Annotated in this window: 53 protein-coding genes (2 of these 53 running past the window's edge); 20 read left to right on the top strand and 33 right to left on the bottom strand. The window is 68.2% G+C overall.

The annotated features are described in order from the left end of the window. Positions 1–306 carry the 3' end of an AfsR/SARP family transcriptional regulator gene (locus HDA44_RS18705; protein ID WP_184836175.1) on the top strand. The gene continues 2,466 nt to the left of window position 1, outside the view, so 306 of the gene's 2,772 nt are visible here — the last part of the coding sequence; the start codon falls outside the window, past its left edge; the stop codon is at positions 304–306. Positions 307–346: 40 nt separating this feature from the next. On the opposite strand, the gene pruA is transcribed toward HDA44_RS18705, so the two are convergent. The 4 genes from pruA to HDA44_RS18725 all read right to left on the bottom strand — a co-directional run bounded on the left by pruA (position 347) and on the right by HDA44_RS18725 (position 5,100). After that, positions 347–1,975, bottom strand: a complete 1,629-nt coding sequence (gene pruA / locus HDA44_RS18710) for an L-glutamate gamma-semialdehyde dehydrogenase (protein WP_184836177.1) — start codon at positions 1,973–1,975, stop codon at positions 347–349. Positions 1,976–2,137: 162 nt separating this feature from the next. After that, the gene (gene ku / locus HDA44_RS18715) at positions 2,138–3,061 is read right to left on the bottom strand and encodes a non-homologous end joining protein Ku (RefSeq protein ID WP_184836179.1); all 924 of its coding nucleotides are present in this window, start codon (positions 3,059–3,061) and stop codon (positions 2,138–2,140) included. Positions 3,062–3,076: 15 nt separating this feature from the next. Continuing rightward, a complete protein-coding gene (locus HDA44_RS18720) occupies positions 3,077–3,622 on the bottom strand; it encodes a DUF6912 family protein (RefSeq protein WP_184836181.1) in 546 nt (181 codons plus the stop codon). Further along, on the bottom strand, positions 3,619–5,100 hold the full coding sequence (locus HDA44_RS18725; RefSeq protein ID WP_184836183.1) for a WS/DGAT/MGAT family O-acyltransferase: 1,482 nt from the start codon (positions 5,098–5,100) through the stop codon (positions 3,619–3,621). The genes HDA44_RS18720 and HDA44_RS18725 overlap by 4 nt, the downstream gene beginning before the upstream one ends. Before the next feature lie 174 nt (positions 5,101–5,274). On the opposite strand from HDA44_RS18725, the gene HDA44_RS18730 reads away from it, so the two are divergent. Both HDA44_RS18730 and HDA44_RS18735 read left to right on the top strand, forming a co-directional pair. Next, complete coding sequence (locus tag HDA44_RS18730) at positions 5,275–5,748, top strand: cupredoxin domain-containing protein (protein WP_184836185.1); 474 nt, start codon at positions 5,275–5,277, stop codon at positions 5,746–5,748. Next, on the top strand, positions 5,745–7,073 hold the full coding sequence (locus tag HDA44_RS18735) for a hypothetical protein (RefSeq protein ID WP_184836187.1): 1,329 nt from the start codon (positions 5,745–5,747) through the stop codon (positions 7,071–7,073). The genes HDA44_RS18730 and HDA44_RS18735 overlap by 4 nt, the downstream gene beginning before the upstream one ends. Here HDA44_RS18735 and HDA44_RS18740 read toward each other — a convergent pair. The 5 genes from HDA44_RS18740 to HDA44_RS18760 form a co-directional block, all read right to left on the bottom strand. Then, positions 7,053–8,276 (bottom strand): glycosyltransferase 87 family protein, encoded by a 1,224-nt coding sequence (locus tag HDA44_RS18740; protein WP_337906118.1) that lies wholly within the window; start codon positions 8,274–8,276, stop codon positions 7,053–7,055. The two genes, HDA44_RS18735 and HDA44_RS18740, sit on opposite strands and share 21 nt — an antisense overlap. Beyond that, positions 8,273–8,944 carry an HAD family hydrolase gene (locus tag HDA44_RS18745; protein WP_184836189.1) on the bottom strand — a complete coding sequence of 224 codons (672 nt, stop codon included), beginning with the start codon at positions 8,942–8,944 and terminating at the stop codon, positions 8,273–8,275. Before HDA44_RS18745 ends, HDA44_RS18740 begins: the two co-directional genes overlap by 4 nt. 89 nt (positions 8,945–9,033) lie before the next feature. Further along, complete coding sequence (locus HDA44_RS18750; protein ID WP_184836191.1) at positions 9,034–9,828, bottom strand: DUF4097 family beta strand repeat-containing protein; 795 nt, start codon at positions 9,826–9,828, stop codon at positions 9,034–9,036. A 128-nt stretch (positions 9,829–9,956) separates the two neighbouring features. Beyond that, positions 9,957–11,255: a CpaE/TadZ family protein gene (locus tag HDA44_RS18755; protein ID WP_184836193.1), complete on the bottom strand. Its 1,299-nt coding sequence runs from the start codon at positions 11,253–11,255 to the stop codon at positions 9,957–9,959. After that, on the bottom strand, positions 11,255–11,950 hold the full coding sequence (locus HDA44_RS18760) for a CpaB family protein (RefSeq protein ID WP_202887424.1): 696 nt from the start codon (positions 11,948–11,950) through the stop codon (positions 11,255–11,257). Before HDA44_RS18760 ends, HDA44_RS18755 begins: the two co-directional genes overlap by 1 nt. A 131-nt stretch (positions 11,951–12,081) precedes the next feature. Between HDA44_RS18760 and HDA44_RS18765 the strand changes: the two genes are divergently transcribed. Beyond that, positions 12,082–12,330 (top strand): helix-turn-helix domain-containing protein, encoded by a 249-nt coding sequence (locus HDA44_RS18765; protein ID WP_184836195.1) that lies wholly within the window; start codon positions 12,082–12,084, stop codon positions 12,328–12,330. Between the two features lie 116 nt (positions 12,331–12,446). On the opposite strand, the gene HDA44_RS18770 is transcribed toward HDA44_RS18765, so the two are convergent. Then, positions 12,447–12,995, bottom strand: coding sequence for a hypothetical protein (locus tag HDA44_RS18770; RefSeq protein WP_184836197.1), 549 nt, complete (start codon positions 12,993–12,995; stop codon positions 12,447–12,449). A gap of 170 nt (positions 12,996–13,165) precedes the next feature. Here HDA44_RS18770 and HDA44_RS36730 point away from each other — a divergent pair, with 170 nt between their 5' ends. The 3 genes from HDA44_RS36730 (at position 13,166) to HDA44_RS18785 (ending at position 16,556) form a co-directional block, all read left to right on the top strand. Then, on the top strand, positions 13,166–14,503 hold the full coding sequence (locus HDA44_RS36730) for a LysM peptidoglycan-binding domain-containing protein (protein ID WP_202887426.1): 1,338 nt from the start codon (positions 13,166–13,168) through the stop codon (positions 14,501–14,503). Position 14,504: 1 nt separating this feature from the next. Continuing rightward, a complete protein-coding gene (locus HDA44_RS18780) occupies positions 14,505–15,416 on the top strand; it encodes an Rv3235 family protein (RefSeq protein WP_184836199.1) in 912 nt (303 codons plus the stop codon). A 195-nt stretch (positions 15,417–15,611) separates the two neighbouring features. After that, on the top strand, positions 15,612–16,556 hold the full coding sequence (locus HDA44_RS18785; RefSeq protein ID WP_337906124.1) for a VanW family protein: 945 nt from the start codon (positions 15,612–15,614) through the stop codon (positions 16,554–16,556). A 1-nt stretch (position 16,557) separates the two neighbouring features. Here the strand turns inward: HDA44_RS18785 and HDA44_RS37335 are convergent, their stop codons facing one another. Then, entirely contained in the window at positions 16,558–16,965 is a 408-nt protein-coding gene (locus HDA44_RS37335) for a cupin domain-containing protein (RefSeq protein WP_184836201.1), read from the bottom strand. An 88-nt stretch (positions 16,966–17,053) separates the two neighbouring features. Here HDA44_RS37335 and HDA44_RS18795 point away from each other — a divergent pair, with 88 nt between their 5' ends. Together HDA44_RS18795 and HDA44_RS18800 are read left to right on the top strand one after the other, a co-directional pair. Then, positions 17,054–17,761 carry a helix-turn-helix domain-containing protein gene (locus HDA44_RS18795; RefSeq protein WP_337906126.1) on the top strand — a complete coding sequence of 236 codons (708 nt, stop codon included), beginning with the start codon at positions 17,054–17,056 and terminating at the stop codon, positions 17,759–17,761. Positions 17,762–17,804: 43 nt separating this feature from the next. Further along, complete coding sequence (locus tag HDA44_RS18800) at positions 17,805–18,833, top strand: aminoglycoside phosphotransferase/kinase family protein (RefSeq protein ID WP_184836203.1); 1,029 nt, start codon at positions 17,805–17,807, stop codon at positions 18,831–18,833. Here HDA44_RS18800 and HDA44_RS18805 read toward each other — a convergent pair. From HDA44_RS18805 to HDA44_RS18830, 6 genes are read right to left on the bottom strand one after another with little or no spacing between them, the layout of a single operon-like run. Beyond that, positions 18,814–20,709 (bottom strand): hypothetical protein, encoded by a 1,896-nt coding sequence (locus HDA44_RS18805; RefSeq protein WP_184836205.1) that lies wholly within the window; start codon positions 20,707–20,709, stop codon positions 18,814–18,816. The two genes, HDA44_RS18800 and HDA44_RS18805, sit on opposite strands and share 20 nt — an antisense overlap. A 3-nt stretch (positions 20,710–20,712) precedes the next feature. Then, positions 20,713–21,771, bottom strand: coding sequence for a glycoside hydrolase family 130 protein (locus HDA44_RS18810; protein WP_337906128.1), 1,059 nt, complete (start codon positions 21,769–21,771; stop codon positions 20,713–20,715). A gap of 17 nt (positions 21,772–21,788) precedes the next feature. Further along, positions 21,789–22,607 (bottom strand): ABC transporter permease subunit, encoded by an 819-nt coding sequence (locus HDA44_RS18815; protein WP_184836207.1) that lies wholly within the window; start codon positions 22,605–22,607, stop codon positions 21,789–21,791. Next, positions 22,604–23,500 (bottom strand): carbohydrate ABC transporter permease, encoded by an 897-nt coding sequence (locus HDA44_RS18820; protein WP_184836209.1) that lies wholly within the window; start codon positions 23,498–23,500, stop codon positions 22,604–22,606. Before HDA44_RS18820 ends, HDA44_RS18815 begins: the two co-directional genes overlap by 4 nt. Beyond that, entirely contained in the window at positions 23,497–24,762 is a 1,266-nt protein-coding gene (locus HDA44_RS18825) for an extracellular solute-binding protein (protein ID WP_184836211.1), read from the bottom strand. Before HDA44_RS18825 ends, HDA44_RS18820 begins: the two co-directional genes overlap by 4 nt. Before the next feature lie 40 nt (positions 24,763–24,802). Next, positions 24,803–25,834 carry a substrate-binding domain-containing protein gene (locus tag HDA44_RS18830; RefSeq protein ID WP_184836213.1) on the bottom strand — a complete coding sequence of 344 codons (1,032 nt, stop codon included), beginning with the start codon at positions 25,832–25,834 and terminating at the stop codon, positions 24,803–24,805. A 131-nt stretch (positions 25,835–25,965) separates the two neighbouring features. Between HDA44_RS18830 and HDA44_RS18835 the strand changes: the two genes are divergently transcribed. Together HDA44_RS18835 and HDA44_RS18840 are read left to right on the top strand one after the other, a co-directional pair. After that, entirely contained in the window at positions 25,966–26,814 is an 849-nt protein-coding gene (locus tag HDA44_RS18835) for an endo alpha-1,4 polygalactosaminidase (protein ID WP_184836215.1), read from the top strand. A 116-nt stretch (positions 26,815–26,930) separates the two neighbouring features. Continuing rightward, a complete protein-coding gene (locus HDA44_RS18840; protein ID WP_202887428.1) occupies positions 26,931–27,662 on the top strand; it encodes an SIP domain-containing protein in 732 nt (243 codons plus the stop codon). A gap of 4 nt (positions 27,663–27,666) precedes the next feature. On the opposite strand, the gene HDA44_RS18845 is transcribed toward HDA44_RS18840, so the two are convergent. The 3 genes from HDA44_RS18845 to HDA44_RS18855 all read right to left on the bottom strand — a co-directional run bounded on the left by HDA44_RS18845 (position 27,667) and on the right by HDA44_RS18855 (position 33,196). Continuing rightward, the gene (locus tag HDA44_RS18845) at positions 27,667–28,572 is read right to left on the bottom strand and encodes a LysR family transcriptional regulator (protein WP_184836217.1); all 906 of its coding nucleotides are present in this window, start codon (positions 28,570–28,572) and stop codon (positions 27,667–27,669) included. 64 nt (positions 28,573–28,636) lie between these two features. Continuing rightward, a complete protein-coding gene (secA, locus tag HDA44_RS18850) occupies positions 28,637–31,636 on the bottom strand; it encodes a preprotein translocase subunit SecA (protein ID WP_184836219.1) in 3,000 nt (999 codons plus the stop codon). Between the two features lie 348 nt (positions 31,637–31,984). Further along, on the bottom strand, positions 31,985–33,196 hold the full coding sequence (locus HDA44_RS18855) for a winged helix-turn-helix domain-containing protein (RefSeq protein WP_184836221.1): 1,212 nt from the start codon (positions 33,194–33,196) through the stop codon (positions 31,985–31,987). Positions 33,197–33,625: 429 nt separating this feature from the next. Between HDA44_RS18855 and HDA44_RS18860 the strand changes: the two genes are divergently transcribed. Continuing rightward, positions 33,626–34,453, top strand: a complete 828-nt coding sequence (locus tag HDA44_RS18860; RefSeq protein ID WP_184836223.1) for a S1 family peptidase — start codon at positions 33,626–33,628, stop codon at positions 34,451–34,453. 69 nt (positions 34,454–34,522) lie between these two features. Here HDA44_RS18860 and hpf read toward each other — a convergent pair whose 3' ends face one another. From hpf to mtrA, 5 genes are all read right to left on the bottom strand, one after another. Further along, complete coding sequence (gene hpf / locus HDA44_RS18865) at positions 34,523–35,146, bottom strand: ribosome hibernation-promoting factor, HPF/YfiA family (RefSeq protein WP_184836225.1); 624 nt, start codon at positions 35,144–35,146, stop codon at positions 34,523–34,525. A 216-nt stretch (positions 35,147–35,362) separates the two neighbouring features. After that, complete coding sequence (locus tag HDA44_RS18870; RefSeq protein ID WP_337906131.1) at positions 35,363–36,031, bottom strand: ComF family protein; 669 nt, start codon at positions 36,029–36,031, stop codon at positions 35,363–35,365. 135 nt (positions 36,032–36,166) lie between these two features. After that, positions 36,167–37,930 carry an LpqB family beta-propeller domain-containing protein gene (locus HDA44_RS18875; protein ID WP_184836229.1) on the bottom strand — a complete coding sequence of 588 codons (1,764 nt, stop codon included), beginning with the start codon at positions 37,928–37,930 and terminating at the stop codon, positions 36,167–36,169. Beyond that, positions 37,927–39,675: an MtrAB system histidine kinase MtrB gene (gene mtrB, locus HDA44_RS18880; RefSeq protein ID WP_319039046.1), complete on the bottom strand. Its 1,749-nt coding sequence runs from the start codon at positions 39,673–39,675 to the stop codon at positions 37,927–37,929. The genes HDA44_RS18875 and mtrB overlap by 4 nt, the downstream gene beginning before the upstream one ends. A 59-nt stretch (positions 39,676–39,734) precedes the next feature. Beyond that, positions 39,735–40,412, bottom strand: a complete 678-nt coding sequence (mtrA, locus tag HDA44_RS18885; RefSeq protein WP_141859693.1) for an MtrAB system response regulator MtrA — start codon at positions 40,410–40,412, stop codon at positions 39,735–39,737. A gap of 228 nt (positions 40,413–40,640) precedes the next feature. Between mtrA and HDA44_RS18890 the strand changes: the two genes are divergently transcribed. The 5 genes from HDA44_RS18890 to HDA44_RS18910 are packed head-to-tail and all read left to right on the top strand — an operon-like array spanning position 40,641 to position 45,688. Beyond that, positions 40,641–41,660, top strand: coding sequence for a hypothetical protein (locus HDA44_RS18890; protein WP_337906133.1), 1,020 nt, complete (start codon positions 40,641–40,643; stop codon positions 41,658–41,660). After that, positions 41,657–42,289, top strand: coding sequence for a DUF4129 domain-containing protein (locus HDA44_RS18895; protein WP_319039044.1), 633 nt, complete (start codon positions 41,657–41,659; stop codon positions 42,287–42,289). The genes HDA44_RS18890 and HDA44_RS18895 overlap by 4 nt, the downstream gene beginning before the upstream one ends. Next, a complete protein-coding gene (locus HDA44_RS18900) occupies positions 42,286–43,428 on the top strand; it encodes a DUF4350 domain-containing protein (protein ID WP_184836231.1) in 1,143 nt (380 codons plus the stop codon). The genes HDA44_RS18895 and HDA44_RS18900 overlap by 4 nt, the downstream gene beginning before the upstream one ends. Next, on the top strand, positions 43,425–44,396 hold the full coding sequence (locus HDA44_RS18905; protein WP_184836233.1) for an AAA family ATPase: 972 nt from the start codon (positions 43,425–43,427) through the stop codon (positions 44,394–44,396). The genes HDA44_RS18900 and HDA44_RS18905 overlap by 4 nt, the downstream gene beginning before the upstream one ends. Continuing rightward, complete coding sequence (locus HDA44_RS18910) at positions 44,396–45,688, top strand: DUF58 domain-containing protein (RefSeq protein WP_184836235.1); 1,293 nt, start codon at positions 44,396–44,398, stop codon at positions 45,686–45,688. Before HDA44_RS18905 ends, HDA44_RS18910 begins: the two co-directional genes overlap by 1 nt. Positions 45,689–45,707: 19 nt before the next feature. Here the strand turns inward: HDA44_RS18910 and HDA44_RS18915 are convergent, their stop codons facing one another. The 7 genes from HDA44_RS18915 to HDA44_RS18945 are packed head-to-tail and all read right to left on the bottom strand — an operon-like array spanning position 45,708 to position 52,521. Continuing rightward, a complete protein-coding gene (locus HDA44_RS18915; RefSeq protein WP_184836237.1) occupies positions 45,708–46,508 on the bottom strand; it encodes a VOC family protein in 801 nt (266 codons plus the stop codon). Next, positions 46,501–46,878 carry an ArsR/SmtB family transcription factor gene (locus HDA44_RS18920; RefSeq protein WP_184836239.1) on the bottom strand — a complete coding sequence of 126 codons (378 nt, stop codon included), beginning with the start codon at positions 46,876–46,878 and terminating at the stop codon, positions 46,501–46,503. Before HDA44_RS18920 ends, HDA44_RS18915 begins: the two co-directional genes overlap by 8 nt. 22 nt (positions 46,879–46,900) lie before the next feature. Then, complete coding sequence (locus HDA44_RS18925; RefSeq protein WP_184836241.1) at positions 46,901–47,860, bottom strand: ABC transporter ATP-binding protein; 960 nt, start codon at positions 47,858–47,860, stop codon at positions 46,901–46,903. 2 nt (positions 47,861–47,862) lie between these two features. After that, positions 47,863–48,807 (bottom strand): ABC transporter ATP-binding protein, encoded by a 945-nt coding sequence (locus HDA44_RS18930; protein WP_184836242.1) that lies wholly within the window; start codon positions 48,805–48,807, stop codon positions 47,863–47,865. Then, a complete protein-coding gene (locus HDA44_RS18935) occupies positions 48,807–49,691 on the bottom strand; it encodes an ABC transporter permease (RefSeq protein ID WP_184836244.1) in 885 nt (294 codons plus the stop codon). The genes HDA44_RS18930 and HDA44_RS18935 overlap by 1 nt, the downstream gene beginning before the upstream one ends. Further along, on the bottom strand, positions 49,688–50,722 hold the full coding sequence (locus HDA44_RS18940) for an ABC transporter permease (protein ID WP_184836246.1): 1,035 nt from the start codon (positions 50,720–50,722) through the stop codon (positions 49,688–49,690). Before HDA44_RS18940 ends, HDA44_RS18935 begins: the two co-directional genes overlap by 4 nt. Further along, positions 50,719–52,521 carry an ABC transporter substrate-binding protein gene (locus HDA44_RS18945; RefSeq protein WP_184836248.1) on the bottom strand — a complete coding sequence of 601 codons (1,803 nt, stop codon included), beginning with the start codon at positions 52,519–52,521 and terminating at the stop codon, positions 50,719–50,721. Before HDA44_RS18945 ends, HDA44_RS18940 begins: the two co-directional genes overlap by 4 nt. A 1,004-nt stretch (positions 52,522–53,525) precedes the next feature. On the opposite strand from HDA44_RS18945, the gene HDA44_RS18950 reads away from it, so the two are divergent. From HDA44_RS18950 to HDA44_RS18960, 3 genes are read left to right on the top strand one after another with little or no spacing between them, the layout of a single operon-like run. After that, positions 53,526–54,128: a TetR/AcrR family transcriptional regulator gene (locus HDA44_RS18950; RefSeq protein WP_184836250.1), complete on the top strand. Its 603-nt coding sequence runs from the start codon at positions 53,526–53,528 to the stop codon at positions 54,126–54,128. A 2-nt stretch (positions 54,129–54,130) separates the two neighbouring features. Next, complete coding sequence (locus HDA44_RS18955; RefSeq protein ID WP_184836252.1) at positions 54,131–55,027, top strand: ABC transporter ATP-binding protein; 897 nt, start codon at positions 54,131–54,133, stop codon at positions 55,025–55,027. Further along, positions 55,024–56,610 carry an ABC transporter permease gene (locus HDA44_RS18960; protein ID WP_184836254.1) on the top strand — a complete coding sequence of 529 codons (1,587 nt, stop codon included), beginning with the start codon at positions 55,024–55,026 and terminating at the stop codon, positions 56,608–56,610. Before HDA44_RS18955 ends, HDA44_RS18960 begins: the two co-directional genes overlap by 4 nt. Before the next feature lie 177 nt (positions 56,611–56,787). Here the strand turns inward: HDA44_RS18960 and HDA44_RS18965 are convergent, their stop codons facing one another. Continuing rightward, positions 56,788–56,950, bottom strand: partial view of a stage II sporulation protein M gene (locus tag HDA44_RS18965; protein WP_184836256.1) — the end only. It continues 833 nt past the right edge of the window; 163 of the gene's 996 nt are visible here — the last part of the coding sequence; its start codon lies off the right edge, out of view — the gene reads right to left on this strand; the stop codon is at positions 56,788–56,790.

Genomic DNA, 56,950 nt, shown 5'->3' on the forward strand with positions numbered 1-56,950 from the left:
GTCCTGCAGGCGGTCCTGCTGGGCAACCTCGCCAAGGTGTACGCGAGGACGGACCGCCCGCGCGAGACCATCACCTGTCTTGAGCAGGCCGCCGACCTCGTGACGGGCACCGGGCATGACCGGCTGGTGCCGAAGTTCATCTGGGGCATCGGCGACGCTCTCGCCCAACTCGGCGAGCACGCCGAAGCACGTGCCCGCTGGGAACAGGCCCTGGAACTCGGCCGATCCGCCGGGATCATCAGCCAGGCCGAGGCCGCCGACATCCTCGGCTCCCCCACGCCCACCCGGCCGGCTGCTCTGCGCTGACCGACCGGGCCGTGAGTGTTCGGGCCGTGGAGTGTTCGGGTCAGCCCTGGTGCGGGTAGCGGTAGTCGGTCGGCGGGGCGAAGGTTTCCTTCATCGAGCGGGGCGAGGCCCAGCGGATCAGGTTCCACATCGAGCCGGCCTTGTCGTTCGTCCCGGAGGCGCGGGCGCCGCCGAAGGGCTGCTGCCCGACGACCGCGCCGGTCGGCTTGTCGTTGACGTAGAAGTTGCCGGCCGCGAACCGCAGGAACTCCGCCGCTTCCGCCACCGCGTGCCGGTCCTGCGCGATCACCGCACCGGTCAGACCGTACGGCGCCGAGTGCTCCATGCCCTTCATCACCGCCGCGTAGTCCGCGTCGTCGTACACGTGCACGCCGAGGATCGGGCCGAAGTACTCGGTCGTGAAGATCTCGTCGGTCGGGTCGTCCGAGACCAGCAGCGTCGGGCGGACGAAGTACCCCTCGCTGTCGTCATAGGTGCCACCGGCAACAACCTCGACGGAGCCGGTCGCGTGGGCCCGGTCCAGCGCCGCCTTGTGCTTGGCGAACGCGCGGTCGTCGATGACCGCACCGATGAAGTTCGACAGGTCGGTGACGTCGCCCATCGTCAGCGAGTCGGTCTCGGCGATCAGGTCGTCACGAATGAGGTTCCACACCGAGCGCGGCACGTACGAACGCGAGGCCGCCGAGCACTTCTGCCCCTGGTACTCGAACGCGCCCCGCACCATCGCGGTCTTCAGCACCGCCGGGTCGGCCGACGGGTGCGCCAGGATGAAGTCCTTGCCGCCGGTCTCGCCGACCAGCCGCGGGTACGTCCGGTAGGACGCGATGTTCGTACCGACCGTGCCCCACAGCGACTGGAACGTCTTCGTCGAACCGGTGAAGTGGATGCCGGCCAGATCAGGGTGCGTCAGCGCGGCCTTGCTGACCTCGATGCCGTCGCCGGTGACCAGGTTGATCACGCCGGCCGGAAGCCCGGCGGCTTCGAACAGCCGCATCGTCCAGTGCGCCGCGAACTGCTGCGTCGGCGACGGCTTCCACACCACCGTGTTGCCCATCAGCGCCGGCGCGGACGGCAGGTTCCCGGCGATCGCGGTGAAGTTGAAGGGCGTGATCGCGTACACGAAACCCTCGAGCGGGCGGTAGTCGACCCGGTTCCAGACGCCCGGCGACGAGATCGGCTGGTCGCTGACGATCTGCCGCGCGAACGCCACGTTGAACCGGAGGAAGTCGATCAGCTCACAGGCCGCGTCGATCTCGGCCTGCTGGACCGTCTTCGACTGACCGAGCATGGTGGCCGCGTTCAGCGTGTCCCGCCACGGCCCGGCCAGCAGATCGGCCGCCTTCAGGAAGATCGCGGCCCGGTCGTCGAAGGACAGCGCGCGCCAGGCCGGAGCAGCCGCCAGCGCGGCGTCGACGGCGGCCTTGCCGTCCGCCTCGGTCGCGTTACCGAGCGTACCCAGCACGTGGGCGTGCTTGTGCGGCTGCACCACCTGGATCGGGGCACCGCCGCCCAGCTTCTGCTCGCCACCGATCGTGCAGGTCAGCTCGATCGCGCCCGCCGACGAGAACTCCTTGAGCTTCGCCTCCAGGCTGACCCGCTCGCTCGAACCGGGCGCGTACCCCTTCACTGGCTCGTTGGCGGGCGTCGGAACGACGGTGACGGCATCCATGCTGCGGACTCCTCGATCGTGTGGTGGGACCGTGCCAAGGTGCGCCGGTACGGATGGGCGCCGCACCCCGCAAGTACACCTGCATCGTGCCACGCGAAAGCCCAGACCACGAACCCAACTGGTACGCCCTGTGGACAACCGGCCGGGCCCGTGCGACGCGGCTCACGCCGACTTCTTGGTGGCCTTCTTCGCGGTCTTCTTCGCCGGGGTCTTCTTGGCAGCGGCCGCCTTCTTGGCCGGGGCCTTCTTCGCGGCGGCCTTCTTCGCCGCCGCCTTCTTCGCCGGCTCCTCCGCCGAGCCACCCGCGCGGCGCGCCTTGGCGGCCTCCACCGACGCCCGCAGCGCGGCGACCAGGTCGACCACCTCGGCGCCCTCGGTCTCCTCCTCCTCGGACTCCGGCAGCGGTACGCCCTCCGCCTTCGCCTCGACCACCTTCTCCAGCGCCACCCGGTACTCGTCGTGGTACTGGTCCGGGTCGAACTCACCGCGCAGCGTGTCGATGTACGACGACGCCATCGCCTTCTCCTGGGACCGGATCTCGACGTCCTCCGGCGGCGCCGCGAACGCCTTGTCCCGGATCTCGTCCGGCCAGAGCATCACCTGCAGCACCAGGACGTCGTCGACCGTCCGGAGCAGCCCAAGGCTCTCCCGGGACCGGAGCGCGACCTTCACCAGCGCGTACAGCTCGGAGCCCTCCAGGGCGTCCCGGAGCAGCACGTACGGCTTGGCGCCTGGCCCGCCGTCCGCGGCCAGGTAGTACGACTTGCCCAAATAAAGCGGGTCGACTTGGTCGGCCGGCACGAACTCCAGCACGTCGATGACCTTCTTGCTGGACAGCGGCAGGTCCGCGAAGTCGTCCGAGTCCAGCACCACCATCCGCCCGTCCGGCATCTCGTACCCCTTGCCGATGTCGGAGTAGGGCACTTCCTCGCCGTCGATGGAGCAGATCCGTTTGTACTTGATCCGGCCCCCGTCGGCCACGTGCACCTGGCGGAACGAGATGTCCTTCTCCTCGGTCGCGGAGAACACCTTGATCGGGATCGTCACCATCCCGAACGAGATGGCACCCTTCCAGATCGCCTGCATCGCCATCAGCTCCCGTCAGTCCGACCCATGGGCCGACCCGTTGGCCGACCGGCCGCGCGGCCCCTCCGCCGCGAGCAGGTCGGGGATCTCCTGTGTCGCATACCACATCAGGTCTTCACCCTCGCACGAATCCAGGGCGAACACCGCGTCGTCGTCACCGTTCTGGGCGGCTTCCCAGCTGTCGGCGGCCTTCCGCACCACCGGCACCGCGGCCGCCGTGTCCAGGTGCACCGAGGCCACCATCCGCCACGGAATCACCACATGCAGCTCCAGCCGGGCGTCGCCGAGCCGCACCGACCCGTCGGCCGGCGGCACCGCGCTCACCTCGGCCGCGATCACCACCCGTCTCCGGGCAGTACCCGAATCGGCCGCGAGCAGTCCGACCGAGGCGCGGGCGGCCTGCGCCATCGCGGCGTACTCCAGCTCCTCCTCGTCGCCCTCGGTGTACCACTCCCGGAGCGCCGGCGTGACGGCGTACGCCGCCAGCGGGGCCGGCCCGAGCTCCCCCGCGTTGCACGCGGCGCTCAGCAACCGCAGCGTGGATGGGATGTAGACCCTCATGAACCCGCCTTCTTGGGCTGTGTGTTCTTCGGTGCGGAGCGGGGTTTCTTCCGGCCCCGGGAGGCCCGGTTCCGGCTGCCCTTGGTGGTGTCCAGCAACTCGTCCAGCGCATCGCTCAGGCACTGGGCGAAAACCGCCAGGTCCGGCATCGCGGTCCGGTCCGCGTTCAGCCCGTAGTACACCTTCCCGTCGTACGACGTGACGCCGACGGACAGGCCCTGCCCGGGCATCAGCGGCACCACCGGGTACGACGCCAGCATCGGCGCGCCCTGGGCGTACAGCGGGAACTGTGGACCCGGCACGTTGGTGATCACCACGTCGTCGATCGGCCGGACCGTGGTGGTCGCGACCCGCGCCGCGAGCGAGTGCAGCGTCGTCGGCGCGAACCCGGCGATCCCGACCAGCGAGCGGGCGCTGACCGCGCGGCCGGTGTCCTTGTGCACCTTGGTCTGGTACGAGATCTGGTGCATCCGCATCACCGGGGAGTTCTCCCCGACCGGCAGGTTCACGGTCGAGGCGATCACCCGGGAGCCGAGCGAGGTCGGTTCGTCGTCCTCGTCGTCGCGGATGCTGACCGGAACCACGGCCCGTACGCTCCGGGTCGGGCCGACGCCCTCGCCCCGGGTCATCATCCAGGCCCGGAACCCACCCGCGACGACCGCGAGGATGACGTCGTTGACCGTGCCGCCGTGGGCGGCGCGGATGGTCCGGTAGTCCTCCAGGTCGGTCTGCACGGTGGTGAACCGGCGCTGACCCGACGTCTTGACGTGCAGTGAGCTCTCCTGGGCGTGCCGCTGCGCGGCCAGCGAGCCGACCACGTCGCCGAGCACCTCGCGGACCGAGGTGGAGCCGGTCAGGCTGGCCATCTCGGCGCGGGCCAGCTCCAGCACCGCGGCCGGATGCCGGGTGGCGTCGGCGAACACGCCGGCGAGCAGCTCCAGCGCGGACGGCGGGTGCTCCGGCTGCCAGGTGTCGGTCGGGGTCTCGCGTGGGTGGGCGGTCGAGTCCAGCACCACCTGCCCGATGTCGACCGTGCTGTTGCCGTCGACAAGCGCTTGATGGGACTTGGCGATGATCGCGAACCGGTCGCCTTGCAGGCCCTCGACCAGGTACATCTCCCAGAGCGGGCGGGCCCGGTCCAGGCGCCGGGACATGATCCGGGCGACCAGCTCCAGCAGCTGCGCGTGCGTCCCCGGCCGGGGCAGCGCGGAGCGCCGGACGTGGAAGGTGATGTCGAACTCCTCGTCGTCCACCCAGACCGGCCCGGCGAACCGCCCGGGGATCTGCTGGACCCGCTGCCGGTACCGCGGCACGAACGCGATCCGGTCCCGGATCAGCGCGACCAGGCTCTCGTAGTCGAACCCCTCGTCGCCGTGCACCGGCGGCTCGAAGATGTCGACCGTACCGACATGCATCGGCGTGGCCGGCGACTCAGCCTTGAGAAAGGTGAGGTCGAGCGAGGTCAGCCGATCAGGCATTCCGGAGTCACCTTCCTCTCTGTTTCCACTCTCCCGTCACCCTAGCGGCAGCCACCGACAGCGGGCTGCGACACTGGCCGTACGGGAACACTGAGCTAATCGTGTTCGTCTGGCAAGGGGGCGTGTGTTTGCGCCCCTTGAATTCACTTCACCCCTTGAAAGGCTTCTGGACCGATGCGTTCGACGCTGACCCGCGGTGCTGCCACCGCTCTCCTGCCCACCCTCGGCATGCTGGTCCTGGCCGGCTGTGGTGGAGGCGACTCCAGCAGCGGCTCGGACAGCCCGTCGCCGGTTCCGGGGTCGCCGTTCGTCACCCCGCCGCCGAGCAGCCCGGCGCCGAGCTCCGGTGCCCCGTCGAGCAGCGGCACGCCGGGGGCCGAGCAGGCCGACGTGAAGATCGACATCACGGTTGCCAACGGCAAGGTCAACCCGAGCGGCGCGACCATCAAGGTCAAGGCCGGCCAGACCGTCCTCGTCACCGCCATCAGCGACGCCGACGAGGAGCTGCACATCCACGGCTACGACAAGGAGCTGGAGCTCACCCCGGGCAAGTCCGCGTCGGTGAAGTTCACCGCGAACATGAAGGGCACCTTCGAGGTCGAGACCCACAAGAGCGCGAAGCTGGTCGCCAAGCTCGTCGTCTCATGATGCCCTTGCTCTTGCCGCTGCACGGCATCGGCGGGCGCCAGGACCTGCCGGTTCCGTTCGGGCTGGCAGTCGGGGGCGCGGCGGTCGCGGTCACGCTGTCGTTCGTCATTCTCGGGCTGGCCTGGCGGAGCCCCAAGTACCGGGGCAACGCGTCCGGGAAGCCGTTGCCTGCCGCAATCACCCGCACCGTCGAAGCGTCCTGGTTCCGCTGGCTGGTCCGGCTGATCGGGCTGGCGATCTTCCTGTACGCGATGGTGTCGCTGCTGTTCGGCGTCGACCGCCTGACGAACCCGATCTTCGGCTTCATCTACATCCTGGTCTGGGTCGGCCTGGTACCGATCTCGATCCTGCTCGGCCCGGTCTGGCGGACGCTCAACCCGCTGCGGACCATCCACTTGTTGCTGTCCAAGCTGCTCCGCCAGTCACCCTCGAAGGGCCTGCTGGAGCTACCGGCCTGGGCAGGCATGTGGCCGGCCGCACTGGGCATCTTCGCGTTCACCTGGCTGGAGCTGGTCGCGCCTGACCGAGCCACCATTCCAGTACTACAGGCGTGGATCGCGCTGTACGTCGTGATCACGCTCTTCGGCGCGATCCTGTTCGGCGACCGCTGGTTCTCCCAGGGCGATCCGTTCGAGGTGTACGCCACGCTGATGTCGCGCCTGTCCCCATGGGGTCGTCGTACGGACGGTGCGCTGGTCGTACGCCGCCCCCTGGAGAACCTGGACGGGCTGAAACCGCAGCCTGGCCTCGTCGGTATGGTCGCCGCACTACTCGGCTCCACGGCGTACGACGGGTTCTCCAACTCGTCGGCCTGGATCGGCTGGGCGCAGAACCAGGACATCTCGATGACCTGGCTCGGTACGGGTGCACTGATCCTGTTCATCCTGGTTGTCCTACTGACGTACTCCGGTGCCACTGTGCTTGCAGGGCGCCTGTCGGACAGCTCCAGGACGTCACTACCGGGCCTGTTCGCGCACTCCGTCGTACCCATCGCCTTCGGGTACGTGGTGGCGCATTACCTGACGCTGTTCATTCTGGAAGGCCAGCGGACGCTGATCTACCTGAGTGACCCACTGAGCAACGGCGCCAACGTCTTCGGCACCGGACTGCTCGCGGTGAACACCGGTATCACCAACCACAGCACGGCGATCTCGGTCATGCAGGTGCTTGCTGTGGTCTGCGGTCACCTACTAGGGGTCATTTCCGCCCACGACCGCGCCGTAGCGCTCTTCCCACGCGCCAGAGCGCTGGCCGGCCAGCTCCCACTGCTAGTGGTAATGGTCGGCTACACCTGTGGCGGACTGCTATTGCTGTTCTCCAGCTGATGCTTTGGGCAGGCTGCGGCTGGTGATCGCAAGCAGGATGAAGGCGATCATGCCGACGATCAGATGCGAGTTGCCGGGGATGGCCTGCCAGAACGACCAGTCCAGCTCGCGGTCATCCCGGAACGGCACCCACCAGATCGAACGCAGTACGAACAGGCCGTAGAACAGCACACCCACGGCCACTGCCGGGTTCAGTCCCCAGACCCGGTTGATGCCGCGGATCAGGCTGACACCGAGCGGGATGATCCACACCCAGTGGTGACTCCAGGAGATCGGTGACGCGTACAGCACGGCCAGCGCCATTACGGAGATCGCCGTGACGCGCTCGTCCGCGAGCCAGTACCGCCGGGCCAGCCAGAGCACCAGCAGACCGAACACCGCCGACAGCAGGAACCAGGTCGGCTGCACCCAGCCGGCATCGTTCCCGATCCGGTGCAGGAACCCGTTGAACGACTGGTTCCCGGTGTACGCGATGCCGCCGACCCGGTTCGCGTCGAGGATCACGTCCGTCCAGTACCGCCACGACTGATGTGGAACGATCGCGAACCCGACCGCCATCGTCGCCAGCAGCCCGAACATGGCGTTGCGCAGCGCCCGCCACTGCTTCGTCACCACCAGCAGCGCCAGGAACGGCAGCGGAGTGAGCTTGACGCCGATCGTCACACCGAGCCAGAAGCCGCGCAGCCGGGCGTTGTTCGGCCGGACCAGGTCCAGCAGGATCATCGCGGTCAGCAACAGGTTGATCTGACCGAACTGGATCGTCTGCCAGACCGGCTCGAGCAGCAGCGAAAGTACGGTCAGCGCGACCAGTACCGCCGTACGCTTCCGCTGGCTGATGAACGACCAGAACGTCTTCGGCAGGCTGGTCCGCCAGAGCGCGGTGATGCACAGCACCGAAATCGTCGTCCAGGTCACCAACGCGACCCCCCACGGCACAGCGGCCAGTGGGACCATCGCGATCGCCGCGAACGGCGGGTAGGTGAACGGGAGACCCGAGCCGGGCAGCTTCGCGTCGTACAGCGCCTGGCCGTGCAGCAGCACCGAGCCGCCCATCCGGTACACGCGCAGGTCGATCATGCCGCCGTACAGATGGCCGGCCCAGGCACCAAGGGCCACCAGAACCGCGCAGGCGGCGACCGTGATGGCGACGCGGCGGCGGCCGTCCGAACGAGCTGGGGAAGAGGCGGGGGTGGTCACGGTCACGACAGGTCGGCTCCGAACAGGGTTTCCAGGGCTCGCTGAGTCTCGTCGTGCGACGTGTGCAGCAGCGCGGTCATGCCGACGGCACGGGCACCGTCGACGTTGAGTTGCAGGTCGTCGATGAAGACGCACTCGGCGGGCTCGAGGTTCAGCCGGCCGGCCGCGAGCCGGAAAATCTCCGGCTCGGGTTTCCGCAGGCCGACCTCGCCGGAGATGACGATGTCGTCGAACATCCCCGCCCAGGTGTCGCGCGGGTAGGTGTTTCCCCAGGAGTTCGACAGCAGGGCGGTACGGATGCCCCGCTGGTTGATCCGGCGGACCAGCGCGGCCATCGCCGGCTGGTGCTCGAAGTGCGCGAACATCCGCTCGATCAGGCCCTCCGCCGGCACCGGCGTACCGTCCGGCCGGACCAGCATCGCGGCCAGTTTCCGCTCGAAGTCCGGGACCGCGAGCTGACCACGCTCGAGCGCGTGCACCGGGTTCAGCTCGGCCTCGGCGGCGGTGGCCCCGGGCGTGTTCGAGGGCAGCCAGTTGAGCACCGCCCGCAGGTACGAATCGAAGTCGAAACCGTCCAGTTCCGCCCAGCGGCGCAGCGCCGGTTCCAGGCCTGAGGTGAGTACGCCGCCCCAGTCCACCAGCAGACCACGCGGCTGCGTCCGTACCTCGACCATGCCCGCAAGCCTACTCAGGCCACCGGCACGCTCACCCTGCCGGTCCTGCCGGTCACTCGGTGTGGGGCTCGCCGGGATCGCGCCGTGGTTCAGTGGTTGTATTCGATCCTGACGTCGCCGGACGATGTCTTCGCCTGGATCGTCCGGGTCGCGTTCGGGTCGGTCTTCACCGTCGCGGACTCGTCGCCGGAGGAGGTCTTGGTGTCCACCTTGTACGCCTCGTCACCGGACGGAATCCGGATCGCCACGTCACCGGAGCTCGACTTCGCCTCCACCGACTGCGGAGCGACGGTGAAATCGAGGCTCGAGCTGCCGGAACTGCTGCGCGCCGTCACGGAGGTCGAGGTCAGCGCGTCACCGGTGATGCCGCCGGAGCTGGACTCCATCACCAGCGGGCCGCCGACATCGTGCGCGTCGATGTCACCGGAGCTGGTCTTCAGGTTCGCCCCGCTCGGGAACCCGGTGACGGTCAGGTCGCCGCTGCTGTTCTCCACGGTCAGCTTCACGTTCCGCGGCACGGTCAGCACGTAGCTGGTCTTGCAGCCGAAGGACAGGAACCCACAGCCGCCCGCGTCCAGATTGAGCTGGCCGTCGTCCGGGTCGAACTTCTCCTTCGGGTCCGAACCGAACACGTTCCGCTGGAACTGGCGCTCGACCCGCACCTCCGATCCGTCCCCGGGGCGTAGCTCGACTGCCGCCGAACCGCCCTTCACCAGCAGTACGTCGCCTTGCAACTGGTACGAGTCCTGACTGGTCTTCGTACCGTCGGTGAGTCCGGTCAGCGCCCAGTACGCCGCGCCGAGAATCAGGGCGACCGAAATGGCAATCCCGTACCGCCGCTGAGAGGTCATCGAACTCACCGGACGGTCCTGAACATCGGACATGACGCTCCTCAGCTACGGGACGAAGGTGATTCCACCCTGACACAACCAACCCGCCCTGTCGGCCGGGATAACCCCGGCCGCAACCCTGATTCCGCCATCGCACACCCCCGTCCGCCGCTTGCCTCGTCCTAGGTAGCTACTGCTGCGACGTCTACTGCTGTGACGTCCTTGGCGACTGAAGCGGCCAGTTGCTGGAAGGACTTGCGGAGCTTGCTCGACTTGGCTGCCTCGGACAGGCTGCGACCGTGCGTCATCGCCGCATCCACCGCACTCTGGTCAAACGGCAGCAACGCTGCCAGCTCAACCCCCGCGTACTGCGCCAGCGCCGCGCCGGCAGCCTCCCGGGGCGACCCACCGAGCGCACCAGAACGCACCCGGTTCATCACCACCCGGATCGCCGCCGACGGAACCACCGCGCGCAACTCGTGAATCGCCCGGATCACCCGCGTCAACCCGACCGGATCAGCCGTGCCGACCACGATCACCTCATCGGCCTCCTCGAGCGTCACCACGGTCGCGCCGTTCCGCCGCGGCGCGAGCGAGTCGAACGAGATCTCCTCGTCCGTCTCGATACAGAACGAGACATCCACCACCGTGCATGGTGCCAGCTGCCGCGCCGTCGACCAGATCGTCTCGACCGCGGCCGGACGCAACTCCGTCCACCGATCCGCCCGGCTCAGCCCAGTCAGTACGAGCAGCCCCGGCTCCACCTGCCGGGCGTGCTTGGCGAGCATGATCAGATCCAGCGAACCGTTCGACGCCGAGCGCGCCGCGGCCGCCAGACCGGAGGTTTCGTCGAGCATCCCCAGCATTTGCGCGACAGTCCCGCCGTACACATCCGCGTCCGCGAGCAAGGTCGGTACGCCCTTCGCGGCCAGCTCGTACGCCAGGTTCACCGCGACCGTCGACCGCCCCGGCGCCCCGGTCGGCCCCCACACCGCGATCAGCCGGCCGGTCCCCGGCTGGAACCCGGCCGGCTCGAGCGGGGGCGCGATCGGCGAGTCGGGGGACAGCGGCACGAAGCCGCCGCCGAAATGCGACGCGGACATCGGCGGCCCGGCCTCCACCGCCTCGGTCACCGCCCGGGCCAGGTCACTCGGACTAACATCCGCCGGCAGGATCCGCTCGATCCCCATCCGGCTGAGCCGATCCTCCGGCCCGAACGGCGCGCCGGTCTCGGTCGGATCGACCAGTGCCAGCACCGTGATCCCGCGAGCATGCAGCGCGGCAACCGCGTCCCCCGACAACCGCGGCAGCGCATCGGCCAGCAGCACCGCACGCGCCTGACCACTGACCGCCGCCGCCATCACGTCAGCGATGTCGACGCAGCGGCGAACGACTCTGATCCCCGGAGCGCGCTCGGTCCGCTGTACGACATCCGCTTCCCAGGGCGCACCGGTCACGGCCAGGAGCACCGGCGTGGACATCAGCCGGCCTTCCGTACCAGGGTCGGCTCACCCGTACTCAGAGCAGTCAGCGCGGTTGGGATCCGCGTCAAGTCGGTCGAGGCGAGCCCGATCAGCACCTGCCGCCGCGCCGAACTGCCCGAGACTCCCTTCACCGAGTCGACCTGCAACACCCGGACGCCGTTCCACAGCGGCTTCGCGGACTCGCCTTCACTCTTCGGCACCACCCACACGTCCACCACATCGCCGATCGCGACATCCGACGGCAGCCGGCCGGTCGCGACTGACAGCGGCAGCTCGGTCCGGCCCTGATCGGCCTTCGGCACGGCAGCGTCCCTCGGCACGAACTCCCCCGCGCCGATCGCCCGGCCCACCACCAGACCCTTCAAGTCGGCCTCCGCCGCCACGTACCGCTCCGCGTCGCCGCCGCTGGTGAAGCGCACCCGCACCGTGGTCAGGTCGTCGGTCGTCAACGGCATCCCGACCTTCAGCTCGTGTTTCGCCGCCCAGATCGCGGTCGTGTCATCGGCCGCGGAGAGCAGTTTGGCCCCGGCCAGCGCGGTGACCGCGACGAGCAGCACGCCGAGTACCAGCCGGCCGTCCTTCCAGCGGGCCTTCCGGTTCCGCTGCGCCGGGGCTGACGGCGCCCCGAACCCGCTCCGCACGGCTGTCTCGACCACTTCGTCTCCCCAGTCAGTCGTTCGCTCGTCGGCCATTCTGCCTGGATCGCGAACATTGTGTGAGCGTTCGTCCACAGACAGTCACCCCGGCTGGGGACAACCGCGCTCATCCGGCGGCGAACCATGGCAAACTGAAGCAACCAGCCATCACCGGAAGGAGCAGGACGATGCCAGGTCCCCGATTCCTGCAGCTCGCGGACGTCGCCGAGGTACTGAACATCTCCGCGAACCAGGTGTACGCGCTGGTCCGCCGGGGCGACATCCCCGCGGTGAAGATCGGCGGCCGGGGCCAATGGCGAGTCGAATCCACCGAGCTCGAGAAGTACATCGAACGGCTGTACACCGAAACCAAAGAGTTCATCGACACCCACCCCTTCGGCGAAGACGCGGACTCCACGGAATCCGCCCACCTCTAGACCGGCCCTCCTCAGCTGGAGGGTTGCCCCTTCATCTGGTGCGTTGCCCCGTGGATATTCGAGGGGGCAACCCTCCGCTTCGACGGGCAACCTCTGGCGGGGCGGGGCGGATCGGGTCAGCGGCGGCGGAGGGCTCGTAGGGCCTGGGTGGGGACGAGCCGCACGTTGTAGACCTCGGTCCGGCGGCGCGGCGTGTCCAGCGGGTGCTCGGCGAGCTCCAGAAAGTCCGCGCCGACCCGATCGACCGTCCCGGTAACCGGCCCGCCACCACTGCAGAACAGCGTGACCGGCGACCGGTCCCGCGCGATCCCGCGCAGCAGATGCGCGAGCCCGAGCTTGCCCTCGACGGCTCCCACGGCCGGCTCCGCCCACGGCCCCAACCGATGCACGGCCACCAGCGCATCAACCGGCACCAACCACTCCTCGGACCACTCCGTCTCGAGCAGCAGACAGTCCTTCCCCACCCGGGTCAGCACGCCGCGTACGGGCTCCGCGTCCTGCACCTCGATCCGGACCACCGTGCCCACCGCCCCACGCAACCGGTCGAGCACGGTGATCTTGCCGACCTCGGCGCGAATCCGGTCGGCCACCTCGCCGTACAGCTCGGCGTCCTGAAGCGCCTCGAACTGTGACTCCAGGTCCGCGAACAACGCATCCCACCGCATGCCCGCGAACCTACCCGCCGGCAGCCCCCGGCGCGCCGCCGACTCGTCACTCTCCGCAGGCGGAACCCACGCTGCGTACACCAAGGACTTGCAGACGCGGCCCAGAACCGGTCTATAGTGGTCAAGCCAACGCAAACTAAAGCAAACTCATAGATCAGGGGTCAAGTGGGATGAAAACGATGATCCGGCTACTGAAGGGCACCATCGCGGTACTGGCCCTGGCCGCCGTCGCCGTCCTGCTGCGCTGGATCACCGCCGGGTCAATCACCGGCGTCCGCACGTACGACCTGGACTCGCTGACCGTGCTGGCGGTCAGCGCGGTCGCCTGGATCGCGTACGCGTGGCTCGTCCTCGCGGTCCTCGCGACGGCCCTGGAACAACTCCCCGGCATCGCGGGCGCGCTGGCTGGCGCACTGGCCGGCCGCATCACCACAGGCACCGCCCGCACCCTGCTCCGCTCCGGCCTCGGCGTCGCCGCCGTAACTCCCCTCACCATCACCGGCGCCCACGCCAGTCCCACCCCCATCCACTCCCAGTCAGTGGAACCGCCTTCCACTCTGAAACTCGCCTGGGCCCCAACCAGCCGTACGAGCGACCACCCCGGCAGCACAAACGACACCGCAGCCTTCCGCGCCACCGAACCGCCGTCCACCGTCAAGCTCGGCGCCGCCCACGTCCCCGAGCCGAACAACCCCACCTGGGGCCCTACCGAGCCCCCCTCGACCATCCGCCTCACCGAATCACGCCCCACCCCTCACGCCCAGCGCACCCAGCCAGCACACCCAAACATCACCGACCCAAGGCAGCCGGATGCCGCCGGCTCAGGGCAGCCGGATGCCGCCGGCTCGGGGCAGGCGGATGCAGCCGGTCCGGGGCAGGCGGATGCGGCTGGCTCGGGGCAGTTGGTCGAGCGGCGGGTGGGTGGTGCGGGGCGGCTGGACGCTCCCACTCGCCGCACCGGCCCGGGCGCACCCGGCACCCCTGGCCGTGGCTCGACGCCTGGTCACGGTGCGGTGGGTGGGAGGCCAACATCCGCGAACCATCCAGCCGGCAAGCGGCCGACCGAAGACCACCCCGGTGGTACGCGGCAAACGGCGGATCAGCCGACTCGTACGCGGCCAACGGCGGATGAGCCGGCCAGTGAGCGGCCAGTGGATCGGCGGCTGCGGATTGGGGTGCCGGATCGGCCTACTGCTGGAGCGCCAACCAGGTACACGGATGTGCGGGCTGCGACTGCCATTCGAGTAGTAGTACGCGCCGGGGACTCGTTGTGGAGTCTGGCAGCGCGCGAGCTCGGTACGGGTGCCACAGACGCCACCATCGCGACCCGCTGGCTGGACTGGTACGCGGCGAACCGCCAGGCAATCGGGCACAACCCGAACCTCCTCGTCCCCGGGCAGGTGCTGCAAGTACCGCAGAAGCACGGCGGCGGACTGCCGTCCACCGGTGGCAATCACCTGCCACCGACTCAAGGCGACCATCTCCCGCCGACTCACCAGGAGAACTGACATGAGCCGGAACCTCCGCGCGGACGATCTCCAACACGACGGCACAACAAACCAGACCAACCGGACTGACCAGGCCAGCCCGACCAGCCCGACCAGCCCGACGAAGGAGAATCTGATGCGTTCCAACGCGGCACCAGACGACCACGCCGACTCTCCCGTCGACGACCTCACCCCGGACGAGACAGTCCCGCGTACTGCCGCCGGTGCGATTCGTGCGGTTGATCCGCCCGGTAGCTCAGCGGGAGACGGAGCGGCAGGGACGGCTGCCGGGCGGTACGGCGGTGAGCTGACCGAAGAGGCACTGACGTCACGGCTCGAGGTCGTCAGGCGGTTGGGAATTGGCCCAGCAGATGCGGCGCAGGCAAGGGCGAGCAGACCGCCCAGGTCGCGGGTCGGCAAGGGTGCGCAGCCCCAGGGCACTGGAGAGGTAGTTGCTGACGGGAGTACCACTGGCACCGAGCAGGTCGCCGGTACCAGGCCGGCAGCACGTACCGGGCAGTTCGCGGGCGCCGGGCAGCTCGCGGGCGTCGGGCAGGCTGTTCGTACGGGTGGGGGTGCTGGTGGGCTGCAGGTTCGGGTGCCGGCGGCTCGGGTTTGGGGGGCTCGGTTGGCTCAGGCTGTTTCGGAGGTGCTCGCCGGGGATCGGCCGATTTCACAGCTGGTTCGGTTCGTGGACGAGTCGGTGTTCGCGGACGTCAATCGGCGCGTGCGGCTGCTTGGGATGACCTCGACGGCTGGGAGCCGGAGCGCCAAGGAGAAGAGCACGGTGCGGTCGGTGCGTGTCTTCATGCCCGAACCGACGATCGCCGAAGTGGCGGCGCACGTACGCCACGGCGAGCGGTCACGGGCCATCGCCCTCCGGATGGAGGTCCGCCGAAACCGCTGGGTGTGTACGGCTCTCGAGCTCGGCTGAGAGCTGCACGACGACCGGTGACGTACGACGACCGGTGAGGTACGGCGGCGGGTGGGGATGTATTGGGGGTGGATCGAACTCTTTGGGGCAGGTGGGCGTCTTAGGGAGCGCAATGTGATCGTGCTGTTGCTGTCATGTGGTTGGGGCGGCTGCGGCGTACCGTGACCGGAGTTGCTCTTCTTTTTCGGGGGAATCGTGGCTGAGGTGAGTGTGCGGGACGAGCTGGTGGGGGCGCCGGCGGGTGGTTGGCAGGTGGGGGTCGAGGAGCTGAGCGCGGCGGAGCGGGCTCGGGTGTTGCCGGCGGCTCGGCGGCGGCGCTGGAGTGAGCGGGTCCCGTTGGCGTACCCGTTGGCGGTGCGCTACCACCGAGGGCTGAAGCGGATCGAGTGGATGCGGTCCAGCACGGCGTACGCGGGTACGCGGCAGGCCGATGCGCTTCCGGTGCGGATCAAGCGACACAAGTCGTTGCTGTTGCGGCAGCTCGGGGAGACCGAGATGTGGATGCAGCACAACAAGGTGACCAACCTGAAGCTCGCCTGCGGTCAGGTGGACGGGCTGCTGATCCGGCCGGGTGAGACGTTCTCGTTCAACAAGGTGGTCGGGAACGCGACGCGCCGCAAGGGGTACCTGAAGGGGATGCGCCTGTCGAACGGACAGGCCAAGCCGGGGATCGGCGGCGGCATCTGTCAGCTCGCCAATCTCCTGCACTGGATGGTGTTGCACTCGCCGTTGACTGTCACGCAGCGGTCGACGCACAGCTTCGACCCGTTCCCCGACAACGGGCGGGTGCTGCCGTGGGGTGTCGGGTGCAGCATCGTCTACAACTACGTGGATCTACAGTTCCGCAACGACACCGACCAGATGTTCCAGTTGCGGGTGGACGTCGGCGAGCGGTACTTGGAGGGCGAGATCCTCGCGGATGTACCGGCCGAGTCGTCGTACCGCGTGTTCGCGAAGGACGAGCGGTTCTTGCGGGCCGGGTCCGACTACTTCCGCCGGAACGAGATCTGGCGGACCGTGATCGACCGGCGTACGGGCAGCGCACTCCGCGACGAACTGGTCCGAGAGAACGTTGCCTTGGTCAAGTACGTGCCGCTCGACGTACCCGTACACAACGTGATCCTGCCGAAAACCTTCTGACCTAACCGAGCAACGTCGCCCCGTACTTCTCGAACAGAGCCGCCACGTCCCCGGAGAAGCCACCGTGCAGCTCCGCCAGCATTGCCTGGGTGGTCGCGGACATGACCAGGACGTACCGGGCCGGCTCTTCGGACGGGTTGCCGAACGTGTGCGGCACACCCTGCGGTCCCACGATCCCCGAGCCGGCCGGTACGTCGTAGAACTCCCCGTCTATGTTCAGCCGAAGCGTTCCGGACAGGACGTACCACGCCTCGTCCTCCGTGTGGTGAACGTGCAGCGGCGCCTGCCAGGCGACTTCGTCGGTGGTTCGGCCGGCAGCCTCCCACTCAGCTAGTACCAGGCCGGAGCCCTCGGGCGCGATTGTCCGGCCTAGCAGTGGTACGGCGGACAGGTCGGTGCGACGCGGCACTGGGATCTCCTCCTCGTGGCGGTTCCACCATCGTCACTGGGATGAGCTGTGCGCGCAAACTGTCGGTGGGGGGTTGCACACTGGGTGGGTGGATGAGGTTGTTGAGCCGTATCGGGAGTGGGGCGCGCTGGTGCCCGGGGCTGAGGTGTGGACTCGGACTGCTGAAGGTGGCGAGTTTCGGATCTTGCCGGACGGGTGCATGGACCTGCTGCTGATGGACGACACCCTGTACGTTGCCGGGCCGGACAGTCGTGCTTGGACGGGGGAAGCGCCACGTGGGACGAGGTATGCGGGTATCCGCTTCGCGCCCGGTGCGGCGGCTGCGTTCCTCGGGGTGCCGGCGCGTGAGCTGCTGAACCAGCGGGTGTTGCTCGCCGACCTGTGGTCACCGAACCGGAGCAGACGGTTAGCGGACCGCATCCGCTTGGCAGCACACCCGGCAACTGCGCTGGACCAGGAGGTGGCGAACTTGGTTGAAGCGCCGCCGGACAGGTTGATCAGCCAGGTGCTGCGCAGCGTACGCGGCGGACTGCTCCGTGGTAGCGCCGGCGTGTCCCGCCTGGCCGGTGCGGTCGATCTGAGTGAGCGCCAATTGCACCGCCGCTGCCTGGATGCCTTTGGGTACGGACCCAAGATGCTTGACCGGGTGCTGTGGATGAACGTCGCACTCAACCACGCCCGTACCGGCCTGGCCCTAGCCGACGTAGCCACCCGCACCGGCTACGCCGATCAGGCCCACTTCACCCGCGACGTAAAAGCCCTGACCGGCCTACCCCCCACCCTCCTCCTGAACTGAACCGCGCTGACCTGAGCTGATCCACATGCCAGCATGACTCGTTATGACCGGTGAGATCAGTACAGCGGTGCTGCGGCACAACCCGCTCAACGCAGTCACCGCCAGCGTCGAACGTGTCACGTACGCGGACGGTCGCACTGCCGTACGCAAGGAACTCCGCGCACCCACAGATACCACCGGTCCGTGGGCGGCGTCGCGCGATCCACGGCACTGGAACTACTGGCGGCGCGAGGTTGAGGTCTATCGGGACGAGGTGCTGCGCGCGGATCTACGGGATGCTGGCTTGCTGCTCCCCCAGGCCGACGTGGAAAAGCAAGCGAACGGTGCTGTCTTGTTGATGGAGGACATCGACGGCACGCCAGGTACCCAGTTCGGGTTGGTAGAGCATGCGGCGGTGGCGCGGGCATGTGGGCGGTGGCAGGCGCGTACGGGTGCCGACCGGTCCTGGACGTCGCGCGGGTTCATCCGCGACTACTCAACGACCCGCGACGCGCCGTGGCACCTGCTGACCGACGACGCTGCCTGGGAGCAGCCGATCATCCAGGAGACCTGGCCTGGGGAGCTGCGTGACGCATGGACACACCTGGTCGCACATCGGGACGACCTACTCGACCTGGTCGCCGGGCTGCCGCGTGCGCGGTGCCATCTCGACTTTTGGGTGTCCAACGTGATCCGGCGACCAACTGGTGAGCTGGCGGTGTTCGACTGGTCGTTCATGGGCGACGGAGCGCTCGGTGAGGACATCGGGAACTACATCCCGGACGCGGTGTTCGACCTGTTCTGGCCGGCCGAACAGATGCCGGAGCTGGCCGACACATGCGTCTCCAACTACCTCGACGGCCTGTACGAGGCGGGCTGGCGTGGTGACGCCGATCAGGTACGGCTCGCGGTGATGGCGTCTGGCGTGAAGTACGCCTGGCTGCTCCCCGGTTTGCTGAGTCGAGCGTCCGATGCGACGCACAGCGCCTACCACCGCGCGGTGGACACCCAGCAACTGTTCCACCAGCGCGGTCAGGCGTTTCTGTTCATCGCCAACTGGTGCGCGGAGGCACTCACTCAAGTACGACGGTGAAGCCACCTGGCTGTACTACCGCCCGCGCCCCATTGCCTTGAGCAACCAGTTTGCCAGAGCTGTCGTACGAGTACGCGTACCTGCCGGGCACGCTGACAGTACGGGCAGACGTGTCAACGCTGACCAGCACTGCGCTGTTGCCGATGCGGAGGCTGCTGATCAGCGGGAGCAGCAGTAGCGCATCCAACTGCGCGGTACCGATCGCCTTGGCCGTGAGGGTGGTCGCGGCGGCCGGCAGCGGAGTGCGAAGGGTGAGTGGTTGCAGCGCCCCTGGGGCCGCGGAGATGCCTTGTGCACCAACGCGGTGATCGAGCGTACCGATTGTTTGATTGTTGATTGTCCACAACGTCCGCGCCGGGGTTTCGGTCAGGTTGACGACCGGCAGTACGAGGCGTGGCTGCGCGGCGGCGGGTACGGTCCAGCTGGCCGAATCGTTCGTGAGCGACAGGTAGGAACCGTTGCTCCACTGGGATTCGCCGGTCCAGGCCGACGGCGGGGTGACGACCTGCCCGCCGCTGGCTGACTCGGCTTCGATGATCCGGAGACCGTCGTACGTCGGGTTTCCGGACAATCGCCGGATGCCGGGGTTGCCGTCGAGGGCAAGCATCGAGAGTTGCCCATGGATGGTGGACTCGGCGCCGGAGTTGTAGTTGACGGTGCCGTCGCCGGAGACGCCGTCGTACGTGCGACCGGTGGCGGGGTCGTACATCTCTTGACCGGCGTGGTTTGCGCCGAAGTACCAGGCCGCGACGAACGCGGCGAGGTGACGCTGGCCAGGGCGGTCGACGGCGAGGAGCGCCTGGAGGCGAGCATCGACACCGTACGCGATCTGCGACCGGTCGATCGGCACCGGCAGCCAGCCGTTGTCGGGTCCACCCGAGGTCAGCAGCAGCGGCGTGAACCCAGCGGTGTCACCAACCGCAGGACCAAGAAGTTGCTTCTGCCCAAGGGCGGATGCGGCAGCGACGAGGGCGGTGGACATCTGGGCGCCCCAAGCGTGCCAGTCGGAGATCGACTCGGCCCATGGCAGCAGCGCGCGGAACGGCCACTCCCGCGTCGATCCCGCGCCCATCCGCGCGATCCCCTCGGCAAACCGTGCCAACGCCCGCCGAGCCCGTCCAGACCCGCCGGCCCGCACGTACGCGGCCAGCCCCAGCACTGCCTCCGACGTAGCGTCCGCACCGTTAACAATCAGCCAAGCAGGCAACCGCCGACCGTCAACGACGTGGTACTCGCCGTACCGCACCAGCACCTGCCGCTCGAGTGCACCGATAGCAAGCTCAAGCCGCTCCCGCAGAAACGCCGCGAACGCCCGGTCCGTGTCACGAAACGCGGCATACCCCTCCCCCAACGCCCAAACAGTCCGAGCCAACCAGTACGACGGCCCGGAGTCAGACGGGTCCGGTAACTCAACCGGCTCGGCACTCGGGTTCAGCGTCCCATCCGGCTGCATCCACAACACGACATTGCCGTTCCGCGACTGCAGAAAGGTCAGCCCGCGCAACAGTCCACGAGCCGCCTCCAACGAACTCCGCTCCCGAAAGAGCCTCCAGTGGCGTACGTACACCACGACCGCCCGCGCAATGTCATCGGCGTTGTAAGCCCCCTGCCCGTACGTGTCAGTCGCAGCGTCGTACGCGCCACCACCAACGCGCTTGTAACCACTGTCCCGCTCCGCGTACGTCCACAACACCCCAACCGGACCCGCGCCGTACGTACTGTGCCCAGCCACCGCGGGCGGACTGACCGAGGCCCGCAGGTAATCGAGATGCGCAAGGTTGGAAAGACGAGTCCCAGCACGGGCGGGGAGCGCGGACGAGGCGGCGACCGGAACCGCGAGGGCGGCGCCGAGGACGGTTCGGCGGGTGGGCTTCATGGGTTACTCCGTTCGATCCAGGCGGGCGACACCGATAGCGGCGTCGGCCATCCCGTAGAACACGTACCGGACGCCGTCGACCTCCTCGATGGCGGTGGGAAATACGACGTTGCCGACCGTTCCGACCTTCTCCTCCTCGGTCTCCGGCACCATCAAGGGCTCGGAGGTACGGGCGATCACCCGCGTGACGTCAGCGGGATCAAGGATCAGCGCCCCAGCCGCGTACCGGACCTTCTGCGTGGTCGGATCGAATCCCGCGGGCTGTTCACCGGTGACGCCGTGATGAATCACCAGCCACCCCTCCGGCACCCGCAGCGGCGCCGGACCGGCACCGATCTTCAACTCCTCGAAGGGGTGCTCCGACATCGCGACCAAGCGGTGCTGCCGCAGATGGACCAGGTTGCGTACGTCGGCCGCAACCTCCGCGACCGGAACGAACGACACCCAGATCCCCGGCCGGTCATCGGTGACCCCGGCCGGCAGGTGCACGCCTTCGCCCTCGCGGAACCAGCCGAGGTCCCACATCGGCCGGTGCAGCATCGCGTACGACGGCTCGCCATCCGGACCGGGCACCGGTTCGGGAAAGAACACCGTGTCCTTGTTCGGAAAGAGATTCAGATCGGTGTCCAGCGAGGGCTGGTACTCGAAGTGCAACGGCCCCAACCGGCGCCACTCGCGCAGGTCGGACGAAACCGCGAGCGCCGGCTTCGGGCCGAGCGGCCCGTACGCGACGTAGGTCATCACATGCAGCCCGAGCGACGGCACGTACGTCACCCGCGGGTCCTCGACGCCGGCGTTGTTCTTGCCCCGTTCCCACCCCTCGTCCGGCGCGAGCACGACCCCTTCGCGGCGTACGCCGGCCGGAACGCCGTCGTCGAGCAGCACCTCCGCCAGGCCGACCCGAGATACGTTGCCGGTAGCAACCAGCCGCGGCAGCAGGTACAACGTTCCGTCGGGAGTGTGCCCGGTGGCCGGGTTCAGCACCCCCTCGGCCTCGAGGTCGTTGCCCGGCTCGGCCGTCATCAGTACGCCGACGCGGGTGAGGGTATAGGGAACAGTCACGGAAAGCCCTTCTGGAATTAGCCTTTGACGCCGGACGACAGGTTGCTGGAAATGAACCGGCGCTGGAAGATCACGAACAATGCGACGGCCGGAGCGGCCAGTACGCACGCCCCGGCGAGGACCGCGCCGAACGGATTCGCTGCCCGCGCCGACACGGTGGTGAGGTAGTTGGACAGCGAGACCGCGAGCGGCTGCAGGTCTTGCTGCTTGGTAATCAGGAACGGCCAGAGGAACTCGTTCCACGGCCCGATGAAAGTCAGCAGTACGCCGGTCAGCAGCGCGGGCCGAACCAGCGGTACGGCGACCCGCCACAGAATGCTCAACTCCGACGCCCCGTCGATCCGGGCCGCGTCGAACAACTCGGCCGGCAACTGCAGGAAGTACTGCCGGAAAACGAACACCGCGGTGGAGTTGATCAGGAACGGCAGAATCATCCCGAGGTACGAGTCGGCCAGCCCGTAACTGCGCACGATCAGCACGTACAGCGGAATCGTCAGCAGCTGAAACGGAACTACTTGGATCAGCAGCATCAAATTGAAGACCAGGCCCCGGCCGCGGAACTGCAGCCGCGCCAGCGCATAGCCCGCGAGTACGCCGAACACCAACGTACCGAGGATGACGCCACCGGTGAAGATGCCCGAATTGATCAGCGACCGGCCGAGGTCGATCGCCTTGTTGATCTCGGCGTAGTTGTGCCCAGTCAGGTTTCCCGGTTGCGGGAACGCGCCGCCGACCGACGGGTCCGGCTCCCTCTGCAGCGAGCCGATCAGCATGTAGTAGAACGGGAACAGGAACACGAAAGCGCCGATCAGCAGCGCGACGAACTTACGCTTCACGAGTCCTCCTTCCCGACGAACTTGCGTTCGATCAAGGCAAGCAACAGGACACCGATCACCAGCAGCACGCCGATCGCGGCGCCGACGTCCGGGTTTCCCTGCTCGATTCCGCGCTGGTACATGATCAGTACCGGCGAGGCGGACGCTCCGTCCGGACCACCGCCTCCGGTCAACAGGTACGGCTCGGTGAAGAGGTTCGCGCCGGTGACCGTCGCCAGCAGTACGACCAGCGTGGTCGCCGGCCGCACCCCCGGCACCGTCACGTTGAGGAACGACTTCCACCGCCCCGCGCCGTCCATCGACGCGGCCTCGTAAAGGTCCTTGGACACGTTCTGCAGCGCGGCCAGGTAAAGCAGGATGAAGAATCCGAGCTGTTTCCAGGTCACGTAGATCGCCACCGTCGGCATCGCCAGTCCCGAGTTCACCAGCCAGGACGGGTCCGGCGCGAGCGGCCCGAGGACGGAATTGACCAGCCCGTTCGAGTTGAACAGGAACAGCCAGACCCCCACGACCGCGACCGCGGCGGTGACGTACGGAACGTAGTACGAAACCCGGAAGAACGTACGCCACCGGATCGCCGCGTTCAGCGCGTTCGCAAGACCCAGCGACAGTACGACCGTCAGCGGAACGTTGATCACCAGGAAAACGAGAACATTCCCGAACGCACGCCGTACGGCCGGATCCGACAACACCGTCACGTAATTGGCGAACCCGACGAACGGCCGATCCACGACCGCGCCCGGCGCCGCGAAGAAGTAGTCGTGGAACGACATGTACACCGCGAACCCGAGCGGATACGCGAACACCGCGGCCAGGAAGACAACGTACGGCGTGACGAACGCGGTCCCGATCGGATGCGCGCCCAGCACCCGGGCCAGCGGTCCACGTCTCATGATTGTTTGACGAGTTCGTCGACCTTCTGGGCGGCGCCGTCGAGGGCCGCGCCGGTGTCCTGCTGCCCGAAGATCACCGATTTCGAGTACGCGTCCCGGAAGGTCTGCCAGATCGTGATCGAGTTCGGTACGTTCGGCACCTCGACCGTACGCGATGCCTGGTTCGCGAAACCCTGGTAATCCGGGTTCTTGGCGAAATAGTCGGCGTACGTGGTCGCGACGTCCTTACGCAACGGCATCTGTCCGGTCGCGGCCAGGAACTTCCCGTCCTGTTCCTTGCTGGTGGCAAACTTCAGTACGTCCGCCGCGGTGCCGCGATTCTTGCAGGCGGAGTACATCGCGACGTTCTTCGCGTCACTGAAGGTGTGGATCTCGTCCGGCGCCTTCCCGGCCGAGGTCGGCACCGGCACGACGCCCCAGTCGACCTTGCCCTGGTACGTCGCGATCGCCCACGGACCGACCACCGCCATCGCGGCCGTACCGTCGACGAACGCGTCCCCGGTGTACTTCTCCGGTGACGCCAGCTTGTCCTGATACATCGTCCGCCAGAAGTCCGCGACCTTCTTACCCTCGTCGCCGGCGAACTGAGCCTTGCCGTCGGCAACCAACTGCTTGCCACCGCTCTCGGCCGCGAACAGTGGGTAGAAGTCGAACCAGGACTGGAAGAACTCGTTGCTCGGCGCCGGATAGATGGCGAACTTCGCCGCCTTCGACGCGACGATCTTGCGCGAGGTCGCGAGGAACTCGTCGTACGTCTTCAGGGACGGATTCGTGATGCCGGCCTTCGCGAAGATCTTCTTGTTGTAGAAGATCATCACCGGGTTGGATTTCCACGGCAGCTGGTAGTACTTCCCGTCCGGCGACTTGTACTGCCGTGCCACCTCGCCGGACCGCTCCTCGATGTAGGACGCGTCCAGCGGCACCAACCCGCCCTGCTTCTGGAACTGCGATACCGAGGCCGGTGACGTGTTGAAGATCAGGCACGGCGCGTTGCCGGCCGTGATCGCGGCCCCGATCACCTCTTCGGACGACTTCCCGGTCGGGATCTCCTGCGCGGTGATCTTCTGGTCCGCGTGCTCGGCGTTCCAGGCCGCGACCATCTGCTTGCCCCAGGCCACTTCTTCGGCGTTGTTCGAGTACCAGATCGTGATCGGCCCGCGGGCCTTCGCGGCGGCGTCGGCGTCACCAGCGCCGCCGCTACCACCACAGGCGGCGAGCGAACCGGCCAGGACAACGGCCAGCAGTCCAGCTTGGAGCTTCATAGGTCCTCCTAGGGGCCTGGAACGCCTGGTGCGCGGGGCACTATGCAGGCGCCTGAACAGGGGGTACGGCGGTGGAGCGGCGACGGACGAGCTGAGCGGGCGGGAGCTCGACGTCGAGGATCTCGGCCTCGCCGTCGACGACCCGGTTCAGGGTCTGGGCGGCGGCGACGCCGAAGTGGAACGGATCGGCCCGGACCGTGGTCAGGCCGGGGTGTACGTACTCGGCGAGCTCGCTGTCGTCGAAGCCGGCGATGCTGAGGTCGTCCGGCACGGTCAGGCCGGCTGCCTGCGCGGCGCCGAGGCCGGCGATCGCCATCCGGTCGTTCGCGTACACGATCGCGGTCGGCGGCTCCGGCAGCGCGAGCAACCGCCGGGTGGCCTCGATCCCGCCGGCCGCGGTGAAGTCGCCGGCCTCGACCGCCACCGGCTCCAGCCCGGCCACGGTCAGCGTCTCGACGAACGCCGTCGAACGCGCGGACGCGTGCACGAACGCCGACGGGCCGGCCACATGCGCGATCCGGGTGTGCCCGAGCTCCAGCAGGTGCTGGACGACCGCGACGATGCCAGGCCGGTCGTCCAGTACGACGGCCGGGAACGGCGACTCCCCGTCCGGGCGGTTCAGCGTGACCGCCGGCAGTCCGAGCTCGACCAGCAAGTCGATCCGCGGGTCGTCGTACCGCAGGTCGGAGAGGAACACCCCGTCGACCCGGCCGTCCCGTGCGAGCCGCTGGTACCCATCGGCCTCCGAGCCGTCGGCGACCACCTGCAGGACCAGCGCCTGCCCGTGCTCGGACAGCACGCTCTCGACCCCGGCGATGAACGCCGGGAAGAACGGGTCCGACGACAACACGGCCGGATCCCGGGTGATCACCAGACCGAGCGCGAACGCCTTCGAGACCGACAGCGAGCGGGCCCGGTTGCTCGGCCGCCAGCCGAGCTCGTCCGCGGCCGCGAGGATCTTGTCGACGGTCGCGGTGGCCAGCCCGGGCCGCCCGTTGAGCGCGAACGAGACCGACCCCTTGGACACCCCGGCGCGCCGGGCCACATCCGCGATGGTCGGTCGTTTCGTCACGCGATCCTCCGTTTAAACCGGTTTAAAAGCTATTCAAACCGGTTTAAATCATCGCTGTCAAGAGCTTGGCGCAGCGTCAGGCATGAGATCGGTGCGACGTCAGCGTGGTGGTGAGATAGCGTCTCGCACTGATGGAGCAGATCGTTTCCAGGCGCACTCGCCGCCTGCTCGCCGCCGTCACGGCAGCCGTTCTCGTCGTCGCCGGAGCCAGCTACCTGTTGACCCGGGACCACGAACGCGACCTGCCCGCCGACCACGCCGACGCCGTGGCCATCCTCCTGCCGCCGCCGCATGCCGAGTTCGACTACCAGCTCGGCGGCGCGTACGCCCCACCCGCCGGCGTCCAGGTAGTCACCCGGGACCGGGCCGCCGCGCCGGCCGCCGGTCTCTACAACATCTGCTACGTGAACGCCTTCCAGGTGCAGCCCGGCGAGGAAGGACAGTGGGCCGCCGACCTGCTGCTCCGCGATGCCAAGGGCAACGTTGTGATCGACGAGGACTGGGACGAGGCGCTGCTCGACCTGCGCACCGCCGACAAGCGGAACCGGATCGCCGCCAAGGTCAACGGCTGGATCGACGGCTGTGCGGCCAAGGGCTATCAGGCAATCGAGCCGGACAACTACGACAGCTACACCCGTTCGAAGCAGTTGCTGACGGCATCACAGGCCAAGGAGTTCGCGGCCTTGCTGGCCGCGCACGCGCACTCGAAGGGCCTTGCCATCGGGCAGAAGAACGCGTCCGACCTGGCCGGTGACCGGAAGACCGTCGGCCTGGACTTCGCCGTCGCCGAAGAGTGCGGCCAGTACGGCGAATGCGGTGACTATGTCGGCGCCTTCGGCAACAACGTGATCGTGATCGAGTACACCGATCAGGGCCGGAAGACCGCCTGCACGCGGTACGGCGGCACGCTGTCGATCGTGCAGCGCGACCTGAACGTGTCGCCGGCGGGTGATGCCGAGTACGTCCGCAAGACCTGCTGAACGCCGGCGGCACTCGTACGGGACAGCATGCACCGAACGCATGCCTGCCCTGACGATTCGGAACTTGTCCCTTGCATCGCGCGGACCGAAGGTTGAACGCGACGAAGGGATATCAGGTGAAGGAACGTCTACTGGAGCTGTTCTTCGAACGAGCTCGGGTCGTGTCGGTGCAGCATGCCGCCAAGCGGTTCCGCAAGATCCGCTTGACCGGTCCGGCAATCAAGGACTACGAGTACCAGCCGGGCCAGCAGGTCCGACTGCAGGTCAACGATGTCTTCGCTCCGTCGAGCTGGCGCGCCGGACTGCTGCGGACGTACTCGGTGTGGACGCATGACGAAACCACTTTGGAGCTCTGCGTTCTGGAGCACGGGGTCAGCGGTCCGGGCGCGGAATGGGCCCGCCAGGTGCAACCGGGAGATGAAGTATGGCTGACCAAGCCCGAGGGCCGGTTCACGCTGCGGCCGGACGCCACCTACCACCTGTTCATCGGCGAGGAGACCGCATCGGTGGCGTTCGGCTCCATGCTGCGGGCACTCCCGGCCGGAGCACTGTACGACGCGGTGGTAGAGGTCGACAGTCCCGCTGATCAGCTGCCCCTCGACACGCAGGCCAACGGCCGCCTCACCTGGCTGCACCGTCAGGGCGCGCCTGCAGCCGGGTCGGAATCCTTGCTCACGGCGCTGCGCGAGCTGGAGTTGCCGGCCGGAACCTCCCGAGTGGCCTACGTCGCCGGAGAAGCGCGCACGGTTCAGGCGGTCCGCGCCCAACTGGTGCAAGACCGCGGCTGGCAACGGCGCTCGGTACTGACCAAACCGTTCTGGACGCCCGGAAAACGCGGTCTGGAGTGATGAGCTAAGGACTGAGCAAGTCGTCCACAATCGTCACCACCGCCGCGCGCAACCACCCGTGTACTGGGACGTCGTCATTCCGCCGATGCCACGCCATCGCGAACTCGACTGTTGGCAGCTCCAACGGAATCGGCCGGTACACCACGGGCAGCACCTCGGCGTAGTGCGCCGCGACCCGGCTCGGCAAGATCGCCAGCGCACCGCCGTTCAGAACAGTCAGCGCGGCGGCCCAGGACGTCGAGGTGGTCGCGCGCACCGTACGCGCCAGACCCTGCTCCTGCAAAGCCCGGTCGAGTACGTCCTGCAGCCGCCCGCGCCGCGAAACGGTGAGCTGCTCGGCGGCGGCGAACGCCTCCAAAGTCATCGGCCCGGCAGCCAGCGGATGGTCGCGGTGCAGCAAGGCCACCATCCGCTCGACCCCGAGCCGCTTGCTACGGATATCGGCCGGCAAGGCGCCGTAGTGACCAAGGTCGAGATCGATGTCGTCATGCCGCAGCACGGTCGGGTCATCGTCTCCTTCGGGCAGTAACCGCAACTGCACTCTCGGCGCCTCGACTCGCAGCCGACGCTCCAGCGGCGGCAGGAACAGCATATGCACATCCGGGCTGCTCCGCAGCGTCAGCACCGCCTCGATCGACGCCAGGTCCTTGGGCGGCACCGGCCGCAGCGCGCTGAGCGCGTCCGCCAGCGCCCGCTCGACAGCCGGCTGCAACTGCCGTGCACGTTCGGTCAGCACCAGGCCGCGCCCCGCAGGTGCCAGCAGCTCGTCACCGGTCACTCGGCGAAGGCGCGTCAGCGTACGGCTCATCGCCGACGCCGAGATGTTCATCCGCTCCGCAGCGCGGGCGACGCTGCCCTCGCGCAGCAACGCGTCCAGGGCCGGCAACAGATTCAGATCCGGTAGCTGCATACGAGGCGACCCTCCGCGGGGAACACAGAAGGGCCGGTCCGGGTGGACCAGCCCTTCCAGGTGCTCAGAACTTGTACGCGTCCGACTGCGGGTCGCCGTGGCAGCGCTTGTACTTCTTGCCCGAACCGCACGGGCAGGCCGCGTTGCGGGGCGTACCCGCGTACTCCAGCTTGCCGTCCTCGACGGCGTCCTGGTGCACCGAGACCTCGTCGTCGCCGTCGATCGTCGGCGCCGAGTAGGTCAGCCGCTGCTGCGGACGGCTGCCGTCGGACAGGCCCTTGGCCCGCAGCCGCGGCGTGTCCCGCGGGCGCGGGGCGTCCTGCGGCCGCTCCTCGCCGTCGTCGTCCGCGGTCCGGCCGGCGAACTCCGCGACCGGCGCGCCGGGCTTGAGGATGTCCTCGATCCGGCGCCCCTCCAGGCCCTCACCGTTCGGGTCCAGGTCGGCCAGCTGTGCCTCGTCGCTGAGCGCCATCTCGGCCCGCATCGCCTCGATGTCGACCTCGACGTTGAAGATGAAGCCGACCGACTCCTCCTTGATCGACTCCATCATCGAGGCGAACATGTCGTAGCCCTCGCGCTGGTACTCGACCAGCGGGTCGCGCTGCGCCATCGCGCGCAGGCCGATGCCCTCGCGCAGGTAGTCCATCTCGTACAGGTGCTCGCGCCACTTCCGGTCCAGCACGCTCAGTACGACACGGCGCTCCAGCTCGCGCATCGCCTCCTCGCCGAGCAGCTCCTCGCGCCGCTCGTACGCCGCGTTCGCGTCCTCCAGGAACCGCTCGATCAGGAAGTCCTGGGTCAGGCCGGACTTCTCGCCGCCGGCCTCCTCGATCAGCTCTTCCTCGGTCAGCTCGGTCTGGTACAGCGTCTTCATCGCGGTGAACAGCGCGTCCAGGTCCCAGTCCTCGGCGAAGCCGTCGGCGGTCGCGCCCTGCACGTACCCGGTAACGGTCTCCTCGAGCATGTCGTGCACCTGGTCGCGCATGTCGGCGCCCTCGAGCACCCGGCGGCGCTCGTCGTACACGACGTGCCGTTGCCGGTTCATCACGTCGTCGTACTTGAGGATGTTCTTCCGGGTCTCGAAGTTCTGCGCCTCGACCTGGCCCTGCGCCGACGCGATCGCCTTGGTGACGACCTTGTTCTCCAGCGGCTGGCTGTCGTCGTTGTTCCGCGACATCGCCCAGTCGACCATCTCGCGCTTGAACAGCCGCATCAGGTCGTCCTCCAGCGACAGGTAGAACCGGGACTTGCCCGGGTCACCCTGCCGGCCGGCGCGACCACGGAGCTGGTTGTCGATCCGGCGCGACTCGTGCCGCTCGGTGCCCAGCACGTACAGGCCGCCGAGCTCGCGGACCTTCGACTGCTCCTCCTTGACCTGCTTCTCGAACTGCTCGAGCAGCGCCGGGTACTCGGACTCGTACTGCTCGATGTCCTCGGCCGGGTCGATGCCGCGGGCCCGCAGCTCCTTGTCGGCCAGGAACTCCGGGTTGCCGCCGAGGATGATGTCGGTACCACGGCCGGCCATGTTGGTCGCCACCGTGACCGCGTTCTCGCGACCGGCCTCGGCCACGATCGCGGCCTCCCGCTCGTGCTGCTTCGCGTTCAGCACCTCGTGCTCGATGTTCTCCTTGAGCAACTGCCGGGACAGCCGCTCGGACTTCTCCACCGAGGTGGTACCGACCAGGATCGGCTGGCCGGTCGCGTGCACCTCGACGATGTCCTTGACCACCGCGTCGAACTTGGCGTCCTCGGTGCGGTAGATCAGGTCCCGCTCCTCGACCCGGATCATCGGCTTGTTGGTCGGGATCGGCACCACGCCGAGCTTGTAGACCTTGGAGAACTCGTTCGCCTCGGTCATCGCGGTACCGGTCATGCCGGCCAGCTTGTTGTACAGGCGGAAGTAGTTCTGCAGCGTGATCGTCGCGAGGGTCTGGTACTCCTCCTTGATCTCGACGCCTTCCTTGGCCTCGATCGCCTGGTGGAGTCCCTCGTTGTAGCGACGGCCGTGCAGCGTCCGGCCGGTGTGCTCGTCGACGATCAGCACCTCGCCGCCCTCGACCACCACGTAGTCCTTGTCCCGGTGGAACAGGTCCTTCGCCTTCAGCGCGTTGTTCAGGTAGCTGATCAGCGGGGTGTTTGCCGACTCGTACAGGTTGTCGATGCCGAGCCGGTCCTCGACCTTCTCGATGCCGCGCTCCAGGATCGCGACCGTCCGCTTCTTCTCGTCCACGTCGTAGTCGGCGACCCGGCGCTTGGTCTCGTCGATCTCCAGATCGGTGACCCGCGGGTTCTTCTTCTTCAGCTCGGCCTCGTCGGCCAGCGTCCAGGCCTTCAGCGTGTTCGCGATCCGGGCCATCTCGACGTACCAGCGCTGCGAATCCTCGGCCGGGCCGGAGATGATCAGCGGGGTCCGGGCCTCGTCGACCAGGATCGAGTCCACCTCGTCCACGATCGCGAAGTTGTGCTCGCGCTGGACGCAGTCCTCGATGCTGCCGGCCATGTTGTCGCGCAGGTAGTCGAAGCCGAACTCGTTGTTGGTGCCGTAGGTGATGTCCTTGTTGTACGCGATCCGGCGCTCGGCCGGGGACATCTCCGGCAGGATCACGCCGTAGTCGAGGCCGAGGAAGTGGTACACCCGGCCCATCCACTCGGCCTGGTACTTGGCCAGGTAGTCGTTCACCGTGACCACGTGCACGCCCTTGCCGGACAGCGCGTTCAGGTACGTCGGCATCGTCCCGACCAGGGTCTTGCCCTCACCGGTCTTCATCTCGGCGATGTTGCCGAGGTGCAGCGCCGCGCCACCCATCACCTGCACGTCGTACGGCCGCTGGTGCAGGGTCCGCTTGGCGGCCTCCCGCACCACCGCGAACGCCTCCGGGAGCAGCGCGTCCAGGGACTCCCCGTTCTCGTGCCGCTGCTTGAACTCCGCGGTCTGCCCGCGCAACTCCTCGTCGGACATGCCGACGAAGTCGTCCTCGATGGAGTTGACCATCTTCGCGATGCCCTGCAGCTGGCGGAGGATCTTGCCCTCGCCGATCCGCAGGACCTTGTCGACAACCTTCATGGTGGGGAGTTCTCTCCTTGCTGCTGAAGCCTGGAAGCGGGCGTCGCCGCATGGCACGACCGACCCGACGGAGGGCGTGCGTCCCCCATCGTACGGGTCCCGCCGCGCCAAGCCACGCCCGCAGCGTGCCTCGGAGGGTGTCTGAGGACTCTGCACCGTAGCGAGGAGGTGCTCGGCGCGGTAGCTCGGCGTGCGGGAGGGGAGGCCTCGATGTGGTTTCATCGTGGCCTTTCCTCCCGTGCGGCGAGGTGCCGTGCCGAGTGCCCCGCAGTAGGTGCAGGGTCCTCAGACACCCTCTTGCGATGTTGGACCCACGCTCGGGTGGGCCGGAAAGTTCCCAGCGACGTCTCAGGCAGCTCGTAGGGCGTCACTCAGCGCAGGGGCCAGGTCGCCGCCGCCGGCCACCCGGACCTGGTCCAGGCCGAGCCAGCCGGCCAGCTGGACGAGCTCGGCGGCCAGCTCCTCGGCGGTCTCGGTCGGCGCCTTCGGCTCCGCGTGCGCCGACTGCACCAGCAGCACCCCGCCGGGCCGGTCCGCCTTCAGGTCGACCCGCGCCACCAGCCGGTCGCCGAGCAGGAACGGCAGTACGTAATAACCGTGCACGCGCTTCTCGGCCGGTACGTAGATCTCGATCCGGTACCGGAAGTCGAACAGCACCTCGGTGCGGGTGCGCTCGTACACCAGTGAGTCGAACGGGCTGACCAGGGCCCGCGCGTTCACCCGGCGCGGCAGCCGCGCGTCGCGATGCAGGTACGCCGGGCGCTTCCAGCCGTCGATCCGGACCGGCAGCAGCTCACCCTCCTCGACCAGCTCCGCGATCGCCTGGAGCGTCGGCTCGGGCGCGGTCCGGAAGTAGTCCCGCAGGCACTGTGCCGTCGCCACCCCGTGTGCCTTCGCCGCGATCGACACCAGCCCACGGTGCGCCTCGTCGAGCGACGGCGTCGGCGTGTCCACCACCGCGCGAGGCAGCACCCGCTCGGGCACGTCGTACATGCGCTCGAACTGCTGGTTCCGGCGGGCCACCGTGATCTCGCCGGCGAAGAACAGGAACTCGAGCGCCCGCTTCACGTCCGACCAGTTCCAGCCCCAGTGGTCCTTGGACCGCTCCACGTCGTCGTCGATCTCCCGGGCGGTCAGCGGCCCCTGGGACTGGACGTCGGCGAGCACCTGCTTGACCAGGTCCGGCCGTTCCTTCGCGATCGACCGCGGGCCGCCCCAGGCCTCGGTGGTCGCGCGGGCCATCCGCCAGCGCATCAGCGGGTGGGTCTCGACCGGGATCAGCGACGCCTCGTGCGCCCAGTACTCGACCAGACGGCGCGGGGCCTTGCCCGCGGCACGGTCCAGTACGTCGCGCGGGTACGGCCCGAGCCGGGAGTACAGCGGGAGGTACTGCGCGCGGCTCAGGACGTTCACCGAGTCGATCTGAATCAGCCCGATCCGCCCGAGCACCCGGTTCAACGCCCGCCCGTCCGGCACCCCCTTCGGCCGTGGATCCATAAAACCCTGCGCCGCCAGCCCGATCCGCCGCGCCTGAGCCCGAGTCAGCACCTCACCAGTCATACCCGCATTCTGCCGACCCCCACCGACATTCCTCCCGCCGCTCCATCCGCCCCCTCCGCTCCATTTTGGAGGTGAACCCCGCATCCGGTGCCTTCACTCCCCGCATGCGGGGAGTGAAGGGGGCATTTGAGAGGTTCACCTCCCAAATGGAGCGGAGCGGAGGCGGCGCTCCGGCGCGGGGCGCGGGCGCGGGAGCGCGGGGCGCGGGCGCGGGCGCGGGGCGCGGGGCGCGGGCGCGGGGCGCGGGCGCGGGGCGCGGGGCGCGGGCGCGGGGCGCGGGGCGCGGAGGGGTGGAGGGGTGGAGGGGTGGAGGGGTGGTGGGCATAACTCGGGAGTTACCGAAAGTGGGAGGTGCGCTACGGATGGTGTTCGGGGAGTCTGGCGGGGAGGCCGTCCGCCCGTGCGGCCCCTATCTCCCTGGAGTGAGGCATGACAGCAAAGAAGCAGGTGATCCGTGCTGCCCTGGCGGCCGGTGTCCTGACCATGGCATCCATCGGCGCGGTCGCGGTGTCCGGCTCCGCGTCGGCCGCTCAGCACTCTCAGCAATCTCAGCGCCCCGGCGGACCGGTGAACCGGATCGTCGGCGGCACCGTCGCCCACACCGCGGACGCGCCCTGGGCCGTCGCGCTGAACAACAGCGGCTCACCGTCGCCGAGCGGCCAGTGGTGCGGTTCGACGCTGGTCAAGGCGAACAAGATCGTCACCGCGGCACACTGCGCGCAGGAGGCGGCGTCCACGTACACCGCGATCCAGGGCCGCGACGTGCTGACCCAGACCGGCGGCAAGGTGTCGAAGATCAGCAGCATCTGGGTGGACCCGGAGTACGGCAAGTCGCCCGCGCACGACGTCGCGGTGATGACGCTGGCGACACCGTTCGAGGGTGTGGCCACGCTCGCACTGGAGACCGACAAGGCGGCCGACAAGGCCGGCGCGGCGTCGGTCGTGTACGGATGGGGTTCCACCGAAGGCACCGGACCGGAGGACACGTTCCAGAAGGTGACCGTGCCGGTGCTGGGCGACGCGTACTGCCAGAAGGCGTACGCCAGCGAGGGCTACACCGCCGACGGAGAGATCTGCGCCGGCTACGAGCAGGGCGGCAAGGACTCCTGCCAGGGTGACTCCGGCGGCCCGCTGGTGCTGAACGGCCGTCTGTTCGGCGTCGTCTCCTGGGGCGTCGGCTGCGCGGACGCCGGGAACCCGGGCGTGTACGCGCAGGTCGCCACGTACGCCGCCGAGCTCCAGCAACAGATCGGCTAGGTCCGCGCCTGGTGTGGCGAAGGGGCCGGGCGAGCTGCCCGGCCCCTTCGTCGTGCTCCTCCCGAGGTACTAGACGGCCAGCCGGATCACGCCGTAGTCGTAACCGCGACGGCGGTACACCACGCTCGGCTGGTTCTCGTCGGCGTCGACGAACAGGTAGAAGTCGTGCCCGACCAGCTCCAGCTCGTAGAGCGCCTGGTCAAGGGTCATCGGCTTGGCGGTGTGGGTCTTCTCGCGCATCACCAGCGGACCGTCGCCGGTGACCGTGAGCGATCCGTACTTGTGTGTCGCCACCTCGTCCTCGGCGACTGGTTCCTCCACTACCGGTGCGGTGCCGTTGAGCGGCTGCTTGGCGTTCAGGTGCCGTAGGCCTTCCGGCGTCCGCCCACCGTGTACGCGCCGCCGGTCGGCCGCCTTGCGGACCTGGGACCGGAGCCGGTCCAGGCAGACGTCGAACGCCGCCTGCTTGGTCTCCCCGCACGCCTCCGCGCGGACCACCGGACCCTTGGTGTACATGGTGAGCTCGACGCGCATCGCCCGATCGTGCTGTCGCGGGTTCTTTTCCTGGCTGACTTCCACCTCGCACCGCAGTACCCGGTGATCGACCTTCTCGATCCGCTCGAGTTTTTCCTCGACGTACTGCCGGAAGCGGTCACTGACCTCGCAGTGATGACCCTTGACAACGACGTCCACGGAAACCTCCATCGATCGGCGACTTCTTTTACCTGTCCGGACCCCCGTGCTGATGGTGACGGTGCCCGAAACCAGAACACCCGCTGTCGAACCCATCGGACCCCGTGGCGAGGAATCCGGCTGATCCGGTCCTCCACCACTCCACTGCCCGACAAGCCCTAGCGGGTGTCATAGGCCAACGCTAGTCGGCTTCGGCGAAAACCGGTAGGGAAGTTCTCATGAACCAGACGCCCGGCGGCGCGCGGTCGCGGCCAGGACGGCACAGCCGAGGACCCGGATCCCGCCCGATTCCAAGGCCCGGCCCGCTTCGCTGAGCGTGGAACCGGTGGTGATCACGTCGTCGACCAGCAGGACCGGCTGATCGATCAGCGTTTCAGCCCAGCGCGAACGCAGCCCGAACACCCCTTCCAGGTTGGCGGCCCGGGCCGCCGCGGACAGCCCGGCCTGGTCCTCGGGCCGCCGGATCACCCGGAGCGCGTCGGCCGCGCGTACGTCGAATCCCTGTCTGCGCAGGGATCTGACCGCGACGGCGGTCAGCCGGCGGAGCGGGTCGTGGCCGCGCTGCCGAACAGTTGCCCGAGGCGACGGCACCGGACACAGCCACCCGGCGCGCCGGTCCCCCAGCGCCGCTCGAACCGCGGTCGCCAGTAGTTGCCCGAGCGGTCGAGCCAGCCCGTACCGCGCATGCTCTTTGTGGGCGATGATCACGCCCCGGAGCTCATCACCGTACGCCCCGGCGGCTGTCGGTGGCGCGAGTCCGGCCGGCCGCGGGTCGGGCCATGCACGGAACGGAGTCGCCGTGGCCAGTAGCCGACGGCAACCAGCACAGAGAGTCACCCCCGGGCGTTCGCAGCCGGCGCAGCGGCCACCCAGGAGGAGATCCACGAACACATCCCGGGCCGGCACCGCACCACGATCGCCGAGCGCGGTGGGTCCGCACAAGCCCGCTGTCGCGAGCCTGTGGACAACCGCGCGGCGGTCCCGGTCACACCGCTGGACGCGCTGCCGGAGTCCCGATCGTCAGCCGGGGTACGTCGGCGTGATCGCGGCGCTGCCGTCCGAGTCCATGCTGACCCAGAGCAGGTCCTTGCTGAGCCAGTGGATCTGGCCGGTGTCGTCCTGGATCACCGGCAGGGTGTCCTTGTTCGGGTTCGAGGCGACGTGCTCCGGGCGGAAGTCCGGGCTCGAGCCGGGCAACAGCTGCAGGCTGGAACCGTCCGTGTTCACCAGCCAGGCCTGGCGGGCCGAGTTGCTGACCTTGCTGCTCGCTCCGATCACCAGGATGCCCTGCTTGTTCCAGGCGGCGTCACTGATGCTGGTGAGCGCCAGCTGGAGCGGCCGGAACTCGGTCAGCAGCAGCTGCTTACCGCCGTCCTTGGTCTGCACCGTGGCAGTCTGTACGTAGTTCTGGCCGGTGCTCCGCGAGTGCATCACCAGCAGCGCGCGGACACCGTCCGGCGCGATCCGGAACGACACCGGGGTGTCCCCACCGAAGTCCACGGTCACCGGAGTGAGCTTGCCGTCGTGTTCGCGGACCTGCAGCCGCGGATGCTCGCCGTTCGCGCGGTCCAGGATCCACAGGTTGTCCTGGTTGTCGAAGCTCGGGGTCAGCGTGTCTCCGTCGACCTTCACCGAGACCGCGTCCTTGTTCTTGTCGGACGTGTCCAGTGCCGCGTACAGGACCTGCTTCTTGTCGCTGGTCACGATCGCGCCGGCGTCACCGCGCAGCGTGACGGCGAACGACTCGGCCTGGTGCGCCCACAGCGGTCCGCCGTTCAGCGGCTGGGAGGCGATGTCCGACGCTCCGTCCAGACCGACGATCCGCTGCACCCGCCGCTCCCGTAGACCGAACAGCTTGGTCAGCGCCGCCCCTGGTACCTGTGGGTCGAACTGGGTGAAGCTGGTGAACGGCAGCACGTCCGGGTCGTCCGGTAGCAGCGGCGCGCCGCCGACGGTGATCTTGGCGCGCACATTGATCTGGTTGAGCGTCCAGACGATCTGAGCGGCCAGTAACCGCCGGTCCTGGTCCCTGAGCCCGCTGGCGGCGTCGTTCAGCGCCACGGTTGCCACACCGAACTCGGTGGGCACCGACACCTGCACCTCGGTGCCAGGCGGCGCCAGCGAGACCACGCCATTGCCCAGCCGGCCGGTCGGGCCCTTCAGCAGTTCCTGGACCAGCTGGGTGGCCGCCTGACCTTGCGAGAGGTTTACCGGCAGGTAGACCGGGTCCGGCACCAGCATGTCCCTGGTCGGGTTGAAGAAGTACAGGTCACGCGGAGCGAGCTTCAGGTCGACCTGGTTGCTGCCCAGGTACGCTCCCGGCGGCACCGAGTCCACGCGGAACTGGTTCTCCACCTTCTTCAGCTTGAAGAACAGGTCGGCGCGGGCGTTCGCGGGCGCCGGTATCCACTCGCCGCGCGGACCGATCGTGGCGATCTTGCGGGCGGTCAGCTGAATCCCGTCGCCCTTCCGGGTGAGCGAGTCGGGAGTCTGGTCGTACACGATCGTCTGTGCTTCCGGCTGCCACTTCGCGGCGGCGTCCGAGGTCATGTACTGGCGGGCCACGTCGTACGCCTGGGAGTCGGACATGGCCTCCAGGAAGCCGCTGACCAGGGAGAGCTCGTCCACGTTCGGCCGGGGTGGTTTCGCCTCCACCCCGACGCCACCCAGGTCCGGCGCGATGCCCTGCCGGTCGCCACTGCGGATGGTGCCCTGCGTCGGCACCGTCGCGCAGCCACCGAGCAGGAGTGCGGCCAGGAGCACCAGGACCAGACTGCGCTTCACCGGTCCGTACCGCCGTTCAGCTTCTGGTACGGCGCGCCGACGTCGACCAGCTCGGTGACGACCCGGGTGGCGTCGGCCGGGCGCGGCGGCAGCGGTGATCCGGTCAGTGCGACGTCCGGACGGCGCGGCAGCGTCAACCGGAAGTACGCGCCGTCGCCCGGGGAGCCCCAGGCGTCCAGCCGGCCGCCGTGCAGCCTGGCGTCCTCCAGCGCGATGGACAGGCCGAGTCCGGTGCCGCCAGTGGTCCGGGCCCGGGCCGGATCGGCCCGCCAGAACCGGCTGAACACCATTTCGGCCTCCTCCGGCCGGAAGCCGACCCCGTGGTCGCGGACCGCGACCGCGGCGGCATCGTCGTCGTACGCCGTGCTGATCCGGATCGGCAGCCCCTCACTGTGCTCGATGGCGTTGCCGATCAGGTTCCGCAGGATGCGCTCGATCCGGCGGGAGTCCACCTTGGCCCGGCACGGTGCCGGCATGTCCAGCTCGACCGGACAGCCCTTCCGCTCCAGCAGCGTCTCGTGGTTCTCCAGCACCCTGGTGACGATGTCCCGCAGGTCGACGTCCTCCAGGTCGAGCGCGGCGGCACCGGCGTCGAACCTGCTGATCTCCAGCAGGTCGGCCAGCAGCTCCTCGAACCGGTTGAGCTCGTTCTGCAACAGCTCGACCGAACGACGGCTGATCGGGTCGAACTGGTCGCGGCTCTCATGCAGCAGGTCGGCAGCCATCCGGACCGTCGTCAGCGGCGTACGCAGCTCATGTGAGACGTCCGAAACGAACCGGCGCTGCAGCCGGGACAACTCCTCCAGCCGGCGGATCTGGCGTTGCAGGTTGGACGCCATCTTGTTGAACGACACCGCCAGCCGGGCCAGGTCGTCCGTACCGCGGACCTGCATCCGCTCCTCGAGCTTGCCGGCCGCCAGCCGCTCGGCGATCCGCCGGGCCATCCGGACCGGCGTCACGACCTGCCGGGTGACCAGCCAGGCCACTGCGCCGAGCAGGACGATCAGCAACAGCCCTGCGGTCACCAGCGCGCGCTGGACCACGTCAAGCGTCTCCTGCTGCCCGGTGAGCGGGAACAGGAAGTAGATGGCGTAGCGGTCACCGGTGGAGTTGATCCGGATCTGTGAACCGATCACCAGCCCCGGGACGCTGGGCGCTTCCCGGTAGTTGATCTTGGTGTACGTGTCGTACAGCTTGGAGCCGTCACTCATCACCGAGGACGTCAGCGCCTGCGGAATGGAGTCGCTGTCGACCAGTCCGGTGTAGCGGATCGCGTTGGACGCCGCCTGGTCGGTCGGAACCAGCAGCACGTCGTACAGCCCCGGGCGGTTCGTACCGAGCACCAGCTCGGACAGCTGCTGGTTGATCGTGCTGCGGTCCGCCGCGTCGATCGTGCTGCTCAACTGCGCCAGCTGCGCGCGTACCTCGGCCTGTGCGCTGGTACGCCGGGACTCCAGGACACCGTCGGTGACCTGGCTCATCATCACCCAGCCGACCAGGATCAGGACCAGTGTCGACATCAGCAGGGTGCCGGTGACGATCCGCGCCTGGATGGACCGGCGCCAGTGGTCCGGCCAGTGCTTGGGGTGCGTCCGCCACAGTGGCTTCGGCTGGGCAGCCCAGTCCGCCGCGGCGGCGGTCAGCTCCAGTTCCGTCCCGCGGGACTCGGCCACCTCCTGCTCGGGCGGTGCCGTCGGCCGCGCCGGCCCACCGGCCTGGCCGATGGGCTGGTCACCCGGCACCACGACGGCGTCGTCGGCGGTGCCGGTGGCAGCCTGCGACTCTTGGCCGCGTCCGTACTCGATCAGTCCGCACCAGCCTTGTATCCGACACCACGGACGGTCACGACGATCTCCGGGTGCTCAGGGTCCTTCTCGATCTTGGAGCGCAGCCGCTGGACGTGCACGTTCACCAGCCGGGTGTCGGCCGCGTGCCGGTAACCCCAGACCTGCTCCAGCAGCACCTCGCGGGTGAACACCTGCCAGGGCTTCGACGCCAGGCAGACCAGCAGGTCGAACTCCAGCGGCGTCAGCTGGATCGTCTCGCCGGCCCGCTTCACCGAGTGGCCGGCCACGTCGATGGTCAGGTCGCCGATGGTCAGCGACTCCGGACCGGGCTCGTCCATCCGCCGCAGCCGGGCCCTGATCCGGGCCACCAGCTCCTTCGGCTTGAACGGCTTCACCACGTAGTCGTCGGCACCCGACTCCAGCCCGAGCACCACGTCCACCGTGTCGCTCTTGGCGGTCAGCATCACGATCGGTACTCCGGACTCGGCCCGGATCGCCCGGCAGACGTCGATCCCGTCCATCCCGGGCAGCATCAGGTCGAGCAGCAGCAGATCGGGCTTGAACTCCCGGAACGCCGGTACCGCTTTGTCACCGGTCGCGCACAGATAGGTGTCGTACCCCTCGTTGCGCAGCACGATGCTGAGCATCTCCGACAACGCGGTGTCGTCGTCGACGATGAGAATGCGGCCCCGCATCGTCCGGTTACCGTCTGCCACGCCCTAGCTCCTTGCCGTCCGCTTTGCCGACCGATCGGTGTGCGCCCGGCAGGTGCCAGGCCGTACGCACTACGGATAGTGTCCCATTCCCGCGGTAGTGCACACGCCGGATCGCCGTGTGACCCCAGGTTGGGCTGTGATCATCCGGGGATCATGGTGCACGCTCGGGGTCCACCACAACTCGTCACCCGGAGAGGAGGGTCCGCAGTGGCCGACCAGAACATGATGCTGCACGACGACGTCGCGAGCGAACCGCTGCGGCCGTGGCTGCCCGCTGACCTGCTCGACAACGCCGCCCGGACCATCTCCGACAACAAGACGATCATGCTGGGCCTGCCCGTGCTGGCCGGGATAGCGCTGGTAGCGCTGCAGGCCGTGCTGACCGAGGTGGCGGTGCCTGGTGGGCTGGGTGGGTTCTTCGAGTCGGACAGCCCGTTCGAACAGGCCGGTGCGGCGTTGCTGCTCACGTACGGCGTGCAGCTCGTGCTCTTCTCGGTGGTGTCGAGCATGCTGGCCGGCATCATCGCGCTGGCGGCGGTGCGTACGCAGCTGGCCAACCGGATCGGGCCGCGGGAGCTACTGCGGCTGGTCCGGCCGGCGCTGCCCTCGCTTGCTGCCGTCGGTTTGGTGCAGTCGTTGTCGTTCATGCTGCTGATCGGTGGCTGGGGGCTGGCGATGCTCGGTCTCGGCACCGGTACGGACGCAGTGGTGTCCTCCGAGGCCGCCGGTGCGGTCGCGCTCGGGATGACGCTGCTCGGCGGCGTACTGGTGCTGATCTTCGGAATCCGCCTGGTACTCGCGGGCACTGTCGTCCTGATGGAAGGGCGGCACGCACCGGACATTGGCCTGTACATCCCCGTGCGAGTGGGTATCTGGGGTGCACTGCGGCGATCCTGGCAGTTGGTACGAGGCAAGTTCTGGCGGGTGTTCGGCATCCTGCTGTTCGGCGGTCTGGTGGTCAACATCGTCGGGTACGCGCTGCAGTTCGGCGTCAGCACCCTGCTGATCACCGTCGGGTCGTGGGCGGACGCCGGGGACAGTACCGGGAGCACGGTGGTCGCGATCGTGCTCGGAGCGGCGGTCGGTATCGCGACGGTGATGACTCTGATCGCCAGCCTGGCGTTCATGTCCGCCGTCCAGGCGCTGATCTACCTGGACCTGCGGGTTCGCCGGGAAGGTCTCGACCTGTGGATGCGGCCGGCACTGCGGTCCGAGGGGCCGGTGTGATCAGCTTCCTGCAAGAGCCTCCGGTCGACATCGACCGTGACCAGGCCGCCCAGGAGGCGGCCAAGGAGCTCTCCAAGTCGGCGTACCGGGAGTCCGGCGGTTCACTGATCGAGAAGGCCCTCGGCAAGGTGATGGAGTGGATCCGCGACCTGCTGGACAGCCTCACTGGTACGTCGCCCAACGGCCACGCCGGTCTGGCGATGCTGATCGGCCTGCTCGTCCTGATCGCGGTCGTGGTGCTCTGGCGGGCCGGTGTACTGCGGACCAGTCGCAAGACGACGTCACAGGCCGTTTTCGACACTGCACGTCCGCAGAGCGCCGCACAGTACCGCGCACTGGCCGAGCGGGAGGCTGCGTCCGGGGAGTACGCGCTGGCGATCCGCAGCCGGTTCCGGGCTTGTGTAGCCGAGTTGACCGAGAGGACCGTACTGGACGAGCGCGCTGGACGCACCGCGTACGAGGTGGTCGCGGATGCATCGCGGGCAGCACCCGTACTGCGGGAGCCGTTGCAGCCGGCCGCACTGGTCTTCACGGAGGTTGTCTACGGCAACCGTACGGGCACACCGGAGCGGTACGCGGTGGTTGTTGCCGCTGATGATGCTGCCCGGACAGCGCGGGTGACCGCATGAGTACGCCGGTCGGTCGGGGTACGGCGGAGAGCTGGCGGGCGCTGCGTACACCAATGCTTGTGACTGGTTTGATCGTGCTGGCCGCGATCGGCATTCTGATCGCCACGTCAGCACGGACTAGTGGTCCGTTCAGCCCGGACTCCACTGCGTCTGACGGGGCACGAGCGCTTGCGACGCTGTTGAAGAACCACAACGTGTCCGTACACAGCACAGAGACGCTGGACGATGCGCAGCAGCCAGGAGACGGCAAGACGCTGCTGATCGGACCGGGTGGGTCGCTGGAGCGTGCAGACTGGCAGCAGATCGCCAACGCGGGCTGGAGTCATCTGGTGCTGGTGCGACCCGGTAGCCAGGCGCTAAGCGTGTTGGCTCCCGGCGTGCAGGCTACTGGTGGCGTGCTCGCGGAGCGCAGCCGCGACGCTGGCTGTGACCTGCCGGCGGCGGTCAAGGCAGGCACGGTCACAGTCAGCGGAGCGACGTACAGCGCACCGGAGAACGCGATTGCCTGCTACGGCGATGGCATCAACAGCACGGTCATTCGGTTGGACCTGGGTGGCCGGATCGTCGACGTGGTCGGTACGCCGACCACCTTCACCAACGGCGAGCTGGCCAAGGACGGCAACGCGGCGCTGGCGCTCAACCTGCTCGGTACGCACGGGGACCTCACCTGGTACCTGCCGCAGCTGGAGTCGACGAGTAGTGGTCCGGCGGACAAGGACGCGCCGCCGCTGATCCCACCGGACGTCCGGTACATCGCGTGGGCGCTGGCGTTCGCCGTACTGGTGGTGGCGATCTGGCGGGGCCGACGGCTCGGTCCTGTGGTCGCCGAGCGGTTGCCGGTGATCGTGCACGCTTCGGAGACCACAGAGGGCCGGGCGCGGCTCTACCGGCGCTCCCAGGCCAGGGACCGGGCCGCGGCCGCTCTACGTGAGTCGGCACTCGGCCAGCTGCACAAGGCACACGGCATCCCACGGCGATCCGATCCGACGGCCGTCGTCGCCACCGTGGCCGCCAGAACCGGACGGAACCCAGCCATGCTGTACGAACTGCTCTACGGCCTGCCGCCGCAGTCCGACGCCGCACTGATGTCCTTGTCCCAGCAACTCGACGTACTGACGCAGGAGGTACGACACCCGTGACGACTACCGAGGTCACCGCGGAGCAGGCCCGGCAGGCGCTGGTAGCGCTGCGGACCGAGATCGGCAAGGCGGTGGTCGGCCAGGACACCGCTGTGACCGCGCTGGTACTCGCCCTGCTGTGCCGCGGCCACGTACTGCTGGAGGGCGTCCCGGGTACGGCGAAGACGCTGATGGTGCGCGCACTGTCGATGGCGATGCGGCTGAACACCAAGCGCGTGCAGTTCACGCCGGACCTGATGCCGGGTGACGTGACCGGGTCACTGGTGTACGACGCCAAGACGAGTGAGTTCGAGTTCCGTCCGGGGCCGGTGTTCACCAACATCCTGTTGGCCGACGAGATCAACCGGACGCCACCGAAGACACAGGCGGCGTTGCTGGAGGCAATGGAGGAGCGTCAGGTCACCGTGGACGGTGAGCCGCGCAAGCTGCCGGCTCCGTTCGTGGTGGCGGCTACCCAGAACCCGGTGGAGTACGAGGGCACGTACCCGTTGCCGGAGGCTCAGCTGGACCGGTTCCTGCTCAAGGTGACACTGGACATCCCGCCACGGGACGCTGAGATCGCAGTGCTCGCCCGGCACGCGCAGGGCTTCGACCCGCGGGACCTGGCCGCGGCCGGATTGCGGCCGGTCGCCGGGCCGGAGGATCTGGAGGCAGGACAGCACGCCGTACGCCGGGTCGCGGTCCGGGACGATGTACTGGCGTACGTGGTGGACTTGTGCCGTGCTACCCGGCAGTCGCCGTCCTTGCAGCTCGGGGTGTCGCCGCGTGGCGCTACTGCCCTGCTGGCGGTGTCCCGGGCCTGGGCGTGGCTGTCCGGGCGTGACTACGTGATTCCTGATGATGTGAAGGCGATGGCGCGTCCTTGCCTTCGGCATCGAGTGCAGGTACGGCCGGAGGCCGAGCTGGAAGGTGTCAGCGCGGACGCGGTTCTGGAGAGCGTGCTGGCGACAGTCCCGGTACCACGCTGATGGTGCTGACCGGGCGGGCAGCACTACTGGCCGCGGCCGGCGTGGTCTTCGTCGCGCTGGCCATGCCGTCCTGGGCTGGAGTCGGACTGGTTGTGGCTGTAGTGCTGCTGGTGTGCGTGGTCGACATGCTGTTGGCCGGGTCGCCGCGGCGGCTGCAGTTCAGTCGAGACGGCGACAACGCCGTACGGCTGGGTGAGCAGGCTGTTGTGCAGTTGCTGGTCACCAACCCGGGCAGGCGCGTACGCGGGTTGCTGCGGGACGCGTGGCCGCCGTCGGCGGGCGTACTCGATCCGCCGCACAAGCTGGACCTGCCATCCGGTGAGCGGCGGCGGTTGGTGACTCATCTGGTTCCTACCCGGCGTGGAGATCGGCAGGCGGTGCGGGTGACCGTACGCTCCATCGGTCCGTTGGGGTTCGCGGGCAGGCAGGGGTCGCACGAGGTCCCGTGGACAGTGCGGGCGCTACCGCCGTTCAACAGCCGGAAGCACCTGCCGTCGCGGCTGGCGCGGTTGCGGGAGCTGGACGGGCGTACGGCGTTGCTAGTGCGCGGGCAGGGGACTGAGTTCGATTCGCTGCGGGACTACGTACCGGGGGATGACGTACGCAGCATCGACTGGCGGGCGACCGCTCGGCGCGGGAACGTCGTACTGCGCACCTGGCGCCCGGAGCGGGACCGCCAGGTCGCCATCGTGATCGACTCCGGCCGGTTGTCCGCCGGTCGCGTCGGTGACGCGCCACGCCTCGACCACGCAATGGACGCCGCGCTACTGCTGGCCGCGTTGGCCACCCGCGCCGGCGACCGGGTGTCGTTGCTGGCCTGCGATTCAGCAGTACGGGCTGACGTACGCCGCCCCGCGCCGGAGGACGTACTGCCATCGTTCGTGAACGCACTGGCCAACGTCGAGGCCGAGCTGGTCCAGACAGACTTCCGCATCGTCGTGTCCCAGGTCCTGGAGCGCCTAGGCCAACGCTCTCTTGTCGTCCTACTCACCGGCTTGGACCCCGCCGCGATCGAAGAGTCCCTGCTACCCGTCATAGGCCCGCTACTCCGGCGCCACGTCGTCCTGCTGGCCTCAGTAGCCGACCCGCACCTGGCCGAACTGGAAGCCACCCGCACCGACCTACTAGAGGTCTACTCAGCCGCCTCCGCCGCCCGCACCCGCCTGGACCGAGACCGCCTAACCGCCACCCTCACCCGAGCCGGCGTCACCGTAATAGACGAACCCCCCACCCAAATAGCCCCCGCCCTAGCCGACACCTACCTATCCCTGAAGAAGGCCGGCCGTCTCTGAACGTCTGCCGCGAACGGCATCAGGTCATGGTGGGGCGGGCTTGGGCGAAGGTCCAGGGGTGGCCTTCCAGGTCTTCGGTTTCGTAGCAGGTGTAGCCGTGGGTGTGGATTTCGGAGTGGATCTTGGCGCCGGACTGTTGGGCGTGGGCGAAGTGGGCGTGGACGTCGTCGACGTACACCCAGATGTTGTGGTCGACGGCGGTCGGGCGGGGTTCGGTGCGTTTGAAGAGAAGGATGGCGACCGACCCGGCGTGCAGCTCGATCCAGGGTGGGCTGGTGCCCTCGGCGGGCAGGGTGTCCCAGGAGCCGATGCCGAAGACCTCGTGCAGCCACCGCGCGGCAGCGACCGGGTCCTCGTAGTACAGGCCGAGCGACAGCCGGTCGAGCTCCCGCCGCTGGTTGTCTGCGGTCCCCCGGCGATCGACCCAGCCCGGCAGCCAACGCAGCACCCGCGGCCAGAAGTAGAACGCGCGCCCGTCATCGACAAGCAGCGATTGCACGACAGTCACCCGCGTACCACCGTCGACCGCCTCGAAATCCACTCGGGTAGACGTGTCGTCGACGGAACTCCGGTACCCGAGCCGCGTACCAGGCTCCCAGTCGGTGATCGTCGCCAGTTCGAGCGCGTCGTCGCCCGAGTACACCTCGAGCACCCGCCCACCGACCCCGGGCTCGATCCGCATCGCGGTCACCCGCCCGGAGTCGAAGAAGTTGATCGGATTTCGCAGCCACCACAGGTCGATCTCTTCGGTGAACACCTGGAACGCGGTCGCCGGGTCCACCGCGACCTGTACGGACGCGCGCGCGGACGGTTCAGTCATCGGAACTCCCTCGGGTCGAGTCGTCCGCAGCCGTCCGGCCGGCAGCGCGCTGCTCGACATGACGCTGGAACGAGGTCAGCTGGTCGCGCCAGTGCGCCTGGACCTGGTCGAGCCAGGCCTGCACGGCGACGACCGGCTCAGGATTCAGCCGGAACAGGCGGACGCGGGCGTCATCGGGCACCCGCTCGTCGGCGATCAGGCCGGCCGCCAGCAGCAGCTTGAGATGCCGGCTCATCGCGGGCGACGACGCGCCGGTCGCCGCGGCCAGTTGCCCCGCGCGCCGCGGACCTTCGCCGAGCAGCTGCACCACCTGCCGCCGGGTCGGGTCCGCCAGCACCTCGAAGAACCGGTCGACCTGATCTTCCGCCATGACGCAATAGTTCTAGAATCTGTTAACTATTGTCAAGGGCCGGAATCTTGCCGGCCGTCACATGACAGGCAACCTGAGGGGTGGAGATCGCCGGCAGGATCGCCAGCGGCGTCGTCGTGCAAGCGTCGATACCGTTGCCGGCCGCAACCAGCTGGCACCGCGGATGGAACCGGCAACCAGCTGGAATCCGGGTCGGGTCAGGCGGCTCCCCGGTCAGAATGATCCGCTCCGGCGATTCCGGCAGCACGGAGAGCAGAGCCTGCGTGTACGGATGCCGTGGCGCGGTCAGCACGTCCTCGGTCGGACCGGATTCGACGATGCGGCCGAGGTACATCACCGCCACCCGATCGGCGATGTTCCACGCCAGCCCCAGATCGTGCGTGACGACCAGCGCGGACAGTCCCAACTCGTCCCGCAACCGGAGCATCAGCGCCAGAATCTCACCCCGCACCGACGCGTCCAGCGACGCGACCGGCTCGTCGGCGATCAGCACTTTGGGGCTCAGGGCAAGCGCCCCGGCGATCACGACGCGCTGCCGCTGACCACCGGACAGTTCGTGCGGGAACCGATGAAAGAACCGTTCCGGCGGACGCAGCCCGGCCTGCGCGAGCGCGGTCGCGACCACCTTCTCCTCGTCCGGCAGCCCGTGGATTCGCGGGCCTTCGGCAACCGCTTCGTACACGGTGTGGCGTGGGTTCAACGATCCCATCGGGTCCTGCAGTACGAGTTGAACCTGCCGCCGGAACGCACGCAACGCCCGGCCGGAGTAGCTCAGCGGCGTACCGTCGTACCGCACCTGCCCGGCCGCCGGACGTTCGAGACCGAGGAGCGTACGGGCGAGCGTGGTCTTGCCGCAGCCGGATTCGCCAACCAGAGCGACGATTTCGCCAGCACCGACGGACAGATTCACGCCGTCCACGGCCCGCGCGCGACGCCCGGACCGGCCGGGGAACTCGACCGCGAGATCGGTTGCTTCGAGCATCGTTACTCCCCCACTCGTACGCAGGCCGCGCGCCGATCGGCACCCGCCGGCCGCAACTCGATCTGTACGGTTTCGCACCCGTCCCGCGCCACCGGGCAACGCGGGTGGAACGAACACCCACCGGGCAGCTGCTGCGGGTCCGGCGGATCGCCCGCCAGGCCGCGCGGCGCCAGCCGGGACGCGGGATCACCGACCGTCGGGAACGCGGCGGAAAGCGCCTGACTGTAAGGATGCGCGAACGTTCCGGCAGCAGGACCGTGCTCCACCAGCCGCCCCGCGTACATGACGGCCAACCGGTCACAGACATCGGCGAGTACGGACAGATCGTGCGAAATCATCAGCAACGAGATGCCGTGATCGGCGATCAACTGCCGGATCAAGGTCAGCACCTGCGCCTGCACCATCAGGTCGAGCGCGGTCGTCGGCTCATCCGCGATGATCAGTTGCGGTGAGCAAGCAAGCGCCATCGCGATCATGACTCGTTGCCGTTGGCCACCACTCAACTCATGTGGATAGCTGCGCGCCCGCCAAGCGGGCAGCCCGACCTGTTCCAGCAGTTCGCGCACTCGCGCATCGGCCGCCGTACCGGATGCCAGCTTGTGTACCAGCAACGGTTCCGCGATCTGTTCGCCGATCCGCCGGACCGGATTGAGACCGTGCTGTGCGCCCTGGAAGACGATCGACGCCCCGGACCAACGCACCGCCCGCAACCGGCCCCACTTCATCGCCAGCACGTCCTCGCCATCCAGCAGTACGCGCCCGGTGACGTGCGCGGATCGCGGCAACAACCGCAGCAGCGAAAGCGCGACCGAGGACTTCCCCGACCCGGACTCCCCGGCCAGCCCGACGGCTTCCCCGGCCGCCAGCGAAAGCGACACCCCACGTACGGCGGGCACGTCGCCGGACCCGATCTTGTACGTGACCGAGAGCTCTTCGAGTGACAGCATCACACCGCCTTCGTCCGCAGCCGGGGATTCAGCACTGTCTCCAGAGCCCTTCCACACAAGGTGAATGCCATCACCACGGTCACGATGCACAGACCCGGAATCAGGATGTACCACCAGGCGCCGGCGGTCGCCGCGCCCCAGTCGTACGAACCGCGCAGCATCGTTCCCCACGAGGTCTTGTTCGCGCTCACGCCCAGGAACGCCAGCGTCGACTCGGTCACGATCGCGCTCGCCACCTCCAGCGTGGTACTTGCCAACAGCAACGGCGCGACGTTCGGCAGTACGTGCCGGGTGGTGATGTGCCAGTGCCCGGCGCCGAGCGCCTGCGACCGTTCGATGTACGGGCGCGCTTCCACGGCCAGTGTTTGCGCCCGGATCAATCGCGCCGTCGACGGCCAGGACGTCACCCCGATCGCGACGATGATCGTTGCCGTCGAACCACCCAGGATCGCCGCCAGTACCAGCGCGGTGACGAGCGAGGGCAGCACCAGGAACCAGTCGGTCACGCGCAGGATCACCGCGCCGACCCAGCCGCGGAAATGCCCGGCGGCGATGCCGAGTACGGTCCCGATCACCATGCTCAGCAGCGCGGCCAGGAACCCGATCAGCAGCGAGGTCCGCGATCCCCACCAGATCATCAGCAGCACCGACCGCCCCGACTCGTCGGTGCCGAGCGGATGATCCAGGCTCGGCGGCGCCATCTTCGCGCCGGTCCCGGACACCACGTTCGTCACGCCCGCGTCGATGAACAGCGGTGCGATCAGCGCCAGTACGACCGCGACCAGCAGGATCACCAGCCCGGCGACCCCGGCCGGGCGGGTCCGGAAGTCGGCCCAGAACCGGCCGACCGCCCGCCGGCGACGCGTCCACGCGACCGTACTCATGCCGACCTCACTCGTGGATCGAGTACGTGGTAGATCACGTCGGCGAGCGTGTTCATCAGGATCACCGACACCGTGATCAGCAGGAACGTGCCTTGCATCAAGGTGAAGTCCGGCACCCGGATCGCCTCGTAGAACAGCTGGCCGAGTCCCGGCCAGCTGAAGATCGCCTCCACCGTCACGGCACCTCCGACCACGAACCCGATCCGCATGAACACCAACGTGACCGTCGGCAGCAGCGCGTTCGGTACGGCGTGCTTCCGGCGAATCTCGTCGTCCCGCAGCCCCTTCGCCCGGGCGGTCGTGATGTAGTCCTGGCCGACCTCGTCGATCACCGAAGAGCGCATCACCAGCAAGTACTGGGCGTACACGACCGCGACCAGCGTCAGGCACGGCAGCACCATGTGCTCCCCGACGTCGAGGACGCCGGCGAAACCGTCCGGTTTGTCGACGCTCGAACTGCCACGGGTCGGGAAGATCCCCGGAATCGGCCCGATGCCGGCAGCGAACACCATCAGCAGCAGGAGTCCGAGCCAGAACGTCGGCACCGACCAGAGCACCAGCGAGATCGCCGTCGAGATCTTGTCGAACCGGCTGCCCGGTTTCCAGCCGGCCCGCGCGCCCTGCCACAGACCGAGCCCGACCGCCAGCACCAGCGCGGTCCCGGTCAGCAGCAGCGTCGACCCGATCCGTTCACCGATCAGATCGACCACCGGACGCTTGTACTCGTACGAGTCGCCCAGGTCGAACCGCAGCGTCTGCCCCAGAAAGTGCAGGAACTGCTCGGGAATCGGCTTGTCCAGACCGAGCCGGGCGCGTTCCAGATCGAGTTGCTCCGGCGTCATGTTCCGGCCCTGCGCGAGCGCCCGGACCGGGTCACCCGGCAACAACCGGAACAGGAAGAACGTCGCGACGATCACCATCGCGATGCTGAGCAGGGCCCCGCCCGCCTTGGTCGCCGCGTACCGCAGCAGACCGTGGCGGGCCGGGGTCTCCTCAAGCGCCTCGACGGCGCCGGCTTCAGGGACCGTCATTCGCGCTCGTCGGCGGCACCGCGACGGCGCCGGGTCAGGAAGAACCCGCCGATCCCCAGCACGACCACGCCGGCCGCGACACCCGCGATCAGGCCGCCGTTCGATCCGCCGCCTTCACTCGCGTCGTTCGCGGTCGTCCTGGCCTCCACCGTGTAGAACGGCCAGTACCCCGAGCCCCCGTACAAGAGACCCTTGTCCTCGGGGATCGGCGTGATGCTGGCGATCCGGTCCCCGCGGTACCCCTCGAGATCGTTCGGGTAGTACAGCGTGATCACCGGCGCATCCGTGTACAGGCGCTCCTCCATCTTCTTGATGATGTCGGCGCGCTTGGTCCGGTCGAGTTCCTTCTGCTGTTGCTGGTAGAGGCTCTCGTACGTCGGGTCGCAGTAGAACGACTCGGTACCGCCACCCTGACCGGAAGCAGTCGGCCGGCGGCTGCACAGATGCGTACCGAGCACCTCCTCCGGGTCCGGGTTCACCGACCAGCCGCTGATCGCGATGTCGAACAGCGCGGTCGTACCCGTCTCCTCGGTGAACTTGCTGGAGTCCAGCCGCTTCGTCGTCAGCGTGATCCCGATTTCCTTGAACCAGCCGGTCAGGTACTCGGCCAGCTTGTCCTCGATCGGCGTATCGGTGTGGATACTGAACCGGAACTGCAGTTTCCGCGAGCCGTCCGGCATCGTACGGACGCCGTCCGGGCCTTTCTTGTACCCGGCGTCGTCGAGGATCTTGTTCGCCTTCGCGAGATCGAAACCGATCTTCTGGTCACCCGTCGCTTCCCAGAAGAAGTCCTTGTACAGCGGCGGAATGATCGACCCGTCCGCCGGTTTCGCCAGCCCGCCCTGCACCTCGTCGACCAGTTTCTGCTTGTCGATCGCGTAGTGCAGCGCGGTCCGTACCTTCGGATCCTTCAACGCCGGATGCCCGTCACCGATCGGTTTGTTGTCGCTGGTGGTGGCGCCGTGGTTGATCTGCAGGTACGTCGCGCGGCGACCCTGGGTGTTCCACTGGACGATGTTGTCAGCGCCCTTCAGCGACTCGAAGTCCGGCGGATTCAGCCGGCCGATCAGGTCGATGTCACCCTTCTTCAGACCGACGATCGACGCGGCCGGGTTGTCGTAGAAGATCATCTGCAACTCGTCGATCTTCGGGCGTCCACGCCAGTAGTCCGGGTTCGCCTCCAGCCGGACGAACTGGTCCTTCTTGTGCTCGACCGCGATGTACGGTCCGCTGCCGACCGTCGGGTACACCTCACCGTCGAACTTGGAGATGTCCTTGACCTTCTCCCAGACATGCTTCGGCATGATCGGCACCGGGTTGTCCAGCATCGACGCCTGCGGGGTCTTGAGCTTGATGGTCAGCTCCTGCCCGTTCGCGGCCACGCTCTGGAAGTTCTCCACCGCCGGTCCGTTCCCGGTCTTCGCGCCGTCGTCGGTCATCATCTTGCTGAACGTCCAGGCCGCGTCGTCCGCCGTGATCGGCTGCCCGTCCGACCACTTCGCCGCGCGGATCTTGAACGTCCAGGTCAGCCCGTCCGGCGACGTCGTCCACGACTCGGCCAGATCCGGGCTCGGCTGCAGCGTCTTCGAGTCCGGCACCGTCAGGAACCCGTAGATCAACCGCTGGATCGACCCGGTCACCAGCCGGACGGCAAGAAACGGGTTCATCGAATCCACCGACTGCGTGACCCCGATCTTGATCACCTTCTTCGCCGGCTCCGCCGCCCGCGCGGTCCCCGACAGCCCCGGCAGCACCGCCACCAGACACAACGCCGCCAGACTCGCCAACAACTTCCGCATGGGCCCGCCCTTCCCCAAACTGTGTTTGGAAGAAACCACACCAGCAAGCCCTATCCTGTCAACAATCTACGGCCCTTTGTCATCTTTCAGTAACCTTCTTACGTTGTTCGGGGGTGTGTACGACCAACCCTCCGCGTGCTCCGCGGACGCCCTCTTCGTCGCTCCGCTCCTCAACGCCCCCGCTCCGCACGCCACCCCACCCACCCCCGGCTCAGCGCCGAAGCCTCCCCCTCGGCTACCGCTGACATCACCGGCCTACCGCCCAGGCGTCTCCGGCTGCCGCCGGCGGCTTGCGGGCTGCTGCCCGCGCTCGCGCGCTACCGCGCGATCCACGCCACCTGACCGAGGACTGTGCCAGCGCCGAGCAGCCACCGGGCAGCCTGCCGCTCCACTCGATCCGCACAACAGTGCAGCAAGTTGCAGAACCCAGTCGCCAACCGACGATGCCGACACCTGCCACATCCAGGGCAGCCGAGTCCGAAGATCTACTGCCTGCCCGCTTGTCCTCCGAGTGGTTGCCCCTTCGGGTGCTGGGTTGCCCCCTGAGATTTTGAGGGGGCAACCCAGCAGTTCGAGGGATAACCACTCGGAGGGTCGGGCGTGGTTCGGCTTCTTGGGTGTGCGGCGCGGGTTGCTGGGCGAGATGTTCACGGCGCGGGATGGTCGTGGCCACACTCCGGCAGGTCCAGAGATGGGCCGGGAACCTCGGAGGCAGCCAGCGTGTTCGGCGGCAGCCGGCGTGTTCGGCGGGAGCCGGAGTACACCGGCGACAGCCCGGGAACGGGTGCACCGGCGGTAGCCGGGGGTGGGCCGGTTGCGAGCGGAGCGGGGGCGGTGAGGAGCGGAGCGGGGGCGGTGAGGAGGGGAGCGACGAAGGGAGCGCCCGCGAAGTACGCGGGGGCTGACCGGAGTACGTGGAGCCGACTATGCGTACGACATGAAAGTGAGACTTGACTACACGATCGTGTAGTAGTTTGCTGTTGTGTGTAGGAGAGGAGTGGGTGATGGATCGGGCGGTTGAGGATTTGACGGCGCGGGCCCGGATTCGGGATGCGGCGATCGAGTTGTTCGGGGGGCGGGGGATCGAGGGGGCTTCGATTCGGGATATCGCGGCGGCGGCGGGGGTTTCGTCGGGGCTGGTGCGGCATCACTTCGGGTCGAAGGAGTCGTTGCGGGAGGCGTGCGATCAGTACGCGAAGGAGCGGATGCTGCAGATCGGGGCGGAGCTCAGTACTGACGGGGATCTGAGTGGGCTGGATCCGCTGGCGCTGTACCCGGTCGCGCTGCCGTTGCAGCTGTATCTGGTGCGTTCGATGATGGACGGTTCGGAGACCGCGACCGCGTTGTTCATGCAGGGGGTCGACGCGGTCGAGGAGTGGAGCGCCGGGTACGGGATTCAGCCGCGGGACCGGCGGGGGTACGCGGCCGCGATGACCGCGATCAAGCTCAGCGTGCTGATCCTGCGGGACCAGGTCTCGAAGGCGATCGGCGAGGACATCACCACACCCGAGGGTTACAACCGGATCGGCAAGGCGCTGATGGAGGTCTTCACGATCCCGCTGCTCTCCCCGGAACAGGTCGAGAAGCTCAACAAACAGGAGAAGTGATCATGCCGGCTGCGATCAGCACGGAAGGTCTGGTCAAGCGGTTCGGGCGTACGTACGCCCTGAACGGCCTCGACCTGGAGGTACGAACCGGTGAAGTGCACGGTTTCCTCGGCCCGAACGGCGCGGGGAAGACGACGACGATCCGGATTCTGCTCGGGATGACCCGGGCCGACGGCGGTACGGCGCGGGTGCTCGACGGTGATCCGTGGGCGGACGCGACCGACCTGCACCGGCGGCTCGCGTACGTGCCGGGTGACGTGACGCTGTGGCCGAATCTGTCCGGTGGCGAGGCGATCGATCTGCTCGGCCGGATGCGCGGCGGGGTGGACAAGAAGCGGAAGGCCGAGCTGCTGGAGCGGTTCGATCTGGATCCGAAGAAGAAGGCCCGGGCGTACTCGAAGGGCAATCGGCAGAAGGTCGCGCTGGTCGCGGCGTTCGCGTCGGACGTCGAACTGCTGTTCCTCGACGAACCCACGTCGGGCCTGGATCCGTTGATGGAGGAGGTTTTCCGTGAGGTCGTGCAGGAGATCAGCGACCGCGAGGGGCGTACGGTGCTGCTGTCCAGCCACATCTTGTCCGAGGTCGAGGCGCTGTGCGACCGGGTTACGATCATCCGCGCGGGCCGTGCGGTGGAGACCGGTACGTTGTCGGAGCTGCGGCACCTGACCCGTACGTCGATCCAGGCCGAGCTGGCCGGGTCGATGGACGGCCTGGCTCAGTTGACCGGCGTACACGACTTCCGCGTCGACGACGGCCGGGTGCGGTTCGATGTCGACACCGACGAGATCAATCCGGTGCTGCGCCGGTTGACGGAGATCGGCGTACGCAGCCTGGTCAGCCAGCCGCCTTCGCTGGAAGAACTGTTCCTGCGGCTGTACGAACCCGAGGCCGTGAAATGAAATCCCTGTCCGGTACGGGCGGTCTGATCCGGTTGATCCTGCGCCGGGACCGGATCGTGATGCCGTTGTGGATCGTGCTTCTGGTCGCGATCTCGGTCAGTTACGTGAAGCAGTACGGCGATCTGTTTCCGACGCCGGACTCCCGGGTCAAGTACGCGAGCAACGCCGGCTTCATCACCTTGTACGGAGAGCTGTCCGGCTCCGGTCTTGGTGAGTTCGTGACGTGGCGACTGGGATTCGTACCGGTGATGGTCGGGCTGATCAGCCTGCTCACCGTGATCCGGCACACCCGGGTCGAGGAGGAATCCGGTCGTCGCGAGTTGCTCGGGGCAACTGTCATCGGACGGCACGCACAGCTGGCGGCGGCCTTGACGACGGTACTCGGCGCGAACCTGGTGCTCGGCGTACTCCTTGCCTTCGGCATGCAAAGCCAGAACCTGCCACTCGGCGGATCGATTGCCCTAGGCATCGAGTACGCCGGAACCGGTTGGCTGTTCGCCGCGGTCGGCGCGGTCGCGGCGCAGTTGACGGCGAGCGCCGGTACGGCCCGGGGAATCGCGATCAGTGTGCTCGGCGCCTCGTACGTACTGCGAGCCGCCGGCGACACCAGCGAGCACACCGACGGACCGCTTGCGTGGCTGTCGTGGGTGTCGCCGATCGGCTGGGCGCAGCGCATCCATCCGTACGGCGAGAACCGCTTCTGGCTCGGCGGGATCGTGCTGGCAGCAACCGTCGCGCTGATTGGTGCCGCCGTGGCGCTTTCGGTACGGCGGGACGTCGGCGCCGGCCTGCTCCCGGACAAGCCGGGTCCCGCGGAGGGCAACCTCGGGTCGCCGCTCGCGCTTGCCTGGCGGCTGCACCGCGGGCTGCTGCTGGCGTGGACGACCGGATTCGCCTTGCTGGGCTTACTGTTCGGCGGGGTCGCGAAGGGCGTCGGCGACCTGATGCGTGACGACGCGACGCTTCAGGACGTGTTCCGGCGGATGGGCGGCGCGGCCGGGCTGATCGACTCGTTCCTCGCCGGCGTGATGACTCTGGTCGGGCTGATCGCGTCGGCGTACGCGGTGCAGGCGACGCTGCGGCTACGGGCCGAGGAAACCAGCGGTCGCGCCGAGCCGGTACTGGCGACCGCGACGAGCCGCTGGCAATGGGCCGCGAGCCATCTGGTCTTCAGCCTGCTCGGTCCGGCGGTCGCGCTGCTGGCGGCCGGAGTCGCCGAGGGCATCGCGTACGGCCTGGCGATCGGCGATGTCGGCGGGCAGCTGCCGCGCCTGGTCGCGGCCGCGCTCACCCAACTGCCCGCGGTCTGGGTACTCGCCGCGATCACGATCGCGATCTTCGGATTCGTCCCGCGGCTGTCGATGGTGTCGTGGGCCGGCCCGGCGCTGTGCATCCTGATCGGACTGGTCAGCGCCGGTGTCGCGACCGCCGCGTGGGTTCGCGACATCTCCCCGTTCACGCATCTCCCGTCGCTTCCCGGCGGCGATGTCTCCCCCGGCCCGCTGCTGATCCTGCTCGCGATCACCGCCGTCGTCGGCGCCGCCGGCCTGATCGGCCTCCGTCGGCGCGACCTACCGGCCTGATCCACCGAACCCTGCTACTTGCGGGCGTTGCGGGACCAGCTGAACGCATAGCCACCAAAAGCGGCGAAGCCGAGAGCAAGTGTGATCGCCAGACCGTACGCGCGGGTGTGCCTCACTTCCTGGGCGGTGCTCACGCTTCCTGGTTCCCACTACGGAAACAGGATCAGGCCCTAGTGGTCAGGCCGAGACCGGTGCGCTTGCCTCGCGGTCGAGTTCATCCACATCGCCGTACTCACCAAGTCGGTGCGCACGCCGGCCGAGCGTCCAGACGTACGTGAAGAACGCCAGCTCGGCCAGAATGCCGACAGTGACCCGGACCGCGGCCGGCAGGAACGGTGTC

Source organism: Kribbella solani (assembly GCF_014205295.1).
Classification (GTDB): Bacteria; Actinomycetota; Actinomycetes; order Propionibacteriales; family Kribbellaceae; genus Kribbella; species Kribbella solani.

Coding starts and splice junctions, on each gene's coding strand:
- HDA44_RS18720 (WP_184836181.1), bottom strand. CDS start 3,622: ATGAGGGTCTACATCCCATCCACGCTGCGGTTGCTGAGCGCCGCGTGC.
- HDA44_RS18730 (WP_184836185.1), top strand. CDS start 5,275: ATGCGTTCGACGCTGACCCGCGGTGCTGCCACCGCTCTCCTGCCCACC.
- HDA44_RS18750 (WP_184836191.1), bottom strand. CDS start 9,828: ATGTCCGATGTTCAGGACCGTCCGGTGAGTTCGATGACCTCTCAGCGG.
- HDA44_RS18940 (WP_184836246.1), bottom strand. CDS start 50,722: ATGACGGTCCCTGAAGCCGGCGCCGTCGAGGCGCTTGAGGAGACCCCG.
- HDA44_RS18855 (WP_184836221.1), bottom strand. CDS start 33,196: ATGACTGGTGAGGTGCTGACTCGGGCTCAGGCGCGGCGGATCGGGCTG.
- HDA44_RS18935 (WP_184836244.1), bottom strand. CDS start 49,691: ATGAGTACGGTCGCGTGGACGCGTCGCCGGCGGGCGGTCGGCCGGTTC.
- HDA44_RS18955 (WP_184836252.1), top strand. CDS start 54,131: ATGCCGGCTGCGATCAGCACGGAAGGTCTGGTCAAGCGGTTCGGGCGT.
- HDA44_RS18960 (WP_184836254.1), top strand. CDS start 55,024: ATGAAATCCCTGTCCGGTACGGGCGGTCTGATCCGGTTGATCCTGCGC.
- HDA44_RS18780 (WP_184836199.1), top strand. CDS start 14,505: ATGAGCCGGAACCTCCGCGCGGACGATCTCCAACACGACGGCACAACA.
- HDA44_RS18860 (WP_184836223.1), top strand. CDS start 33,626: ATGACAGCAAAGAAGCAGGTGATCCGTGCTGCCCTGGCGGCCGGTGTC.
- HDA44_RS18755 (WP_184836193.1), bottom strand. CDS start 11,255: ATGTCCACGCCGGTGCTCCTGGCCGTGACCGGTGCGCCCTGGGAAGCG.
- HDA44_RS18735 (WP_184836187.1), top strand. CDS start 5,745: ATGATGCCCTTGCTCTTGCCGCTGCACGGCATCGGCGGGCGCCAGGAC.
- HDA44_RS18910 (WP_184836235.1), top strand. CDS start 44,396: ATGGTGCTGACCGGGCGGGCAGCACTACTGGCCGCGGCCGGCGTGGTC.
- HDA44_RS18825 (WP_184836211.1), bottom strand. CDS start 24,762: ATGAAGCTCCAAGCTGGACTGCTGGCCGTTGTCCTGGCCGGTTCGCTC.
- secA (WP_184836219.1), bottom strand. CDS start 31,636: ATGAAGGTTGTCGACAAGGTCCTGCGGATCGGCGAGGGCAAGATCCTC.
- mtrA (WP_141859693.1), bottom strand. CDS start 40,412: ATGCGGGGCCGCATTCTCATCGTCGACGACGACACCGCGTTGTCGGAG.
- HDA44_RS18760 (WP_202887424.1), bottom strand. CDS start 11,950: ATGGCCGACGAGCGAACGACTGACTGGGGAGACGAAGTGGTCGAGACA.
- HDA44_RS18925 (WP_184836241.1), bottom strand. CDS start 47,860: ATGCTCGAAGCAACCGATCTCGCGGTCGAGTTCCCCGGCCGGTCCGGG.
- HDA44_RS18770 (WP_184836197.1), bottom strand. CDS start 12,995: ATGCGGTGGGATGCGTTGTTCGCGGACCTGGAGTCACAGTTCGAGGCG.
- HDA44_RS18930 (WP_184836242.1), bottom strand. CDS start 48,807: ATGCTGTCACTCGAAGAGCTCTCGGTCACGTACAAGATCGGGTCCGGC.
- HDA44_RS18915 (WP_184836237.1), bottom strand. CDS start 46,508: ATGACTGAACCGTCCGCGCGCGCGTCCGTACAGGTCGCGGTGGACCCG.
- HDA44_RS18950 (WP_184836250.1), top strand. CDS start 53,526: ATGGATCGGGCGGTTGAGGATTTGACGGCGCGGGCCCGGATTCGGGAT.
- ku (WP_184836179.1), bottom strand. CDS start 3,061: ATGCAGGCGATCTGGAAGGGTGCCATCTCGTTCGGGATGGTGACGATC.
- HDA44_RS18745 (WP_184836189.1), bottom strand. CDS start 8,944: ATGGTCGAGGTACGGACGCAGCCGCGTGGTCTGCTGGTGGACTGGGGC.
- pruA (WP_184836177.1), bottom strand. CDS start 1,975: ATGGATGCCGTCACCGTCGTTCCGACGCCCGCCAACGAGCCAGTGAAG.
- HDA44_RS18805 (WP_184836205.1), bottom strand. CDS start 20,709: ATGAAGCCCACCCGCCGAACCGTCCTCGGCGCCGCCCTCGCGGTTCCG.
- HDA44_RS18835 (WP_184836215.1), top strand. CDS start 25,966: ATGGAGCAGATCGTTTCCAGGCGCACTCGCCGCCTGCTCGCCGCCGTC.
- HDA44_RS18765 (WP_184836195.1), top strand. CDS start 12,082: ATGCCAGGTCCCCGATTCCTGCAGCTCGCGGACGTCGCCGAGGTACTG.
- HDA44_RS18920 (WP_184836239.1), bottom strand. CDS start 46,878: ATGGCGGAAGATCAGGTCGACCGGTTCTTCGAGGTGCTGGCGGACCCG.
- HDA44_RS18900 (WP_184836231.1), top strand. CDS start 42,286: ATGAGTACGCCGGTCGGTCGGGGTACGGCGGAGAGCTGGCGGGCGCTG.
- HDA44_RS18845 (WP_184836217.1), bottom strand. CDS start 28,572: ATGCAGCTACCGGATCTGAATCTGTTGCCGGCCCTGGACGCGTTGCTG.
- HDA44_RS18800 (WP_184836203.1), top strand. CDS start 17,805: ATGACCGGTGAGATCAGTACAGCGGTGCTGCGGCACAACCCGCTCAAC.
- HDA44_RS18945 (WP_184836248.1), bottom strand. CDS start 52,521: ATGCGGAAGTTGTTGGCGAGTCTGGCGGCGTTGTGTCTGGTGGCGGTG.
- HDA44_RS18725 (WP_184836183.1), bottom strand. CDS start 5,100: ATGCCTGATCGGCTGACCTCGCTCGACCTCACCTTTCTCAAGGCTGAG.
- HDA44_RS36730 (WP_202887426.1), top strand. CDS start 13,166: ATGAAAACGATGATCCGGCTACTGAAGGGCACCATCGCGGTACTGGCC.
- HDA44_RS18820 (WP_184836209.1), bottom strand. CDS start 23,500: ATGAGACGTGGACCGCTGGCCCGGGTGCTGGGCGCGCATCCGATCGGG.